The organism is Ectothiorhodospira sp. PHS-1 (assembly GCF_000225005.1).
Taxonomy (GTDB): domain Bacteria; phylum Pseudomonadota; class Gammaproteobacteria; order Ectothiorhodospirales; family Ectothiorhodospiraceae; genus Ectothiorhodospira.
Genome location: NZ_AGBG01000003.1, coordinates 110,970 through 153,886, shown reverse-complemented (window position 1 = coordinate 153,886; position 42,917 = coordinate 110,970). Strand labels below are relative to the sequence as shown.

Below are 42,917 nucleotides of genomic sequence, written 5' to 3'. Positions count from 1 at the left end.
CACGCTACATCTTGGCGATGAAGAGCGATCCGAAACACAAGATAAAACTTGACGTTTCAGGTCACTTACATCAATACATTTGCGATTGACAAACACATCGACGCAAGCATCCGCACAAACTACTTGATTCGCAATCTTTTAAAAAACGCCGCTGATATGCATTCAGCGAAGAGGGTAATTCTGAAGATCTCGAAACCGTTTGTCAACTCCCCGATCTCTCAATCTCGCCAACCGCGTTTCGGTTCAGACCGTCTCGCCGTTGGAGAGCGCGCATTATAGGCCCCTCAGTTTTCCCGTCAACTCCCTTTTTGAAACTTTTTTGAAATTTCTTCAAAAAAACATCTTTTCAAGCACTTAAAAAACAACCCGACAGCACGCAAGTCCGGACACTCCCTTCCCCACTCTCCCCAGCCCCTCTACCACGAGGGGAGAGGGGCTTATTGCCCCCACCCGGATGAGGTCAGCGCAGTGACACTCGTGCAAAACGTCGCTTGCCCACTTGGTAGACCGCCTCACTGCCGGCCTGCACATGAATGCCGGCATCGTCCACACGCTCACCGTCGATCCGTACCGCCCCCTGGCGGATCATGCGCATCGCCTCGGAGGTGCTGGACACCAAACCCGCTTCCTTGAGCAGGTTCGCCAGCGGCAAGGCGCCCTCCGGTGCAGACACCGTGACGGTCTCGATGTCGTCGGGCATCGCGCCCTTCTGGAACCGCTCGATGAAAGCCTGTTTTGCCCGGGCCGCGGACGCAGCATCATGAAACCGGCCCACCAGTTCCTCGCCCAGCAGGAACTTGATATCGCGGGGATTGGCGCCCTCGGCCACCGCGCGGCGGAAACCTTCGATCTCAGCCATCGGCCGGAAGGACAGCAGCTCGAAGTACCGCCACATGAGTTCGTCGGACACGGACATGATCTTGCCGAACATCTCCTCGGGCGCCTCGGTGATCCCAATGTAGTTACCCAGAGACTTAGACATCTTCTGCACGCCATCCAGCCCTTCCAGAATGGGCATGGTCAGCACCACCTGCGGCGACTGGCCATACTGCTTCTGTAATTCTCGCCCCATGAGAAGATTGAACTTCTGATCGGTCCCGCCCAGTTCCACGTCGGACTGCAACTGCACCGAGTCATAGCCCTGGATCAGCGGGTAGAGGAATTCATGAATGGCAATGGGCTGACCCGCGGTGTAGCGTTTGTGGAAATCATCCCGTTCCAGCATTCGCGCCACGGTGTGACGAGCCGCCAGCTGGATCATGTCGGCAGCACTGAGCTTACCCATCCAGGCGGAATTGAACGTGACCCGAGTCCGCTCCGGGTCCAGGATCTTGAAGATCTGCTCCTGATAGGTGCGGGCATTCTCGGCCACCTGCTCCGGAGTCAACGGAGGACGGGTGCTGTTCTTGCCGCTGGGGTCACCAATCATGCCGGTGAAGTCACCGATCAGAAAGATGGCCTCATGCCCCAGGTCCTGGAACTGACGCAGCTTGTTGAGCAGCACCGTATGTCCCAGGTGCAGATCGGGTGCCGTGGGATCAAAACCGGCCTTGATCTTCAGGGGGCGCCCGGCCTTGAGCTTCTCCCGCAACTCCTCTTCCAGCAGGAGTTCATGACAGCCACGACGAATGCGCTCGATCTGATCTGAAACTTCGGTCATTTCCTTTCTCTGTGGATACGTGTATCAGGACGTTGATTTGACATCGGGATGGAGGGCGATGATAACCAAAGAAACGATCCGACACACGGCCCCGCCCCCTGAATCTGGAAGAGAACCTGCATGACCGAACGCTATATCGGACTGATCTCGGGCACCAGCATGGATGCCGTGGATGCCGCCCTGGTGGAATTCAATGCCGACGGACCGCAATGCCTGATGGCCATCGCGCACCCATTTCCCGAGTCATTGAGACAGGACTTGAGGACACTGGCGGCGCCGGACTGGCGCGGCAATCTGGATGATTTCGGACGCCTGGACGCCCAGACCGGCGATCTGATGGCCGACGCCGCCCTGTCCCTGCTGGCGCGGGCACAGGTACCCGCCGACACCATCACGGCCATCGGCAGTCACGGACAGACGGTACGGCATCGACCGGACGCGCATCCGCCCTTCACTCTGCAGATCGGCAGTCCGGCCCGGATCGCCCAGGCCACCGGTCTGACCGTGGTGGCGGATTTTCGTACCGCCGACGTGGCCGTCGGCGGCCAGGGCGCACCGCTGGTACCGGCCTTTCATCGGGCCGTGCTGCAACATCCGAGGGAGGATCGCGTGGTACTCAATCTGGGCGGGATCGCCAACATCACCCACCTGCCGACCTCGGCCCAGGCCCCGGTACTCGGCTTTGATACCGGGCCGGCCAACACCTTGATGGATCACTGGATCCGTCACCATCGACAGGCACGGCACGATGAAAACGGTGATTGGGCCATGACCGGACAGGTGTCGGAAGCCTTGCTGGCACGCTGGATGGCGGACCCCTACCTGGATCTGGCACCGCCCAAGAGCACGGGAACGGAATACTTCAGCCCGACCTGGCTCCAGGCCCACCTGGCGACCTGCCCGGGGGTGTCGGCAGCGGATGTTCAGCGTAGCCTGCTGGAATTCACGGCCACGAGCATTGCCCGGGCCATCCAGTCCCACGCCTCCAACGCCGCGAGGGTGATCGTCTGCGGCGGCGGTGTGCACAATGGAGCCCTGATGGCGCGTCTACGGGCACACTTGGCACCCCGCATCGTGGAATCCTCCAGCCGCCACGGGCTGGATCCGGATTGGGTGGAGGCCATGGCCTTTGCCTGGCTGGCCAGGGAACGCATGCAAGGCAGAACGGGAAACCTGCCCGCGGTGACCGGGGCATCCAGGGCCGTGATGCTGGGGGGGATTCATGCCCCGTGACGGGGCATGGCTCGCCGGGGCGTCAGGTCTCCCGGGCCGGCGCCGTCATCGGTTCCGCGGCCATCGACCGCGCCCGGGCCGAGGAGGCCTCGGCATCCCAGTCCCGGGCCAGCCCGCGAGCCGTCTCGATCTGTTCCGGCGTCATGTCGGCGGCGTATTGCCCGAGGTTCTCCTCCGCCTGTGCATATCCCTGAAAGGCAGCCAGCTGCGTCCACATGTAGGCCTGAACCAGATCCCGGGGAACACCACGGCCATTGGCATACAACACCCCCAGGTCGGACTGGGCCGCGGGATTTTCCAGATCCGCCGCCATCCGATACCAATGGGCGGCTCGCGCTTCGTCCGCGTCCGTGCCGATACCGTGCAGGTACAGATAGGCCATATTGCACTGGGCACGGGTGCTGCCCTGCTCCGCTGCCTGCCGGTACCAGCGTAGGGCCTGGACCTCATCCTTGTCCACGCCCCGCCCCTGGACGTACATCAGCGCCAGGTTGGTCTGGGCATTGAGGTCCCCGTTCTCGGCCGCCATCCGGTACCAGCGGACCGCCTCGGCATCATCCTGCCGGACGCCCTGACCTCTGGCATACATGTAACCGACATTGAAACGGCCGGTGTCATGACCCAGCTGGGCCATCATGCGATACCAGCCGAAACGGACCAGGGCGAGCAACCGGGGGAGATTCATGCCGACACTCCCGTCAGACGGAGAATGAAGACCCGCAACCACAGGTGGTGGTGGCATTGGGGTTGCGAATCACGAACTGAGCTCCTTCCAGGCTCTCCGTGTAGTCGATCTCGGCCCCCATCAGGTACTGGAAACTCATGGGATCGATGAGCAGGGTCACCCCTGCCTTCTCTACGGTGGTATCCCCTTCATTGACTTCCTCATCGAAGGTGAAACCGTACTGGAACCCGGAGCAGCCACCGCCGCTGACGAAGACGCGCAGCTTGAGCTCGGGATTGTTTTCCTCGTCGATCAGGGCCTTCACCTTGGCCGCCGCGGAATCGGTGAACACCAGCGGGCTGGGCATGGCATCGGTACTGGTTTCGGTTGCGCTCATCTTCTCTGCTTCTCCGTGGTCGCTGTCTTGGGCCCGGGGGTGGGCGATCCCGCTACGCTATCATTGGCTTACGGAAACGGTCAAGAATCCTTGACCGCCGGGTCCGGCATGGCGGGCGCGGCTTCAGTCGCCCCCGCAGGCTTCTTGCCGACCTCGCGACGGGCATTCTCCGCCGGGACATCCAGATGCTCAAGCCGCATGGGCTCGTCGGACTGCCTGACCAGACTGCCGTTGACCTCGGCTCCGGCGGCCATTTCCATCAGGGTGTAGTGCAGATTGCCGCGAATGCGCGCGTGGGGCGCCAGTTCCACATGCACGAAGGCATGCACATCGCCTTCCACGGACCCATTGATGATCACCCGGGGAACCCTGACATCCCCTTCCACCAGGGCGCCTTGGTTGAGGATCAGAACGGACTCCTGGGACGCATCATCGGCCAGCAGATTGCCGCGCACCGTGCCCTCCAGATGCAGACCGCCGGAAAATTTCACGTCACCGGTAATGACCGTGTTTCGACCCACGATGGTATCCACTCGGGCGGGCTTGATTTTCTTGCGACGGGACCACATCAGGGATTGCCTCCACTGAGATTGAAAAGGGATTGCCACGGCAGGGACTGTTCCGCGACACGCAGCCCGCTCCCGGCAGGCTCGGCCTCGATCATCAGACGTTCCGGCAGCAGCTGTTCGGGCAACACCAGACGCCCTTCGAGCACCTGAAAATAGCGGAACGAAAAGCCCCTGCCCCGAGCCTGATCCGGGCAGATGGTTGCGTGGTCGTAACGCACCCGTTCACCGCCATCACGCCCCTCCAGCCCCAGTCGCAAGGTCCCCTCCACCACCTGACTGCCCTGCACCTGGGTCAGCACCACCTGGTAGAAATAATGCCCGGGATTATCCGGGTCCGGTTCCAGCCTGACCCGCTGGATGTGAAGCCCTCGCTCCAGGTCTTCCGGCGAGATGATGTTACGGAAGAAATCCAGTTCCTCCGTCAGGTGGTAGATGCGTTGCTCCATGTCGTGAATCGACTCACGGACCCGTGCCGACGCCTCACGTTCGATCATCAGGTCCCGTTCCAGCACCGCATGGCGTTGCCTGAGCTGACGGTGGGCCACTTCAAGATCCTTGTATCGGGGCCGCAGTTCCGCGATCTGCAGATCCGAATCCTGCCCGTACAGCAGACCGCGCTCATAACCCAGCTGATAGACCTGCCATCCGGCAATCAGCAGAATCCCCGCCACCAATACGGCGGACAACCACACCCACCAGGGGCGAGAGCGTCCGCCATGGTAGTACCCGCCAGGGACCCGTCGCCTGACCATGATGTCAGGGCAGCACGGCGATGGATTCCAGCCCAAGTGTCTCCGGCAGTCCGAACATGAGATTCATGTTCTGCACCGCCTGACCAGAGGCCCCCTTGACCAGATTGTCGATGGCGGAAAGCACCACCACCGTATCCCCACCACCGGGTCGATGCACCGCCAGGCGGCACAGATTGGTACCGCGGACACTGCGGGTTTCCGGATGGCCGCCCGCGGGCAGCACGTCCACAAAGGGTTCCCCGGCATAGCGCGCTTCGTAAAGCGCCTGCAGATCCGTATCGGCGTGGGTCAGCGTGGCGTAGAGACTGGCCAGAATGCCGCGGATCATGGGCACCAGATGAGGCACGAAGGTCAAACCCGGCGATTGTCCGGCAACCGCGGACAGGGTCTGCAGGATCTCCGGCAGATGCCGGTGCCCCGGCACCGCATAGGCCTTGAAGTTTTCGGAAGCCTCGCACAGCAGCGATCCCACCTGGGCCTTGCGCCCGGCGCCGCTGACACCGGACTTGGCGTCGGCCACCAGGCGGGCAGGATCCACCACGCCCTGCTCCAGCAAGGGCAGGAACCCGAGGGTGACGGCGGTAGGGTAGCAGCCGGGTACGGCAATCAGGCGGGCCTGCGTAATCCGGGCGCGGTGGATCTCCGGCAACCCGTAGACCGCCTCGTCCAGCAGTTCGGGGGCGCCATGGGGCTGGCCGTACCACCGGCTCCACAGGTGCGGATCCTTAATGCGGAAATCGGCGGACAGATCGATGACCCGGGTACCTCGTGCCAGCAGGTCACCGGCCATGGCGTGCGCCACTCCATGGGGCGTGGCAAAGAAGACCACGTCACAGTCACCCAGGGCGTCCGCATCAGGTGTCTGAAACACCAGCGCCCCCTGTCCGCGCAAGTTCGGAAACAGGGATTCCAGCGGCTCACCGGCATTGCCCCGCGAAGTGATCACCGCCGGCTCCACCCGCGGGTGGGCCAGCAACAGCCGCAACAGTTCAACCCCCGTGTACCCGGTGGCCCCGACAATGCCTGCCCTTATCACCCATTCATCTCCGGTCAGCTGTGAAACGTTCTACCCGGGGCATGATACCCCTGCCCAAGGGACCCATCATACATGCCCATGACCACCGGTTTAAGATCGAACATGGCCGTGTAAGATACAGCCCTGCCCTTTGCAACACGGAAACGGCCGATGATGAAGATGAAAACGAGAGATCTGCTGGTAGGCGCCTTTTTGGTGGTGCTGGTCGGAGGGTTGCTGGCCCTGTGGCTGGCACCGGAAGGCCTGCGTCCCATGCCCAGAGTGGTGGTGCCGACCCTGGATCAATCCCAGGTGGACTTGGCCTCGCTGGAAGGCAGGCCGGTACTGATCACGTTCTGGGCCACCACCTGCATCAGCTGCGTGCAGGAAATCCCTCACCTGCGGGAACTCCATGACCGTTACCATGAGCGGGGCCTGAAGGTGATCGGCGTGGCCATGGCCTACGACCCGCCGGAACAGGTGGCGGAGATGGCCCGAAGACGGGACATCAACTACACCGTGGGACTGGACGCCACTGGGGAGGTGGCCACGGCCTTCGGCGACGTGCGCCTGACCCCCACCTCATTCCTGATCGCACCCAACGGGCGCATCGTCTACCAGAAGGTGGGGGAGATGGACTGGCAACAAGTGGAACGCCATCTCTCCCGGTGGCTGTAGGCGCCACCGGCGACGGAGGCCAACGGTCAGGTCTTGCCGGCCCGCACCAGCCCTCCAAGCCCGGCCTGCACCAGGGCGTTGTTGAGCAGCGCCCGGATCGCCGCCGGCTCCTCCATGGTCATGCACTGATTGAGCAGCTCCCGGGCCCGCTCCCGGGAAAAGCTCCGGATCACCCACTTCACCCGTGACAGGGAAGCTACGTTGACGCTAAGGGCGTCTATCTCCATCCCCAGCAGCAGGATCACGGCAGCCGGATCGGCGGCCATCTCGCCGCAGACACTGATGGGCTTGCCGGCCTGATGGGCACCCCGGGCCGCATGCACCAAGGCATGCAGCACCGCCGGGTGCAGGGCATTGTAAAGGTCCGCCACCCTGGCATTGTTGCGATCCACCGCCAGCAGGTACTGCACCAGATCGTTCGTTCCCACGGACAGAAAATCCACCCGGCGCGCCAGGGCTTCCGCCAGATAGACTGCGGAAGGCACCTCGACCATCACGCCCACCCGGGGCACGGGAATCACATAATGCTCATCCAGCAGCTCGTCCCGGGCACGCTGCAGCAGCTGCAGGGCGCCCTTGAGTTCTCCCAGGGAACTGATCATGGGAAACAGGATGTGAAGATTGCTCAGCCCCTGGCTGGCGCGCAGCATGGCGCGCAACTGAGTCAGGAAGATCTCTGGGTGATCCAGGGTGATGCGGATGCCCCGCCAACCCAGAAACGGGTTGTCTTCCACCACCGGAAAATACGGAAGGGCCTTGTCACCACCCACGTCCAGGGTCCGCAGCGTCACTGGCCGGGGATTGAAGGACATGAGGGCCTCTCGATAGATCTCCGACTGTTCCTCCTCTCCGGGAAAGCGGTCCCGGATCATGAAGGGGACTTCGGTTCGGTAGAGACCGATGCCGTCGGCGCCGGACTGGATGGAGGGGGCAATGTCCGCCAGCAGGCCACTGTTGGCATACACCGGCACCTCGCAACCATCCTGAGTGATCGCCGGCTCCTGGGCCAGGGCCCGCAGGCCTTCCGCCAGCTCCTGCTCCTCTTCCTGCAGATGCTTGAACTGTTCCAGCAACTCCCGGCTGGGCTGGATGTAGAGACTACCCCGGTAACCGTCCACCACGATCTCGCGGCCTTCCAGCCGCCCCACCGGCAGGTCGGAGACCCCCATCACCGCTGGAATGCCCATGGCCCGGGCCAGGATGGCCACATGGGATGAGCCGGTACCCTTGGATGATACCACCCCGGCCAGACGATCCGTCGGCACCTCGGCCAGCTGGGTGGCGGTGACGTCCTCTCCCAGCAGGATGGTGCGCTCGGGAAAATCCTCTGGGCCGCGCACATGGGACTGCAGGCGCATGAGAATGCGACGGGCGATATCCCTGACGTCGGTGGCCCGCTCGCTCAGATAGGGGTCATCCATCTCTTCGAAGGCCCGGGTGCTTTCCCGCACGGTATCTCTCAGGGCCGAGGGCGCCCAGCTACCGGCCCGGATGCGATCCACCGTGCCATTCACCAGGCTGTCGCTGCCCAGCATCATGACGTAGGCATCGAACAGCAGCAGTTCTTCCGTCGGCAATACATCCTGCATCCGCTGCTTGATCTCATTGAGTTCATCCTGAACCGCCCGCACCGCCTCGCGAAAAACCTGCTCCTCCTCCTGAACATTCTCCGCATCCCGATCAGGCACGGAATCCAGGTCGGCCAGGGCATAGGCCACCACGCCCTGGCCCACGGCCACCCCGGCGGCCCCGGGAATACCGGTGATCTGCAGGTTTTCCTGAGGCGGGCGTTCCCGTCGACGGCCCACCTCGCCGATGAGTTCCGCGTGGCTGATGGCCCCGGCCAGCTGCGCCGCCAGGGTGATGAGAAAGGCCACATGCTCGTCATCAAAACGCCGACGCTCCCGCTGCTGCACCACCAGCACCCCCAGCATGCGTCGGTTATGCACGATGGGTACACCCAGGAAAGCGTGATAACGTTCCTCACCGGTCTCGGGGAAGTACTTGAAGCGCGGGTGATCGGGGGCGTTTTCCAGGTTGACCGGCTCCGCCCGCTCCGCCACCAGGCCCACCAGCCCCTCGCCCGCGGACATTTCCACATGACCGACGGAGTCGGGATTGAGACCTTCGGAAGCCATCAGCAACAACCGCTGACCGCCGGGCTCGCTCAGATAGACGGAGCAGACATCGATATCCAGCTCCTGCTTGACGCGCCGAACAATGATGCCCAGGGCCGATATCAGATTATCGGCGGCGCTTACCTCCAGAACGATGCGTCTGAGAACATGGAGCATGGGTAAAGGGTGCCGGGACAAGGGGGCCGCCGCCGCGGCCCAGGGTGGCTCAGAGCCGGCGGGGGCGGTAGCGCCGCTCGGCAGGACAGGAGGGCACGTCCTCCTGAAACAGTAACGGTGCCAGCTCCCGCAGGGCCTGGCGATAGACATGGCGCTTGAAGAACACCACCTCGCGCATGGGATGCCAGTAATCCACCCAGCGCCAGGCATCGAACTCGGGATGGGGCGCGGCATCCAGCCGAACGCGGCCGTCGTCCCCCACCAGCCGCACCAGGAACCAGACCTGTTTCTGGCCGATGCACACCGGCCCCGACCGGCGCCGGATCAGGTGCTTGGGTAGGCGGTAGCGCAGCCAGTCCCGGGTGCTGCCGATGACTTCCACATCAACGGGCTCAAGGCCGGTTTCCTCCGCCAGTTCACGGTACATGGCCTCCGTTGGCGTCTCATCCCGACGAATCCCCCCCTGGGGAAATTGCCAGGCCTGCTGCCCGATGCGCTTGGCCCAGAACAGGCGGCGATCCCGATTGCACAGGATGATACCGACGTTGGGCCTATAGCCATCACAATCAATCACTTAAGGAGGTCACTTGGAAGCTGGTCTGTGAATTGCATTTTTTCACAAGCGAAGCCGATCGGCAAATGCTCCAGGGCAAGCTTCGGCACGATGGCCTTGCCCGTGCCGGGCTGATGTAGAATGCAGGATTCAGATCAAGATGACGATGATGAGGAGACACGCGGTGAGCCTTGCCCTGTTCGACCTGGACAACACCCTCCTGGCGGGAGACAGCGATTACGAGTGGGGGCGTTTCCTCGTGGATCGAGGCGTCGTGGACGCCGATGCCTACAAGGCCCGCAACCTGGAGTTCTTCGAGGCCTACAAGGCCGGCACCCTGGACATCCTGGAATTCTGCCGTTTTTCCTTCTCGCCGCTGGCGGCCAATACCCTGGAAGATCTGCTGGCCTGGCGCGAGGAGTTCATGGAAACCCGCATCCGCGACCTGATCGCGCCCCGTGCCCGGGAGATCCTGGACCGGCACCGGGAATCCGGTGACACCCTGCTGATCATCACCGCCACCAACCGTTTCGTCACCCAGCCCATTGCCGAAGCCCTGGAGGTGGACCATCTGCTGGCCACGGAACCGGAATTCCGCGACGGCGCCTATACCGGGGAACTGGAAGGAATACCCTGCTTTCAGGGCGGCAAGGTGAAGCGCCTGGAGCAGTGGCTGGCACGGCAACCGGCGCTGGATCTGGAGGGGAGCTGGTTCTACAGCGACTCCCACAATGACCTGCCGCTGCTGGAGCGGGTGGACAATCCGGTGGTGGTGGACGCTGACGATAAGCTCACCGCCACCGCCAGAGAACGGGGCTGGCAGCAGATTTCCCTGCGGTGAGGCCCTGATGACGGCCCTGGACCGGCCATTCCCGCGGAACCCGGTGGACCCTCATCCCGGTGGATCCCGTCATTCCCGCGAAAGCGGGAATCCAATCACGAAATCAAAACCCTGGGCTCCCGCTTTCGCGGGAGTGACGACAGCCCCAGCCCGTGACGACGGCTCCAATAGCGACGGCAGCGCCGGCCTGACAGCGGCCGACCCGCGGTCCGGACTCCCGCTTCAGCCCGCCATCTCCTCGAAATCCGACTTGTCCGCCCCGCATTCGGGACGCACCCAGTCTTCGGGGACTTCCTCCCAGGGGGTCCCCGGCGCAATACCGTCATCCGGCAGCCCCTTGGCCTCGTCATAGACAAATCCGCAAATCACGCATTGATAAGTCTTCACGGCAAACCGACCTCCGCTGGTGTGATATCCCGAGCATGGCCCGGGCGAGTGATACACTCTGATGGATTACCCACTGGGAGCTTACCATGACCACCACTCCATCGGTTCCCGTCGTCATGACCCTGGCAGGGCACGACCCCACCGGGGGCGCCGGCATCCAGGCCGACATCGAATCCATCCTGAGCATGGGTTGCCATCCCGTGTCCGTGATCACCACGATCACGGTGCAGGACACCTCCGACGTCATCGGCATCGCGCCCCTGGATGCGGAACTCATTGTCCAGCAGGCGCGGGCCGTGTTGGAAGACATGCCCGTGGCCGCGGTCAAGATCGGCATGATCGGCTCCGTCGAGGGCGTACAGGCCATCCATACCCTGCTCACCGACTACCCGGACCTGCCGGTGGTACTGGACCCGGTGCTGGCCTCGGGTGCCGGCACCGCCCTGGCCACGGAGGAGATGGTGGACGCCATCAACAGCCTGCTGCTGCCCTTCACCACCCTGCTCACCCCCAACAGCCCGGAGGCCCGGGTACTGGCCCAAGGTTGCGATACCCTGGACGCCTGCGCCATGTTCCTGCTGGAACAGGGCTGCGAATATGTCCTCATCACCGGCACCCACGAAAACACCGCGCGGGTGCAGAACGTACTCTACGGCAACCATCGCCGTCTGGAAGCCTACCCGGTGGACCGCCTGTCCGGTGAGTATCACGGTTCCGGCTGCACCCTCTCGGCGGCGATCGCCGCCCTACTCGCCCAGGGCATCGAACCGGCTTCCGCCGTCCACGAGGCCCTCACCTATACCTGGCACAGCCTGGACCGGGCCCACCGGCTGGGCATGGGCCAGCTCATTCCCAATCGCCTGTTCTGGGCCGGCGATGAATCCGAGGACGAAGATCCAGCCGATGACGACACCGCTCACTTCTAGGCATGCCCGGCTGCACGGGCTCTATGTGATCACCCCCCAGGATGCCGGCGACACCCTGCTTGAGCAGGCCGCCGCGGCGCTGACCGGCGGCGCCCGCATCCTCCAGTACCGGGACAAGAGCCGGGACCATGACCGGCGCCTGGCTGAATCCCGAGCACTGTGCCGGCTGTGCCGGCACCATCAGGCCCTGTTCATCGTCAACGACGATGTGGCGCTGGCGGCCCGAGTGGAGGCGGATGGCGTTCATATCGGCAGCGATGACGGTGACATTGCCACGGCCCGGGCACTGATCGGCCCCGAACGGATCATCGGCGTCTCCTGTTATAACCGCCTGGAACTGGCCCGCCGGGCCGAAGCGGCGGGAGCGGACTACGTGGCCTTCGGCGCCCTGTTCCCCTCTGGCACCAAACCCGCCGCCGTCCATGCCCCCTTGAGCCTGATCCGTGAAGCCCGCCAATCGCTCGCCGTCCCCATCACCGCCATCGGCGGCATCACCCAGGACAATGCCGACACGGTGATCCAGGCCGGCGCCCACATGCTGGCAGTGATACAGGGCGTGTTCTCCGCTCCCGACATCCGTGCCGCCGCCGCCGACCTGAGCGCCCGTTTTTGACCCACGCAAGATTTGCAGCGCTTTGATTTTCCAAGGCGGGCGGTATCGAGTATCTTGTAGGGCTTTATTGGCGACAGCCCCCATTCACCAGCCAACACAGCGAAAGATCACACCCCATGACAAAATCCCATGATCTCTTCCAGGCAGCCCAGAAGCACATCCCCGGTGGCGTGAACTCTCCGGTCCGCGCCTTCAAGGGCGTGGGCGGCGACCCGATCTTCATCGAACGCGCCCAGGGCGCCTACATGTACGACGCGGACGGCAAGCGCTACATCGACTACGTGGGCTCCTGGGGGCCGATGATCGCCGGCCACGCCCACCCGGAGGTGATTGCCGCCGTGCGCGAGGCCGCCCTCAACGGCCTGTCTTTCGGCGCCCCCACCGAGCTGGAAATCCAGCTGGCCGATCGGGTCTGCGAGCTGGTGCCCTCCATGGAAATGGTGCGCATGACCAGCTCCGGCACCGAGGCCACCATGAGCGCCATCCGCCTGGCCCGCGGCTTCACCGGCCGCGACAAGATCCTCAAGTTTGAAGGCTGCTATCACGGCCATGGCGATTCCCTGCTGGTGAAGGCTGGCTCCGGCGCCCTCACCCTGGGCGAGCCCAACTCCCCCGGTGTTCCCGTCTCCCTGGCGGAGCACACCCTCACCGTCAGCTACAACGATCTGGAACAGGTCAAGGACGTGTTCTCTCAGGTGGGCAACGAGATCGCCTGTATCATCGTCGAGCCCGTGGCCGGCAACATGAACTGCGTGCCCCCGGCCCCCGGCTTCCTGGAAGGCCTGCGCAGTGTCTGCGACGAATACGGCGCCCTGCTGATCTTCGACGAGGTGATGACCGGCTTCCGCGTCGCCCTGGGCTGCGCCCAGGCCTATTACGGCATCAAGCCCGACCTCACCACCCTGGGCAAGGTCATCGGTGGCGGCATGCCGGTGGGTGCCTTCGGCGGCCGCCGTCAGGTGATGGAATTCCTCTCCCCGCTGGGCCCGGTCTATCAGGCAGGCACCCTGTCCGGCAACCCCATCGCCATGACCGCGGGCCTGAAGACCCTGGAAATTCTCTCCGCCCCGGGCTTCCATGAAGACCTGACCGCCAAGACCGAAACCCTGGTCTCCGGCATCCTGGGCGAAGCGAAGAAGGCCGGCATTCCCATGGCCGCCAACCAGGTGGGCGGCATGTTCGGTCTGTTCTTCACCGACCAGCCGGCGGTGACCAACTTCCACCAGGTCGGTCAGTGCGACGTGGCCCGGTTCGGCAAGTTCTTCCATCTGATGCTGGATCGCGGCGTCTACCTGGCACCCTCCGCCTTCGAAGCCGGATTCCTGTCCAGCAGCCACAGCGCGCAGGATCTGGAGGCCACCATCAAGGCCGCCGCCGACGCCTTCAAGGCCCTGGCCTGATCCGAAGAAACCCGGCCCCACACGGACTGGCAGCGGCTTGAAGGCCCCATGCCGTCCCCATGGCACCGGATCTGAACGGGCCGCCCAACGGGCGGCCCTTTTTGTTGACCACATCACCAAGGGAGAGCCTGCCCCATGGGAGAGATCGCCACCTATCTGGCGCTGGGGGCCTTTACCGGGGTCATTGCCGGCCTGCTGGGCGTGGGCGGGGGCCTGATCATCGTTCCGGTCCTGGTCTGGCTGTTCACCCGCCAGCAGATGGATCACGGCGTGATCACCCACCTGGCCATCGGCACGTCCCTGGCCACCATCATTCCCACCGCAATCGCCTCGACCCGCGCCCATCACCGTCACGGGGCCGTGCGCTGGGACGTGCTCAGGCGACTGATACCGGGCATCATCCTGGGGGCGCTGGCAGGCGCTACCCTGGCCGAGTTCATGAGCGCGATGCTGTTGCGCCGGGTCTTCGGCGTATTCGAGATCCTGGTGGCCCTGTATCTGTTGTTGAACCTGCCGCCCAAGGTGGGTCGACCCTTGCCGGGCACGGCGGTGCTGAGCACCGGCGGCGGGTTGATCGGTGGGGTTTCGGCCCTGCTGGGCATCGGCGGCGGCACCCTGACGGTGCCGTTCCTGGTGTGGTTCAACGTCCATCTGCGCCAGGCCATTGCCACGGCGGCGGCGGCGGGTCTGCCCATTGCCCTGGCGGGCACGGCCGGTTTCATCATTCACGGCTGGGGCAACCCGGCCCTGCCGGATGTCAGTAGCGGCTACGTGTACTGGCCGGCCTTTGCAGGCATTGCCCTGGCCAGCTATTTCACCGCCCGCTGGGGGGCATGGCTGACCCATCGTCTGCCGGTGACGCTGGTGCGGCGTTTCTTTGCGGTGCTGCTGATACTGCTGGGTCTGCGCATGCTGCTGGGCTGAACCGGCCTGCCGACGAAAACAATCTGCCGGAAGGACTACGCCTTGCCTGTACGGGACTGGGCTTCCACCTGGCTGCGGACCTCATTCATATCCAGCTCCGCCACCTTGCCCAGCACCTCATCCAGCTGGGAGGCCGTCAGCATGCCCGGCTGGGCAAACACGATGATCTGCTCGCGGAAGATCATCAGTGTCGGGATGGATCGGATCTGGAACATGGCCGCCAGCTGCTGCGCCTGCTCGGTGTTGATCTTGCCGAACGCCACCCCGTCGTGACGCTCCGAAGCCGCCTCGAAGATGGGGGCAAAGGCCCGGCAGGGACCACACCAGGGGGCCCAGAAATCCAGGATCAGGGTGTCATTGTTCTGTATCGCGGCATCCAGGTTGTCCTGGGTGATTTCGATCACGGCCATGGCCGCTCCTTTGGTCTTCAGGGTGTGTGGATCAGCCCGGATGCAGGCCGATGAGGGCATCACGCAGGTGGAACAGGCGGGCCAGGTGGTCATCCATTTCCAGCAACGCCTGTTTTTGGGCCGATTCGAACGGCATGAGTTCCGTCAGGCGGGCACCCACCCAGCCGCATCGGTCGAACTCACCCGTCATGCCGCGATAGGGCGGCGGCAGTTCCTGCAACAGGCGCTGCAGCAGTTCGGACAGGGACAGGAATTCGGCGGGCAGCAACACGTCCGGTGACGTGGGTAGTTCGGCGACCTCGCCCATCATCAATCCATCCTTGCGCACCCAGGTACGCTCCACCCGGAAACGGACCTCTCCCTGAACCGTGATCCCCAGCAGGCCGTCGGGACGCTGGTCCCAGTCGATGATCCGTCCCCAGGTTCCCACGGCGTGGATTCGGGCCGGCCCGGCCACCTCGGCACCCTCACGGATCAGGATCACACCGAAGGGCGCGTCGGTGCGCAGACAATGACGCACCATGTCGATGTAACGGGTCTCGAAAATCCGCAGCGGCAGGACGCCGCCGGGAAACAATACGGTGTTGAGGGGAAACAGCGGCAGTTCCATTCATTCCTCCCCGGCAGGCTCCACACCCCAGCGACGGATCAGATCGTTGGGGACATGCAGATGATCCAGAATCCGTGACACCACGAAATCCACCAACTGATCCACCCCTTCCGGCCGATGATAGAAGGCCGGATTGGCCGGCAGGATCACCGCGCCCATGCGGGTCAGACGCAACATGTGCTCCAGGTGGATCTCGGAAAAGGGCGTCTCCCGCACCACCAGGATCAGACGACGACGTTCCTTGAGGGCCACATCCGCGGCCCGCTCGATCAGGGAACGGCTGGCACCGCCGGAGACGGCGGCCAGGGTGGCCGTGGTGCAGGGGCAGATGACCATGGCGTCGGGCGGGGAAGAGCCGCTGGCCACCGGCGCGGTCCACTGCTCCCGGTCGAACACCCGCAACTGACCCGGGGCCGCATTGAACCGTTCGGAAAAGAACTGCTCGATCTCCCGGGATCGACCGGGCATGGACAGATCCGTTTCCATGCTGATGACCACCTGGGCGGGACGGGACACCATGAGATAGACACGCACGCCGGCCCGGATCAGGCATTCAAGCAGACGCAGGCCGTACTGGGCCCCGGAGGCTCCGGTGAAGGCCAGGGCCACGGTGCCGGGGGTTTCTGCCACGATGGACTCCTGTGCAGCGGATGTATGGGGACACGGCATGTCAGCTCGTCTTAAGCTGACCATCATAGCGGATTTCAGGGCGGATGCCCGCCTTGACCATGATCAAGTGCAAACCCCGATCCTGCCTGATAGTTTGGGTCCAACTTCCCATTTTCAAGGCACCCCTCCATGGAAACCATTCAAGACTTCTTCACCACCGACCACCGGGAATGCGACTACCGTCTGGCGGACCTGGAATCCGCCATCGCCGACGGCGACTGGGAGGCGGCCGACACCGGCTTCCGGGAATTCCATCACGACATGGAGCGACATCTGCAACGGGAAGAAACCCTGCTGTTCCCGGCCATTGAGACCGTCAGCGGCAGCGCCATGGGTCCCACCGAGGTCATGCGGCGGGAACACGATCAGATGCGCGCCCTCATGGACGAGATCCGTATCGCCAAGGATCAGCGGGACGAGAACACCACCCTTGGGGTCATCGAAACCCTCATGACCATGATCCAGCTCCATAACGTCAAGGAAGAGCAGATCCTTTACCCCATGGCCGACCGTTTCCTGCAGACCCAGCGCGGTGGACTGATGGCGCGGGTGAAGGCCCTGGAGCCGTGAACACTTCGCGACCCGTCCGTGTCCTGGATGTGCGTGATCTGCCGCCACCGGAGCCCATGGAGCAGGTATTGGACCTGCTCCCCCGGCTGGCGCCGGGTGAAATCCTGTGCATGCGGCACCGGCGTGAACCCTTTCCCCTCTATCCCATCCTGCGGGACATGGGATTCCAGTGGCGGGTACGGACACCGGCCCATGCCCCCTTCGAGATCCTGATCTGGCATGCCGGCGAGCCTGCCCCGGAGGATCCGGCATGATCAACCTGTCCCGCCTGTCCCTGGACCGCACGCCCCCTCTGTGGGTACCCCTGCAGTTCATGGCGGTCGCCCCCCTGTTTGGTGTCCTGTTTGCCGGGGTGATGATCCTGCTCGGCCCACAGGTGCTGGTATCGCGCTGGATGCCCGGCATGATCGGCGCCGCCCATCTGCTGGTCCTGGGCTATGTGGCCATGGTCATGTTCGGTGCCATGCAGCAGATGCTGCCGGTGGTGGCCGGCTCTCCCGTCCCCCGCGGCGCCATCACCAGCCACTTGAGCTTCATGCTGCTGACGCTGGGCACACCCCTGCTCGGTATCGGCCTGGTCCTGCATCGGCCCTTCTGGATTGCCGTCGGTGGTGTTCTGGTGTTGGGCAGTCTGGGGCTGTTCACCCTCACCGCCCTGATCGCCCTGGCCCGCAGCCAGGCACGGGGACCCACCACCCAGGCCATGACCCTGGCGGTCATCGCCCTGCTGGTCACGGCGGCCCTGGGCGGGTGGCTGGCCGGGGGCCATCTGGGACTGGGCTGGCCCCTGCCCCGACACATGACCGACCTGCACCTGGCCTGGGGCCTGCTGGGATGGGTGGCGCTGCTGGTGGCCGGCGCCGCCTATCAGGTGGTGCCCATGTTCCAGATGACGCCGGAATACCCCGCCCTGCCGGCCCGCCTGCATGCCCCGCTGGTATTTGCCATTCTGGCCGTGCTGACCCTGACGGCCCTGCTGCCGGTACCGGCAGCCGCAGCCAAGGTCATCAACATGACCGGCAGTGGCATGCTGGCGGCCCTGATGGCGGGTTTTGCCGGCATCACCCTGTGGCTGCAGTCCAGGCGTCGCCGCCGCAATGCGGATGTCACGGTCCGCTTCTGGCACATCGGCATGGTCTCGCTGCTGGCCGCGGTACTGGTCTGGGTGGTGATCCAGTTACTCCCGGGCCGGGGCCTGTGGGGTATCTGGGCACTGGTGCTGGCCTGGCTGTTCGTGGCCGGATTTGCCGTGTCGGTGATCAACGGCATGCTGTACAAGATCGTGCCCTTCCTGGTCTGGCTGCATCTGAATCAGACCCGCATGCGCTCGGGCAACTTCGCGATGCGGGTCCCCAACATGCACGAGGTCATCCCCCTGGGACTGACCCGACTCCAGCTTCGCCTGCACCTGGCGGCCCTCGTCGCCGGCCTGACGGCCCTGGCCTGGCCTGGCCTGCTGATCCCGGCGATGCTGCTCTTTGCCGCCTCCAACGGCCTGTTGAGCTGGAACCTGTTCACCGGCATCCGCTGCTATCGCGCCAGTCTGAACGCATCCCGGACGACGACCGGGTGAAAGCCGTCAGCGCCGGTTTTTGGTACCCTGTACGGACCACAGGCTTTTCCCTTTCCGTTTTCGCAAGTGATCCCATGCCCATGCCTCTCCTGAAGGCCCTCACCGTCCTCCCCCTGCTGTGGCTGCTGTCGGCCTGCAACGAGGCCCCGACACCGCCCCAGACCGTGCCGCTGATGATGCTGGTGAATCAGCCGGCCAACCATGACGGTCGCCTGATCACCACCGAGGGCACCGTCCGCCGGGTGGAGGAGCCCCTCCACTACTGGATTGAGGATGCCCAGCTGCGCCGGGTGGCCATCCAGCCCGACGCCCTGATTGCCCCCCATCTGGGCCGCAAAGTCCGGGTCACGGGCCGTTTCAGCCACGCGCCGGATCAGGGCCGCCGCCTGCAAGCGGAGCACGTCATTCCCCTGGATGACTGATCCCGATACCGGGGCGGCATTCCATGCCCCGGCCATGCCCTTTGAAGGCACTCCGTTCGCGACCGAGCGCCGTTTCCCCGCGACATGTCCCTGATCCGTTCGGCAAAGACTCCGTTGCACCCATGGCTTCGACACAGCGGCCGGGAAACCCGTCGGCTGGTCCTGCTCGCCCTGCCCATCTGCGGAGCCCAGCTCACCCAGGCCGGCATGGGTGTGGCCGATGTCATGATGACCGGTCGTCTGAGTGCGACCGACCTGGCGGCCGTCTCCGTCGGAGCCAGCCTGTGGATGCCCATGATGCTGTTCATGCTGGGGACCCTGATGGGACTCACCCCCATCGTCAGCGAACGCCTGGGGGCGGGCGATTCCCGGCGAATCCGGGCCCGGGTCCATCAGGCCCTGTGGGTGAGCCTGGCCATGGGCATCCTGGTGGGCCTGATGCTCCTGCAACTGGCCCCTCCCATCTTCCGGTGGATGGACGTGCCGCCGGAAGTGGCCGCCCGTTCCGGCGATTATCTCGCGGGCGTTGCCCTGGGCATGCCGGGTATCGCCCTGTTCCTGGCCCTGAGGGCCTTTTCCGACGGCATGAGCCATACCCGGCCGGCCCTATGGATCGGTCTCATCGGCCTGGGGGTCAACATCCCCGCCAACTTCCTGCTGATCCATGGCGGCGGCGGTGTGGCGGCGCTGCTCGGCCCCCTGGCGCCCGCGGGCCTGGAAGCCTTGCCCGCCCTGGGCGCCCTGGGCTGCGGCATCGCCACGGCCCTGTCCTTCTGGACCATGGGACTGGCGATGCTACTCCATACCCGACGCAGCCCGGTCTACAGGCCGGTGGCCCTGTGGTCACGACTGACACCGCCGCGCCCGGCCCTGATCGGTGAACTGCTGTTCGTGGGCCTGCCCATCGGCATCGCCATCTTCGTGGAAGTCACCCTGTTCACCCTCATCGCCCTGTTGGTGGCCAGTCTGGGGGAAATCACCGTGGCCGCACACCAGGTGGCGCTGAACATCACCTCCTTCATTTTCGTCCTGCCCCTGGCCCTGGGAATGGCCCTGACCGTCCGGGTGAGCCGGGCACTGGGGGCGGGCCGCCCCCGACAGGCGCGATTCGTGGCGTGGAACGGCGTGGTGGTATCCCTGGTGACGGCCCTGATCAACGGTGTCTTTCTACTACTGCTGGGAGAGGCCGTCATCGGCCTGTACACCCACGATGCCCAGGTACAGTCACTGGCCCTGTCACTGATTTTTCTGGCGGTGCTGTTCCAGCTCTCCGATGCCCTGCAACTGAACATGGCCGGCGCCCTGCGGGGATACAAGGACACCCGTGTCCTGATGATGATCACGCTGCTGTCCTACTGGGCCGTGGGCCTGGCCGCCGGACACTGGCTGGCCACCCGGGGCCTGGGCGGCGGTATCCCCGCGCTGGGTGTCCATGGCTACTGGATCGGGCTCATCATGGGCCTCACCGTCGCCGCCCTGCTGCTGGGACTGCGCCTGCGGGCCATCAGCCGTCCCGATCCCGCCCTATCCACAGATTCTGTGGATAACTTTGTGGAAAGCATGTCTGAAACCCTTCCGGTCGCAGGTCCCATCACAGGCCCGAACAATTTGAACAAAAAATGACCAGACCAAAAAAGTCATTTTATTTCAAAGAGTTAAAAAACACCGCCAGGAACGCCCTACCGCTTGACAAACAGGCGCCGGATCGATAGGAGCCACGGCGAAATGTGCATAACCACTGGCCGGTAGTCCGATGAGGACGACTCTTGAACCAGACGGCGTATACTCTCTGCATGCCTGCCGATACCCCCCAGCCCCAAAGTCAACGCATCTGGGTCGACGCGGATGCCTGTCCCGCCGTGATCAAGGACATCCTGTTCCGCGCCGCCCAGCGCACCCGCATCCCGGTCACCCTGGTGGCCAACCAGTACATCAGGGTGCCGCGATCACCGTTCATCCGTGCCATCCAGGTCGGCCATGGCTACGACGTGGCGGACCAGGAAATCGTCCGCCAGGCCCGGGCCGGAGATCTGGTGGTCACCGCGGACATCCCCCTGGCGGCGGAGGTGATCGACAAGGGCGTCCATGTCCTCAACCCGCGCGGGGAACGCTACACCCCCGAGAGCATCAGGGAGCGCCTGCAGATGCGCGATTTCATGGAGACCCTGAGGGCCAGCGGCATTGAGACGGGCGGCCCCGATGCCCTGCATCAGCGTGACCGCCAGGCCTTCGCCAACCAGCTGGATCGCTGGCTCAACGGCCGGTAAGACCTCTGCCTCAGCGGGAGAACAGGGCCTTCAGGCGTTCCAGATCCTCGGCCGACCAGCCCTCGGGTTCCGTCAGCGCGTGCCAGGCATCGATATAGTGCTCGGCCGCGAAGGTGTGGCCGTACCCGGGGGGCGTGGAACCCACCGCCATGTCCGCCGCCAGCTGCAGCATGGTGACAATGGGATACCAGCGCAGATCCGGCGATACATCCGGTCCCCGGGGCGGCAGCATCCACTCCGGTTCCCGGAAGAAGGCATGGGTGTCGAAGAAGGTGACCGGATCACTGGCATACTGGAGATAGGCAATGCGGAACGTTCCCCAGGGACCCGCCCCGTCGTTCAGTCCCCCAGTCTGGTTCATGAAACGCACCACCGCGCCATCCCGGAACCGGGGCAACCAGGCCGGGGAATCCGGGTCCCGCTCCTGAGTGGCCTTGCGCCAGGTCTCGCTACGAAACGGGGGACCGCTCCAGAGGGCGCCATGGAAGGGGTCCTGAATGATGTCGTAGACATCGAAGGAGCGGTCGGAATTGAGCGCCCCCAGGCTCAGGCCGTGGAGATACAGGGCGGGCCGGGCATCCCGGGGCAACCCTGTCCAGTAGCCATACACCTTTTCGAACAGGGCCCGCGCCATTTCGGCCCCGTACTCCCCCTCCACGATCAGGGACAGGGCGCTGGGCAGGTAGGAATACTGGGCCGTCACCGTGGCGATATCTCCCCGATGCAGATATTCCACCGTATCCTGGGCCGCCGGGTCCACCCACCCCGTACCCGTGGGTGTCACCAGCAGCAAGACGGAACGCTCAAACCCGCCCACCCGCTTGAGTTCCTCCAGGGCCAGCCTGGCCCGCTCATGGGCCGTGTCCGCCGCATTCAGCCCCACGTAGACCCGAATCGGCTCCAGGGCCGGGGCACCGGTAAAGTCCGCGATCTCGGCGGCGGAAGGCCCCGAGGAGATGAAGTTGCGCCCCTGGCGACCCAGTTCCGCCCAGGGGATCAGGGAAGCACTGCTGCCGGTCTTGAGGGGGTCCTCGGGACGGGCCAGATCGTCCTGGATCAGGGCATCCACCTGCTGATAGGAGTTGTCCGCCGCCCGCAGGGCCAGGGAGAAGATCACCCCGTCGATCAGGGACCAGAACAGCATGGCCGCGACCAGCACCCCCACCACATGGGAGACATGGGCGGGGACGAAGCGCTGCAACCGGCTGGAGAGGAAGAAAAAGGTGTACTTGAACAAGCGCGCCACCACCAGCAGCGCGGTGAATATCAGCAGGGTCATCAGACCGATGGCCACGGTGGGCATGCCGCCGATGGGTTCCATGCCCATGATCCCGCGCAAGGTGTTCTGCCACTCGGTGGCCTGCCACAGGAAAGTGACCACGACCACCGCGCAGGCCAAAGCCGCCAGTGACTTCAGGATCAACTCGTTACGGCGCCGGGGTACCGGCAGTTCCACATAGATCCACAGCCAGCGAAAGAAGAAGCCCACGGCATAACCAGCGGTAAAGGACAGCCCGGAGATCAGTCCCTGGATGCCGAAGGGTCGGGGCACCAGACTGGGGGTCAGGGAAAAGGCAAAGAACAGGGTACCCACCAGCAGCCCGACGACGGAAAACCCCCGGGCCAGATCCAGGATGAAATCACGGATTTTATGCTTAGCCATAAATATCCTTTACTCTGGAATATCCTTGTTAGAATCCCCCGCACAAGGCCCCGGAGCCCCGATGAATCACGACGACCTGCGCCAATGGTCCAAGCGCGCCGCCGACTGGACCCATGAATACCACAACAGCCTGCGCGACCGACCGGTGCGGGCACAGACACGGCCCGGCGACATTGCCGCCCGTCTGCCCGAGACCGCGCCGGAACAGCCCGACCCCCTGGAGACGATCTTCGAGGATTTCACCCGGATCGTACCCGAGGGCATGACCCACTGGCAGCATCCCCGCTTCTTCGCCTACTTCCCCGGCAACGCCGCGCCGGCCTCCATGCTGGCCGAACAGTTGGCCAACGGCATGGCCGCCCAGGCCATGCTCTGGCAGACCTCCCCCGCCGCCACGGAAATGGAAACCGTGATGATCGGCTGGCTGCGCGATGCCCTGGGGCTGGCCCCTCACTTCACCGGCACCATCCATGATACCGCCACCATCGCCACCCTCTCGGCCATACTCACCATGCGGGAAAAGGCCCTGGCCTGGAAGGGCAACTCGGCGGGACTCGCGGCGCAGCCCCGCCTGCGCCTCTATGCCTCCACCCAGGTCCACTCGTCCATCGACAAGGCGGTCCGCATCGCCGGCATCGGTCAGGACAATCTGGTCAAGATCCCCACCGATGCGCACCACGCCATGGACACCGCGGCCCTGGATAGCGCCATTCGGGCCGATCTGGCCGCCGGCCGTCGACCGGCCGGCGTCATCCTCTGCGTGGGGGCTACCGGCATCGGTGCCAGCGACCGGCTCCAGGACGCCATCACGGTGGCCAAGACCCACGGCCTGACCACCCATGTGGATGCCGCCTGGGCGGGATCAGCCATGATCTGCCCGGAGTTTCGTCACCTCTGGGCAGGCATCGACGGCGCCGACAGCATCGTCTTCAATCCTCATAAATGGCTCGGCATGCAGATGGACTGCTCCATCCAGTTCCTGGCCGATCCCGTCCCCCAGGTCCGCACCCTGGGCCTGCGACCCGATTACCTGGAAACCCTGGGGCAGTCGGAGATCACCAACTATAACGAGTGGACGGTCCCCCTGGGGCGGCGCTTCCGGGCCCTGAAGATCTGGTTCACCCTGCGCGCCTATGGTCTGGAAGGCCTGCGCCGACGCATCCGCAACCACATTGCCTGGTCGGAAGCACTGGCCACCGCCATAGCCTCGCTGCCGGACGTGGAGATCATCACCCCTCCGGCCCTGTCCCTGTTCAGCTTCGCCCTCAAGGACGGTAACGCCGCCACCGAGGCCCTGCTCACCCGCATCAATGACCATGGCCAAGTCTACCTCACCCAGACCCGACATCAGGACCGCTTCGTCATCCGGGTACAGGTCGGGCAGTTCGACTGCACCCGGGAAGATGTCATGACGGTGTACCAGGTGGTCAGGGATCTGCTGTCCGGGTAAGGCCATGGCAATCGGGTCATTGAATGGCCTGCATCATTGTTTTCATTGGGGTCCGTGACATAGATTGCCCCTTTGCCCACCGTGTCCGACCGGCCGCGACGCTGCCTCTTCCGCGTCCGCACCGCTTGGGGAGCCATGTCAAAAGTGAACCCATCCATGCAGCACGCACCCACCCTATTTCACACCTTCCTCGACAGCTGTGAACACTTCAATGATCGCCTGGCCTTCATCTACCGGGTGGGCGAGGAAGAATTCCGGGTCACCTACGAGAAATTCTTCGAGGATGTGCTGCTGCTGGCACGGGCCTTCAAGGCCGGCAAGATCCGCCGGGGCGACAAGGTCTTTCTGCTGTCCGACAACCGCTACGCCTGGATCGTCACCGACATGGCACTGCAGGCCCTGGGCGCGGTGAGCGTGCCCCGCGGCTGCGATACACCGGCCAGCGAGATCGAGTACATCATCAACCACTCCGGCGCCGAATTCGTGATCGTGGAAACGGACGCGGTCTACGAAGCCCACCAGGACCTGCTGCACAGCCTCAAGCCCCGGGGCGTGTTCGTGATGGTGGGGGCGGAAAAGCATACCTGGTTCCACAAGGTGGTGTCCTATACCGAAATCCTGGCGGACCGCACCATCGAACCCCGGGACATCGAATGGTTCAAGGGGCTGGCGGAGCCTATCCAGACGGAAGACCTGCTGACCATCATCTATACCTCGGGCACCACCGGCACGCCCAAGGGGGTCATGCTTGATCACGGCAACATCATGCACAACATCCGCACCCTGCCCCCGCTCATCGCGCTCAACGAGACGGACGTCTGGGTGTCGATCCTGCCCTCCTGGCACATCTTCGAACGGACTGCCGAATACATCGGCATCGCCCGCGGCAGCTGCCTGGTCTATTCCTCGATCCGGACCTTTGCCCAGGACCTGGAGACCTACCGGCCCACCCTGGTGGCCACCGTACCCCGGGTGTGGGAAGCGCTGTACACCCGCATCACCACCGAACTGAAGAAAAAGGACCCGAAAAAAGCCCGGGTCTTCAGCTTGCTGGTCCGGGTATCCGCCACCTACCGGCGCAATCAGCGCATCCTGAGGGACCAATTGCCGGTCTTTGCCAAGCCCCCGGTCCTGCGACGGGCCGGGGACAAGACCCGGGCAGCACTGACCAATGTCCTGCTGTTCCTGCCCAACCTTCTGGCACGCAAGAAATTCCGCCTGGTCCAGGAGAAGTTCGGCGGCCGCCTCAAGGCCGCCATCAGCGGCGGCGGCAGCCTGCCGCCCTATCTGGACGAATGGATCGACGCCATCGGCATCCGCATCATCAATGCCTACGGCATGACCGAGTGTTCACCGGGCATTGCCGGTCGCGGCCTGGGGTGTCATGTATTCGGTACCCTGGGTCCGGCAGTGGGCGAAACGGAACTACGCATCGTGGATGCCACCGATCAACCGCTCCCCCCCGGCACCGAAGGGGAAATCCAGGTGCGGGGCGCCCAGGTCTTCAAGGGCTATTACGACAACGACATCGCCAATGCGCAGGCCTTCACCAACGACGGCTTCCTGCGCACCGGTGACCTGGGGCGCATGACCCTGACCGGAGAACTGGTCATCACCGGCCGCGCCAAGGACATCATCGTCCTCGCCAGCGGCGAGAACGTGGACCCGACCAACATCGAGGCCACCCTGTCCATGTTCCCCTTCGTCAAGGACGCCGTGCTGGTGGGGCAGGACAAGAAGGGGCTGGGCGCCCTCATCGTGCCCGACATGGAGAAGCTGCGAGAGTTTGTCCAGGAGAAGTACAACCAGATCGTGGGAGAAGCCGACGAGGCCCTCAAGGACAAGCATCTGCTGGATCGCCTCCGTGGCGAGATGAACAAGCTGCTCCACCCCCGCAAGGGCTTCAGGCCCCACGAGAAGCTGCACAGCATCTACTTCCTGGACAAGGAGTTCACTCCGGGAGAGGAAATCACCAGCACCTTCAAGAAAAAGCGCCACGTGATCGAAAGAAAGTACAGCGAGATCATCAATCGCCAGCTCAAGTGAGACGGGTCGCCTACTGACACAGAGGAACAAACCGGGCCTGGGTCAGCCGGGCCAGGTCCTGGGGAGACAGCTCGATCTGCAGGCCCCGGCGACCGGCGCTCACGAACATCGTGGGAAAGCCCTGGGCCGAGTCGTCGATATAGGTTGTCAGGCGTTTTCTTTGCCCCAGGGGACTGACGCCTCCCAGGACATAGCCGGTGGTACGCTCCACCAGGATCTTGTCCGCCATGGCGGCCTTCCTGGCCCCGGCGGCGCGAGCGATGCCTTTCATGCTGAGCATGGAGGCGACGGGTACCACGGCCACGGCCAGTGCGTTACCGTCCAGGCTCACCACCAGGGTCTTGAAGACCCGATCCTCCGGCAGACCCAGCTTTTGAGCCGCCTCCTTGCCATAGGCGTCGCTGGACGGATCGTGGTCATAGGCATGGACCGTATGGACGACTCCCGCCTTTTTCACCTGCTGGACACCCGGTGTCATGGACCGTTCCCCTCGGGCTCAGGCCGCCCCACCCTGCCCCATCAGACGCCGGTTGAGGGCACGCACCGACAAAGGGGCAAAGATGGCGGTAATGATCGCGGCCCAGACCAGGGCGCCCAGGGCGGGGCCGAGTACCGGGCCGCCGGAGAGCAGGCCCCGGCAACTGTCCACCAGCATGGTCACCGGGTTGAGGGCCACCAGGGTCTGCAACCACGACGGCAGCGTCTCAAGGGGTACAAAGGCGTTGCTGACGAAGGTGACGGGAAACAGGGCCGTGAATCCGAACAGCTGGACATGTTCCGGATCCCGGGACATGACACCCACCAACACCATCACCCAGGAAAAGGACAGGGCGAAGGCCAGCAGCAATACGATCATCACCGGCAATCCCCACCAGGGCGCCTCCATGCGAAACCCCAGCAGGAAGCCCACACCCAGCAGCAGCAGGATACACAGCACCTGCTTGACCATGTCTGCCAGGATGCGTCCCGCCAAGGGTGCCCAGCGGGGGATGGGCAGGGCCCGCAGACGATCGAAGACGCCCTTGGTCAGGTCGGAATTGAGGCCGTGGCCCACATAGACGGTGACGAATACCAGGTTCATCACGATGACGCCGGGCAGGATGAAGGACAGGTAATCCTCGGTGGAACCGGCCACCGCGCCGCCGAACACGAACAGGAACAGCACCAGGAACAGGATGGGCTGAATGGAATAGTCACCCAGTTCCCAGGGGTTGTGGCGTACCTGAACCAGACTGCGCCAGGCCAGAGTCAGACATTGCTGCAAGGCACGCATCAGGCGGACTCCTCTGCGTCGTCCGGGCCCGGTCCGGCACGACGACCGGTGAGGGAAAGGAACACATCATCCAGGCTGGCACCCCGCAGGGCCAGTTCATCCACCGGGACGCCGGCCTCGTCCAGGGCACGCACCAGGGCGGGCAAGTGCTCCGGATCGGCGGCGGGCGCGCTGACCCGCTGGCCCTTGATATCCGCCGGACGACCGGTGATCCGGCTCACCCATGCCGCCACCCTGGCAATGTCGTCCCGCTCCCGCACCACCACTTCCAGGTTTCTGTGCCCCACCCGGGCCTTGAGGGATTGAGCGGTGCCCGAGGCGATCACCCGGCCCTGATCGATAATGGCGATTTCATTGGCAAGGGCATCCGCTTCATCCAGATACTGGGTGGTGAGCAGTACCGTGGTCCCCTCGCCCACCAGCCCGCGCACCAGTTGCCAAAGATCCAGACGGGCACGGGGGTCCAGGCCGGTGGTGGGCTCGTCCAGGAACAGGATACGGGGACGTCCCACCAGACTGGCGGCCAGGTCCAGGCACCGGCGCATGCCGCCGGAATAGGTCTTGGCGGCCCGATGGGCGGCGTCCAGCAGATGGAACTGTTCCAGCAGACTCCGGGTGCGGTCACGGGCATCGGCGCGGGAGAAGCCCAGCAGACGGGCAATAAGGATGATGTTTTCCCGGCCGGTGAGTTTCTCGTCCACCGAGGCATACTGCCCGGTGAGACCGATGAGTTCCCGAACCTGATGGGCCTGGGTGCGCACGTCAAAGCCCCCTACCCTGGCTTCGCCGGCATCGGCCTGCAAAAGGGTGGCAAGGATGCGCACCAAGGTGGTCTTGCCGGCGCCATTGGGACCAAGCAGCCCGAGGACCGTACCTTCCGGTACGCACAGATCCACACCGGCCAGGGCCTGGGTGGCACCGAAACGCTTGCTGAGATCGGCAATCTGGATGGCGGCGGGCATCCGGACCCACTCCCGGGATTGGAACTGGCATTATCTTAACAGTCCCTCAACCCGTCTGGGCTACACTGGCGCCTGCGTTCATCACGGGAGCCGGCAGGCCCAGGCCGACCGCTCCGGGAGATACCCGACCGACATGCCACTGACCATTGACCCCGAATCCATCATCCAGGCCGTACACGACCAGGTCGGCCTGACCCTGGCGGAACGAACCCGCGCCGCCACCCGCAAGCGTGACGGCTCCTGGGTGACCCAGGTGGACCTGGACATTCAGCATGGCCTGCAGTCCTGGCTGGAACGGCACTACCCCGAAACCGGATTCCTGGGGGAAGAGATGTCCCCGGAGCAACAGCAGGCGGCCCTGGCCGAGGATCGCCCGGTCTGGGTACTGGATCCGCTGGACGGCACCAGCAACTTCAGAATGGGCCTGCCGGCCTATGCCACCAGCCTGGCCCTGCTGGAGCACGGCCAACCGGTCTTCGGCGTGGTCCACGACCCCTGCCGCAACGAAACCTTTTCCGCCCAACGAGGCGCCGGCGCGCAACTCAACGGCGCCCCCCTGAGGCTGGACCCCGACGACACGCCGCCCTTGCGAGAAGCCCTGGCCGGCGTGGATTTCAAGCGCCTGCCCAAGGCACTGGCCACCCGGCTGGCCAATACCCCGCCCTACGCCTCCCAGCGCTCCATCGGCTCCATCGCCCTGGATTGGTGCTGGGTGGCCGCGGGACGCTTTGCGGTCTACGTCCACGGCCGACAGAACCTGTGGGACTACGCCGCCGGACAGCTCATCCTCAGCGAGGCCGGCGGCTGCCTTGCCACCCTGACGGGACCGGCATCCGACACATTGGACCTGCGCCCCCGCTCCGCGGTGTGCGCGGCAAGCCCCGATCTGATGCGGGAATGGCAAGCCTGGCTGAGCTTGGTCAGTCCCCCCTGACGGCCATGGCCAGACGGGCCACCGCGGCCCCCACCCCCTCCACCGCCTTGCGAACGCCCTCGTCCCTGAGCTCACCGGCGTCGGTGAATGCCTTGTCCGCCTGACTCACCCCCATCTGCTCGGGGACCACGAGAAACCCCAGGTTGGCCAGATACTGACGGGTATGCTGCAGGGAACGGATACCACCCAGACCGCCCGGAGATGCCGCAGTGATGCCGGCGGGCTTACCCCGCACATGGACCGTCCCCGGCCGACCGGAGCCATCCGGCAAGGGGCGGGACACCCAGTCCAGGGCATTCTTGAGCAGAGGGGTGAAGAAGCCGTTGTACTCGGGGGAGGCCAGCAGCAGGCCGTCATGATCGGCGAACAGCTGCTGCAGCCGGGCGGCATTGTCGGGCAACCCCTGGGAGTCTTCCAGGTCGCCGTCATAGAGGGGCAAGGGATAATCGCCCAGACTCACCACCCGGACCTCGGCCCCCGCCGCCTCGGCGCCGCGCGCCATCACGGCCAGCACCTTGCGGTTCAGGGAGTCCCGGCGGGCACTGCCGGACAGGGCAAGCAGACGTGGCTTGAGCATGGAAATCCTCCGTTATGGCGCATCCAGTTCGAGCGGATGGTTCAAAGACGATTTCTACACTATAGTGAGGCCAAGACACGAAGCAAATCCAAAAAATCATGCGATTGACCAGCGAACAAGCCGACACCATCGCGGAAAATATAAGGCGTCATCTGGGCCGGAATGCCCGCATCTGGTTATTCGGTTCTCGCCTGGATGATTCCAGGAAAGGGGGTGACCTGGATCTCTACGTTGAAACGGACCCGCATCCACTGTATAGCGAGCTGCGCTGCAAGATAGAACTGGAAGAAATACTGGATATCCCCGTCGATCTCATAGTACGGGAGTTTGAAGACAACACCCCGATTGGCAGCATTGCAAAAAATGAAGGGTTGAGCTTGTGACCCGGCACATTGAACTGATATGGAAAAAACTCGACCACCTGCGGCGCATGCAGGTCTATCTGACATACTCTCTTCAACAAAGCAGCGTCTTGATGCCCATTGTTTGCTGGGATGACCTGACCCAGGAAAACCACGAGACACTGGCTGCCTTCCGAGTCCGTTTCAGTGATTTTCAAGAGCACCTTGGCAAAACCATGCGTGCTGTCGCCATTGAAGAAGAGCAAAGAACCGAGCCCTTCACCGCCGTTTTGCTCTACATGGAAAAACTGGAAATCATTGAATCCGCCCAGACATGGAAAGAGTTGCGCGAACTCAGAAACGCCATCAATCACGAATACGAAGAAAATCCTGAACGCCTTGCCAGGTTTTTCCAGGAATTAGTCTACGCAACACCAAGGCTTTTTGACTGGCATCAGCGTCTGAGCGCGTTTTGCCATCGAAATTATGGTGGCCAGGGTAACTGACTTGCTTAGGAGCCCAGGGGGCACACGGGAGTAAAGGGCGAGAACCCGTGAAAACGGAGAATTAGGGCAAGGCGCTGATTTGAATGGTGGGTCGTGTAGGATTCGAACCTACGACCAAGAGATTAAAAGTCTCCTGCTCTACCAACTGAGCTAACGACCCACTGAGGGGAGAGATATCCAGGGATATGTTGGTTACCCCTGGAAAGGGCAGGTATGTTACTGGATTTTTCAGGGAGTGCAAGTTTTTTTTCAGGATCGGGCGCCCTCCCCTCATCCCCGTCCCTTCTCCCTCAGTAGGGAGAAGGGCGGAAAAAATAACGGTTACAGAGCCTCCAGCTTTCTGAGCCGGGCGGGCAGCAGGCGCAGATCCACCAGGCCGGTGACGAAAGCCTTGAAGAAGGTGGCTTCGTCCTCGTAGAGCATCTTGTAGTACTGGATCTTCATGGTCATGGCCGCGCCAAGGACGATGGCGCCAAAGGTGAGAAAACCACCCAGGGCCAGGGTGGAGATGCCGGTGACACCCTGACCGATGGTGCAACCCATGGCCAGGACGCCGCCAAAGGCCATCAGGACGGCGCCGATGAGGTGGTTGAAGAAATCCCTCACCGAGGCAAACCATTCCACCCGGAAGGCGCCGGAGACCATGGCCCAGAAGAAGGAACCCACGATCACGCCCACGAGGGCGATGACACCGATGTATAAAAGACTGGTGTCGAAACCGCTCCCCACATAGCGCAGGGTCTGCCCCATGGGGTTGATGAAGGTGAAGGACTGGCTGGCCCAGGGGGCCGCCTCGCCGGGACGGCCGTCCGGGTCATCGGCCAGGAAGTCCCAGTCCTGGACATAGGCCTGGAGACTGTGCCGACCGTCCATGCCGTCGTCGATCTGGACCGTGCTGGTGACATACCAGGCCCCCACCACCACCAGGCCCACCACGAGACCACCCAGGATGTGATCGAAGCTGCCCCGGAAATCCGCCTTGCGGAAGATCAGGAACAGGGCGGCGGCGCCGATCACCAGCCCGATGACGAGCCGTGCCACGGCGCCATGCTCATTGCCGGCCACCAGGGAGCCCAGGTCCTGCTGGGACCACAGACCGATGCTCATGGGATTGGTCCAGGGATAGAACAGCAGTGAATATAAGGTGTGGGCGGTCCCCGGGAAGGGGTTGATCATGAAGTAGGCGATCAGGGCGATGATCATCAACACCATGATGGACTTGATGTTGCCGCCACCGATACGCACCAGGGTCTTGTTGCCGCAACCGCTGGCCAGGGTCATGCCGATGCCGAACATCAGGCCGCCCAGCAGGTGCTCCACCCAGGCCAGCTGGGATGAGCGGTAGGGGGGGAAGGCCCCGTCCGCGCTGATGAGCCCGAAGGCCTCGAACAGGATCACCCCCAGCATGGCGACGGTCATGGCCAGAAACCAGGATTTCATGCGCCCGGTGTCCCCCATGTTCACCCAGTCGGAGACGGCGCCCATGGTGCAGAAATTCGTCTTGTTGGCCACCGCGCCGAGGATGAAGGCGAGGACGAAGATGGAGGCCAGTACGGCGGCGGCGGCGGTGGGAAAGCTCTCGAACAGCATGGATCTCCTCCTGGGGCCGGGTGTGCTGCCCCGGTCCGGCTGTCAGCCCGGTGACCGGGCTTGCCTTTGGCGACGGGTCGGTCTTGTTCCGAATCGGACGGCCGACTGGATTCTTGTCATATCGGCGTCATTGTGCAACAGGCCGCTGACCGGGACATTCAGTGTTTTGTATGTCCGGATCAGTTTTCCTGGTGTGGAGGCCGTCGATTTCAGGAGCGGTAGCGGGTCATGTCGGGGATGCCGGCGTCGGCGAAGCCCTTGGCCCGCAGGCGGCAGGCATCGCAGGTGCCGCAGGCGCGTCCCTCGGCGTCGGCGCTGTAACAGGAAACGGTACGGGAGAAGTCCACGCCCGTGGCCACGCCCCGGCGGATGATCTCGGCCTTGCTCAGGTCGATGAGAGGCGTGCGGATGCGGATGCGATCCCCTTCCACGCCGGCCTTGGTGGCCAGGTTGGCCATGGTCTCGAAGGCCTGAATGAACTCAGGGCGGCAGTCCGGGTAGCCGGAATAATCCACCGCGTTGACGCCGATGAACAGATCCCGGGCCTTGAGTACCTCCGCCCAGGCCAGGGCCACGGCGAGAAACACGGTGTTGCGGGCCGGGACATAGGTGACGGGGATGCCGTCGGAGAGCTGGTCCGGGACCTGGATGGTTTCATCCGTAAGGGCGGAGCCACCGAACAGGCCCAGGTTCAGATCCACCACCCGGTGATCCGTTGCGCCCAGGGCGTGGGCCAGTTCCACTGCCGCCGCCAGTTCGGCGCTGTGGCGCTGGCCGTAGCGGAAGCTGAGGCAGTGGCAGGTAAAGCCCTCGGCCCTGGCCAGGGCCAGGACGGTGGCGGAGTCCATGCCGCCGGAGAGCAGGACGACTGCGTTATTCATGGGTGGTTTTCTCCGAAATTCTGGATTCCCGCTTTCGCGGGAATGACGAAGTTACTTATCGGAAATGACGAGGCTACTTATCGGGAATGACGAAGCGACTTACCGGGAATGACGGTGTTCATTATCGGGGATGTCGGATTCCGGGGGGCTTCAGCGCCCCCTGGCATCATCCCACAACCATTTATGGAGCTGGATCTGGAAACGGACCGGCAGGCGGTCCGCCAGGATCCATTCCGCCAGGTCGCGGGGCGACAGGCGACCGTGCACAGGGGAAAACAGGATCTCCGCCCGGGCTGCCAGGTCGTGGGCCTGGAGACTGTCCCGTGCCCACTCATAGTCGGCACGGTCGCAGAGGACAAACTTGATCTGGTCCGCCGGGCCAAGGCACTGCAAATTCTCCCAGCGGTTGCGCCCGGACTCACCGGAGGCCAGGGTCTTGAGGTCCATGACCTTGATGACCCGGGGGTCCACCAGGGCAAGATCCAGCGCACCGCTGGTCTCCAGGGAGACCTCGTACCCGGCATCACACAGGGCAGTGAGCAGGGGCAGGCAATCCGGCTGGGCCAGGGGTTCGCCTCCGGTCACGCAGACATGGCGCACGCCGTAACACGCCACCTGCTCCAGGATCTGCGTCAGGGTCATCCAGGCGCCACCGGTGAAGGCATAGGCGGTATCGCAATAGCCGCAGCGCAGGGGGCAGCCGGTCAGGCGCACGAAGACCGTGGGCCAACCCACGCTGCGGGACTCCCCCTGCAGGGAGAGAAAGATTTCGGTGATGCGCAATCGACCCGACGCGGTCACGGACGCCCTTCCTCGTTCATGCGCCGCAACCGCTGTTCCGCCAGCCGGGCCACCGAACTGTTGGGGTTCTGATCCCGGACCTGGGTAAGTGCCCGCCGGGCCTCAGCCCATTGCTCCAGCTCATAGTGGGTGAAACCCTGCTTGAGCAGGGCGTCTGCCTGCTTGTTGCTGCCCGGATAACGCTCGTTCACCCGTTTGAACTCCGTCAGGGCGCGGGGAAAGTCACGGGTCACATAATAGGCCTCGGCGATCCAGTACTGGGCATTGGATGCCAGGCTGCCATTGGGGAAACGCTCCAGAAAACCGCGAAAGGCGGTGATCGACGGCTCATACCGACCTTGTCTGAGCAGTTCGAAGGCGGCTTGATAAACCGCCTGCTCCGACGCGGGATCGCTGTCGACGCCGACGATCGCTTCGCCGAAGGCCGCGCTATCGCCAGCCTCCGGAGTCACGGCAGCGGCAGGCCCATCCGGTAATGTGGCGGGCGTCGCCCCGGAGGTGGGTGTCGGTGCGGAAGCCCCACCCCGCTCCAGGTTTTCCAGGCGTCCATCCACGTCCAGATACAGATCCCGTTGACGGGTCCGCAGCCCTTCCAACTCATGACGCAGGGTTTCGGATTCGCCCCGAAGCTCCCTGACATCCCGGTCCATCCCGTCCACCTTGCGCATCAGTTCCACCAGGGCCTCGCTTTCCAGCAGCCGTTCCAGACGCTCCAGACGGGCGTCAAGCTGCTGCATGCGCTCCTCCAGAGCCGCGGCCTGGGCACGGCTCTGGGCGTGAACGGAGGAAAACGGCGCTGCAAGCAGCGCCGTTGCGACCAGAACAGCGGTCATCGTTATCTTCATCTACGGTGGCCCTCATAGATCAATTCCACCCGGCGGTTCTGCTGCCAGGCCTGTTCGTTGCTGCCCATGGCGGCGGGCATCTCTTCACCATAGCTGATCACCTGGATCTGGTCACTGGAAGCCCCCTGCAACAGCATCATGCGGCGCACGGACTGGGCGCGACGCTCACCCAGACCCAGGTTGTATTCACGGGTACCACGCTCGTCGGTATGACCTTCCAGACGGATGCGGGCCTGGGGGTGACGGGCCAGGTAGGCGCCGTGAGCCGCCACCACGTCCACAAAATCGGCGCGGACGTCGTCACGGTCGAATTCAAAATAGATCACCCGCTGGGACAGGGGGCTGGAGGGGTCGGACAGGGCATCGGCCGTCAGGCGACCATCACGACCCAGGGGGCTGGTTTCGACCCCCGAGTGACGGTCGCCCTGGATGCGACCATCGTCGTAAACGTCACCCACCAACACCGGGTCGGTGGTCGCGGTCTTGTCCACCGAGGCACAGGCGCCCAGGGTCAGGAGAACGATGGCCATCAGGACGAACAGCAGGGAACGGCTAATGACATGGGAACTGCGCATTGAGGTGATCCTCGGGGTATCGTTTGGGTTATGGGCCTTGATCCCTGGGGATCAAGGAGTACTGCAACATCAGGTCTGACTCGACTCACTCCCGGAACGGCGACCAGGCGGGTTCACGCACCTCACCTTCCTGCAACACCAGGCGCTGATGGACCCGGCCATCCGCACTGACCGCGGCAAGGACACCCCGGCCACGCTCGGAAGTGGCGTAGATGATCATGCTGCCGTTGGGGGCAAAACTCGGGGCTTCGTCGGCACGGCCATCGGTCAGCACCCGAAACTGACGGGTCTGGCGGTCCAGGATGGCGATGCGAAAACCGCCACCGACGCCATGCACCATGGCCACCCGGCGTCCGTCCGGGGAAATGCTGGCGCCGCCGTTGTAGCGGCCTTCAAAGCTCAGGCGCCGGGGCTGACCGCCGGTGACCGGCACTTCATAGAGCTGGGGCTGGCCGGCCCGGTCCGAGGTGAAGACCAGGGAGCGGCCATCGGGCATCCAGGCCGGTTCGGTGTCGATGGATCGACTCTGGGTGACCCGGCTGACCGAGCGGTCGGCGAGGTTCATCACATAGACGTCCGGCGCCCCGTCCCTGGACAGGGTCAGCGCCAGACGTCGGCCGTCCGGCGACCAGGACGGGGCACTGTTGATGCCCTCGAAGGCGGCCAGGCGGGTGCGGTCACCGCCGTCCACGTTCTGCACGAAGACCTCGGAACGACCGTTCTCAAAGGATACATAGGCAATCCGGCGACCGTCCGGCGACCAGGCCGGCGACAGGATGGGCTGGGCGGACCGGAAGATGGTACGAGGATGATGGCCGTCCGCGTCGGCCACCTGGAGGGCAAAGCGACGCTCACTGCCCTGCCCCGTGACGCTCACATAGGCCACCCGGGTATCGAACGCGCCACGCTCACCGGTCAGGCGCTCGAAGATGATGTCGCTGATCATGTGGGCGGCCCGACGCAGGTCGGCCCGTTCCACCGGGATGCTGTAGCCGGTCAGCTGACGCCCGCCGGCCACGTCGAAGAGTTGGAACTGAACGGCAAAACGGTCTGCACCGGTGGGCTGCAGGCGACCGATGACCACGTAATTACTGCCCTGACCGCGCCAGGCCGGGAAGTCCAGTTCATCGGCACGGGTGGGCCGTTGGGGCATGGTCTGCCGCTCCACCGGGGCAAAGCGGCCGCTACGGTGGAGATTGGCGCCGATGATGGCGGCCAGGTCCTCGGGGGCCTGGGCCTCGCCCTGCCAGCCGAAGGGCACCACGGCGATGGGCATGGCCCCCTCCACGCCCTGGGTGATGCGGATCTCGAGGGCCGCCTGCCCCATCAGAGGGAGGCCGAGCAACAGCAGAAGGATGACGTGTCGGATCTGAATCATGACCGGTATCTCATGGCCCCCGTTCAGGCGGGCTCGAAGGTGAATCGGATCTCGCGGGCAAAGACATCGGGACTGGGCGGACTGGGCAGAGGCTCGGCCAGGCGCACCGCCCGTTCCACGGAGTCGCAGAAGGCCCGGTCACCCGTGCATTGTTCCACCCGGACCTCGTGCAGGTACCCCCCCGGCGCCTGGCGAATGAAAACCACGGCCCGGTAACCGGACTGATGACCGGCCGAGCGATGCCAGCGGCTTTCCACGGCACTGCGAATGGCGGCCACATAGGCATTCTGCTGGTCCTGCCGGATGGCGGCCTGGCGCCGGGCGGTCTCTTCCGCCTGCAGGCGGCGCTGTTCGGCGGCCGCGGCCTCCTGACGACGACGCTCCTCGGCGGCGCGCTCTTCCGCCAGCCGTTGCTGACGTGCCTCTTCGGCCCTGCGCTGTTCCTCGGCGCGACGCTGCTCTTCCGCCTTGCGTTGTTCCTCGGCACGGCGCTGTTCTTCCGCCTTGCGTTGCTCCTCGGCACGGCGCTGCTCTTCCGCCTTGCGCTGTTCCTCGGCACGACGCTGACGTTCCGCTTCCTGCCGTCGGGCTTCTTCCTGGCGACGCGCCTCTTCAGCCCGCCGCTGCTCCTCGGCGCGGCGTTGCTCCTCCGCCTGCCGGACCTGCTCCTGGCGCCGACGCTCGGCTTCCGCCTGGCGTTGCCGTTCTTCCTGTTCCCGCCGCAGGGCCTCCTGGCGCTGGCGTTCCGCCTCGGCTCGGGCGCGCTGCTCGGTATCCCTCTGCTGCTGTTCGATGCGGTCGAAGGTGCGACCATCCACCGCCACGGCCTCAATGACTTCCATCGCGGCCTCCGGATTGGCCTGCATGGCCCCGGCCTCGTCACGGGACTTGAAATGAATGTTCAGCCCCAGCAATACGAACAACAGAAGATGGATGCCGAGGATGCCCCCGAACAAACCATAATGACGGCGCAGCAACCACCACATGACATCAGCGGTCCCTGGCCGAGAGATCGGGCGGATCGGTGATCAGTCCCACCCGCTGGGCACCGGCGGACTGGACACTGACCATGGCGTCCACCACCCGGCCGTAGTCCACGAAACGGTCTCCCCGCACATAAACCTGGGTGCCCGGATGTTGTGCCAGCAGATCGGCCACGATCCCCCGCAATTCATCCCGGTCCAGGGAGACCCCCACCTGGGGGCCCTGGTTGAGGCTCAGCTGTCCGTCGCGGGTGACGGTGACCACGATGGCCTCCCGCTGACTCTTCTCGTCCTGCAGCGGCTGGGCGTCAGCCTCCGGCAGGTCCACCTCCACGCCCTGCTGCTGCAGGGGCGCGGTGACCATGAAGATGATCAGCAGCACCAACATCACGTCGATGAAGGGCACCACGTTGATCTGCGACATGGAGCGACGCCGTCCCGCGCGACGGGAAGTTACCGCCATGGCGGCCCCCAGCTGATCACGTACACCGAACTCGGGGATGGCACGCTCATGCTTCCACCTCGTCCCGGTCGCGGCCACCCACCTGACGCTGCAGCAGGGTGGCCAATTCCTCGGCGAAGTTGTCGTAACGGGCCACCAGACGATCGATGTCCGAGGAGAAACTGTTGTAGGCAATCACCGCCGGGATGGCGGCAAACAGGCCCAGGGCGGTGGCGATCAGGGCCTCGGCAATGCCGGGGGCGACCATGGCCAGGGTTGCCTGCTGGGCACCGGAAAGCCCCATGAAGGCGTGCATGATGCCCCATACCGTGCCGAACAGGCCGATATAGGGGCTGGTGGAACCCACCGTGGCCAGGGCGTTCAGGTAGGACTCCAGTTCATCGCCTTCCCGGGAGATGGCCACCCGCATGGATCGCTCGGTGCCGCCGGTCACCAGCACGCCGGCGGCGGGATCGCGCAGCTGCTTGCGCCCCCGCAGGAATTCCTTGAATCCGGCGGCAAACACGTGCTCCAACCCGGAGACCTCCGTCTTGCGCCGGATGCCGTCATACAGGTGGGTCAAATCCACGCCGGACCAGAAACGCTCCTCGAACTCGTCCGCCACCCGGCGGGCCTCCCGCAGCACCCGCCACTTGAGGACGATGATCATCCACGAGAACACCGAGGCCAGCACCAGGATCAGCATCACCAACTGGACGATGAGGCTGGCGTCCAGAATCAGGCGGTACAGGGAAAGGTCGACACTCACTGCTCAGAGTCTCCGGCGGTCATGGCGTCCACGATCAGGGCGGGGATGGGGCGAGGCATAAATTTCCCGGCATCAAGACAGGCTATCTTGACCTCGCCGCGGTTCAACAGTTCCGGTGTGCCGGCCCCGTCATGGCGCCGGATTTCGTGCTCGATTACCAGGCTGGCCCGACGCCGATCCGTCACCCGGGCGGTGACATGCAGCAAGTCGTCGAGTACCGCCGGGCGCAGATACTCCAGGGAGGCGGCACGCACGGCGAAGATCACCCCCTGCTCCCGGCGCAGCCGTTCCTGGCCGATCCCCAGATGACGCAGCCATTCGGTACGGGCACGCTCCATGTACTTGAGGTAGTTGGCATAGAACACCACGCCACCGGCATCGGTGTCTTCGTAATAGACACGGACGGGCCAGATAAAAACGGGGCTCATGGTGGGGGATGGGGCGGTGTCAGACACGGAGATCGGTCACAGTTTGGGGGTTTCAGGGTTTGGGTCCGCCCCGGTGGAGGCGGGCGCAAACAGATCCGGCTGGGCGACCCGGGCCTCCAGGGCCGTGGGCACTCGCAAACCAAAGTGCCGATAGGCGTGACTGGTGGCCATGCGGCCGCGGGTGGTGCGCATGAGGAAGCCCTGCTGGATCAGATAGGGCTCGATCACGTCCTCGATCGTCCCCCGCTCCTCTCCCAGGGCTGCCGCCAGGCTGTCCAGCCCCACCGGGCCACCGTCGAATTTCTCGATCACCGACAGCAACAGCCGCCGGTCCTGGGCATCAAAGCCATGGGCGTCCACGTCCAACAGGTTCAGGGCACGATCCGCCACTTGGGCGCTGATAATGCCATTAGCCTTGATCTGCGCATAGTCCCTGACGCGCCGCAGCAGACGATTGGCAATTCGGGGGGTACCACGGGCACGCCGGGCGATCTCCACGGCCCCCTCCCCATCCAGCTCAGCCCTCAGGATGCGGGCGGAACGACGCACGATGTGGGCCAGGTCTTCGGTGGAATAGAACTCCAGGCGCTGGACGATACCGAACCGGTCCCGCAGGGGCGAAGTGAGCAGGCCGGCGCGGGTGGTGGCGCCCACCAAGGTGAACGGGGGCAGGTCCAGCTTGATGGAGCGCGCCGCCGGGCCTTCACCGATGACGATGTCCAGCTGGAAATCTTCCAGGGCCGGGTACAGCACTTCCTCCACCACGGGGGAGAGCCGGTGGATCTCGTCCACGAACAGCACGTCATGGGGTTCCAGATTGGTGAGCAGGGCCGCCAGGTCCCCCGGACGCTCCAGCACCGGGCCGGAGGTCTGGCGCATGTTCACCCCCAGTTCCTGGGCGATGATATGGGACAGCGTGGTCTTGCCCAGCCCCGGCGGACCGAAGATCAGCACATGGTCCAGGGCCTCGCCGCGGGCACGGGCGGCGGAGATGAAGATCTCCATCTGTTCCCGGGCCACCGGCTGACCCACGTAGTCCGCCAGACGCTGGGGACGGATGGAGCGTTCCAGGGTTTCATCGTCGGGGGTGGTGTCGGCACTGATGATGCGCTCGGACATGTCACATCACTACTTGTTGAGGGTGGACTTGAGGGCCAGCCGGATCAGCTCTTCGCTGGTACGGGCCTCCTCTTCCACCAGACTGACCAGACGGCTGGCCTCCTGGGGCTTGTAGCCCAGGGAGATAAGGGCCGCCACCGCGTCGGAGACCGGGTCCGCCGGACGCGCCGGCGCGCCGCCGCCGGTCACACCGGGCAGGAATGCCCCCTCCCCCAGCGCCGCCACCCGGTCACGCATCTCGATCACCAGCCGTTCCGCCGTCTTGCGGCCAATACCCGGCAGGCGGGTGAGCTGGGTGATGTCATTGTCCATCACGCAGCGGCTGAAGGCCTCGGTGGTCATGCCCGAGAGGATGGCCAGGGCCATCTTGGCGCCGACGCCGTTGACCCGGATCAGGCTGCGAAACAGGGCCCGCTCCTGGGCACCGGCAAAACCGTAGAGGACATGGGCATCCTCGCGCACATGCAGATGGGTATGCAAGGTCACCTCGGTTCCTTCCGCCGGCAGGTCGTAGAAGGTGGACAAGGGGGCCTCCAGCTCGTAGCCCACGCCCTGCACGTCCAGCATCAGATGGGGCGGCTGTTTGTGGATCAGCACGCCGCGCAGTCGTCCGATCATCGGGATCTCCTCACATACCCCGCCGGCAAGCGGGACAGGGTGGCCTGGGTGTGGGCGTGGCACAGGGCCACCGCCAGGGCATCGGCGGCATCGGCGGCGGGCTTGGCGGTCAGCCCCAGGATCATGGTGACCATGTGCTGCATCTGGGTCTTGTCGGCGGCGCCGGTCCCGACCACCGCCTGCTTGATGGAGCGGGGGGCATACTCGGCCACGGACAACCCGCCCTGCACCGCCGCGCAGATGGCCGCACCCCGTGCCTGCCCCAGCTTGAGGGCGGAGGCGGCGTTGCGGGAGACGAAGACCTGTTCAATGGCCATCACCTGGGGCTGGTGGCGGCCCACCAGTTCGGTGACCGCGGTCAGGATATGGCCCAATCGGGTGGGCAGATCCTCGCCCCTGACCCGGATGCAGCCGCTGTCCACGTGGGTGCTGCGACGGCCATCGGTATCGACGATGCCGTAGCCGGTCACCACCGAGCCCGGGTCGATCCCCAGGATGCGAATAGGTGCCGTCACAGGGCCTGCATGACCTCGTCGGGGAAGTCGGCGTTGGTGTAGACGTTCTGCACGTCGTCCAGATCATCCAGCATGTCCAGCAGCTTGAGCAGGGCCTTGGCCGTGTCCGTGTCATCCACGCTGCTGCCGGTGGCGGCGCGCATGGTGACTTCGCTGCGCTCGGGCTTGAGGCCGACTTCGGTCATGGCGTCGCGCACGGCGTCGTAGTCCTCGGGGCTGGTCAGCACGTCGATGGCACCGTCATCGCTCACCAGCACGTCATGGGCACCGGCCTCCAGGGCGGCTTCCATGACCCGCTCCTCGTCGCTGCCGGCGGGATAGCTGAGGATGCCGGTCTTCTCGAACAGGTAGGCCACCGAACCGTCGGTACCCAGGTTGCCGCCGCACTTGCTGAAGGCGTGGCGCACTTCGGAGACGGTGCGATTGCGGTTGTCGGTCATGCAATCCACCATGATGGCGACACCGCCCGGGCCGTAGCCCTCGTAGCGCAACTCCTCGTAGTTGACGCCCTCCAGCTCACCGGCACCCCGCTTGGTGGCCCGCTCGATGGTGTCCTTGGTCATGTTGGCGTCCAGGGCCTTGTCCACCGCCAGGCGCAACCGGGGGTTGGTGGCCGGATCGGACCCGCCCATGCGGGCGGCCACGGTGATCTCCTTGATGAGCTTGGTGAAGAGCTTGCCGCGCTTGGCGTCCTGGGCATTCTTGCGATGCTGGATATTCGCCCACTTACTATGTCCGGCCATGTGAAGTCTCGTTGTCTGGTTCGTTCGAAAAAGACGGGGCGAAAAGGATAC

49 protein-coding genes and 1 tRNA gene are annotated in these 42,917 nt (G+C 64.4%); 18 read left to right on the top strand and 32 right to left on the bottom strand.

What is annotated here, in order from left to right; all coding sequences use genetic code 11:
• Nucleotides 1-460: 460 nt before the first annotated feature.
• Nucleotides 461-1,660, bottom strand: coding sequence for a tyrosine--tRNA ligase (gene tyrS / locus ECTPHS_RS02370; RefSeq protein WP_008931079.1), 1,200 nt, complete (start codon nt 1,658-1,660; stop codon nt 461-463).
• Between the two features lie 120 nt (nt 1,661-1,780).
• On the opposite strand from tyrS, the gene ECTPHS_RS02365 reads away from it, so the two are divergent.
• Nucleotides 1,781-2,893 (top strand): anhydro-N-acetylmuramic acid kinase, encoded by a 1,113-nt coding sequence (locus tag ECTPHS_RS02365; RefSeq protein ID WP_008931078.1) that lies wholly within the window; start codon nt 1,781-1,783, stop codon nt 2,891-2,893.
• Nucleotides 2,894-2,915: 22 nt separating this feature from the next.
• Here ECTPHS_RS02365 and ECTPHS_RS02360 read toward each other — a convergent pair whose 3' ends face one another.
• The 5 genes from ECTPHS_RS02360 to argC form a co-directional block, all read right to left on the bottom strand.
• Nucleotides 2,916-3,578, bottom strand: coding sequence for a tetratricopeptide repeat protein (locus ECTPHS_RS02360; protein ID WP_008931077.1), 663 nt, complete (start codon nt 3,576-3,578; stop codon nt 2,916-2,918).
• A 13-nt stretch (nt 3,579-3,591) separates the two neighbouring features.
• The gene (gene erpA, locus ECTPHS_RS02355; RefSeq protein WP_008931076.1) at nt 3,592-3,954 is read right to left on the bottom strand and encodes an iron-sulfur cluster insertion protein ErpA; all 363 of its coding nucleotides are present in this window, start codon (nt 3,952-3,954) and stop codon (nt 3,592-3,594) included.
• An 80-nt stretch (nt 3,955-4,034) separates the two neighbouring features.
• A complete protein-coding gene (locus tag ECTPHS_RS02350; RefSeq protein WP_008931075.1) occupies nt 4,035-4,523 on the bottom strand; it encodes a polymer-forming cytoskeletal protein in 489 nt (162 codons plus the stop codon).
• The gene (locus tag ECTPHS_RS02345) at nt 4,523-5,209 is read right to left on the bottom strand and encodes a DUF6776 family protein (protein ID WP_008931074.1); all 687 of its coding nucleotides are present in this window, start codon (nt 5,207-5,209) and stop codon (nt 4,523-4,525) included. Before ECTPHS_RS02345 ends, ECTPHS_RS02350 begins: the two co-directional genes overlap by 1 nt.
• A 70-nt stretch (nt 5,210-5,279) precedes the next feature.
• Nucleotides 5,280-6,311: an N-acetyl-gamma-glutamyl-phosphate reductase gene (argC, locus tag ECTPHS_RS02340; protein ID WP_008931073.1), complete on the bottom strand. Its 1,032-nt coding sequence runs from the start codon at nt 6,309-6,311 to the stop codon at nt 5,280-5,282.
• A gap of 159 nt (nt 6,312-6,470) precedes the next feature.
• On the opposite strand from argC, the gene ECTPHS_RS02335 reads away from it, so the two are divergent.
• Nucleotides 6,471-6,968, top strand: a complete 498-nt coding sequence (locus ECTPHS_RS02335) for a peroxiredoxin (RefSeq protein ID WP_040404858.1) — start codon at nt 6,471-6,473, stop codon at nt 6,966-6,968.
• A 26-nt stretch (nt 6,969-6,994) separates the two neighbouring features.
• On the opposite strand, the gene ptsP is transcribed toward ECTPHS_RS02335, so the two are convergent.
• Complete coding sequence (ptsP, locus tag ECTPHS_RS02330) at nt 6,995-9,262, bottom strand: phosphoenolpyruvate--protein phosphotransferase (protein ID WP_008931071.1); 2,268 nt, start codon at nt 9,260-9,262, stop codon at nt 6,995-6,997.
• Nucleotides 9,263-9,311: 49 nt separating this feature from the next.
• On the bottom strand, nt 9,312-9,836 hold the full coding sequence (locus tag ECTPHS_RS02325; protein WP_008931070.1) for an RNA pyrophosphohydrolase: 525 nt from the start codon (nt 9,834-9,836) through the stop codon (nt 9,312-9,314).
• A 163-nt stretch (nt 9,837-9,999) separates the two neighbouring features.
• Between ECTPHS_RS02325 and ECTPHS_RS02320 the strand changes: the two genes are divergently transcribed.
• Nucleotides 10,000-10,656, top strand: a complete 657-nt coding sequence (locus ECTPHS_RS02320; protein WP_008931069.1) for an HAD family phosphatase — start codon at nt 10,000-10,002, stop codon at nt 10,654-10,656.
• Between the two features lie 222 nt (nt 10,657-10,878).
• On the opposite strand, the gene ECTPHS_RS02315 is transcribed toward ECTPHS_RS02320, so the two are convergent.
• Nucleotides 10,879-11,043, bottom strand: a complete 165-nt coding sequence (locus tag ECTPHS_RS02315) for a rubredoxin (protein ID WP_008931068.1) — start codon at nt 11,041-11,043, stop codon at nt 10,879-10,881.
• Nucleotides 11,044-11,129: 86 nt separating this feature from the next.
• Here ECTPHS_RS02315 and ECTPHS_RS02310 point away from each other — a divergent pair, with 86 nt between their 5' ends.
• The 4 genes from ECTPHS_RS02310 (at nt 11,130) to ECTPHS_RS02295 (ending at nt 14,906) form a co-directional block, all read left to right on the top strand.
• Nucleotides 11,130-11,969 carry a hydroxymethylpyrimidine/phosphomethylpyrimidine kinase gene (locus ECTPHS_RS02310; protein WP_008931067.1) on the top strand — a complete coding sequence of 280 codons (840 nt, stop codon included), beginning with the start codon at nt 11,130-11,132 and terminating at the stop codon, nt 11,967-11,969.
• Nucleotides 11,947-12,582 carry a thiamine phosphate synthase gene (thiE, locus tag ECTPHS_RS02305; protein ID WP_040404815.1) on the top strand — a complete coding sequence of 212 codons (636 nt, stop codon included), beginning with the start codon at nt 11,947-11,949 and terminating at the stop codon, nt 12,580-12,582. The genes ECTPHS_RS02310 and thiE overlap by 23 nt, the downstream gene beginning before the upstream one ends.
• Nucleotides 12,583-12,698: 116 nt before the next feature.
• Nucleotides 12,699-13,982: a glutamate-1-semialdehyde 2,1-aminomutase gene (gene hemL / locus ECTPHS_RS02300; RefSeq protein ID WP_008931065.1), complete on the top strand. Its 1,284-nt coding sequence runs from the start codon at nt 12,699-12,701 to the stop codon at nt 13,980-13,982.
• Nucleotides 13,983-14,117: 135 nt separating this feature from the next.
• Nucleotides 14,118-14,906, top strand: coding sequence for a sulfite exporter TauE/SafE family protein (locus ECTPHS_RS02295; RefSeq protein ID WP_008931064.1), 789 nt, complete (start codon nt 14,118-14,120; stop codon nt 14,904-14,906).
• A 35-nt stretch (nt 14,907-14,941) separates the two neighbouring features.
• Here the strand turns inward: ECTPHS_RS02295 and trxA are convergent, their stop codons facing one another.
• From trxA to ECTPHS_RS02280, 3 genes are read right to left on the bottom strand one after another with little or no spacing between them, the layout of a single operon-like run.
• Nucleotides 14,942-15,316 (bottom strand): thioredoxin, encoded by a 375-nt coding sequence (gene trxA, locus ECTPHS_RS02290; protein WP_008931063.1) that lies wholly within the window; start codon nt 15,314-15,316, stop codon nt 14,942-14,944.
• A 31-nt stretch (nt 15,317-15,347) separates the two neighbouring features.
• Nucleotides 15,348-15,926 (bottom strand): LON peptidase substrate-binding domain-containing protein, encoded by a 579-nt coding sequence (locus tag ECTPHS_RS02285; RefSeq protein ID WP_008931062.1) that lies wholly within the window; start codon nt 15,924-15,926, stop codon nt 15,348-15,350.
• Nucleotides 15,927-16,556, bottom strand: coding sequence for a flavin prenyltransferase UbiX (locus ECTPHS_RS02280; protein WP_008931061.1), 630 nt, complete (start codon nt 16,554-16,556; stop codon nt 15,927-15,929).
• A 168-nt stretch (nt 16,557-16,724) separates the two neighbouring features.
• On the opposite strand from ECTPHS_RS02280, the gene ECTPHS_RS02275 reads away from it, so the two are divergent.
• From ECTPHS_RS02275 to ECTPHS_RS02250, 6 genes are all read left to right on the top strand, one after another.
• On the top strand, nt 16,725-17,165 hold the full coding sequence (locus tag ECTPHS_RS02275; protein WP_008931059.1) for a hemerythrin domain-containing protein: 441 nt from the start codon (nt 16,725-16,727) through the stop codon (nt 17,163-17,165).
• Nucleotides 17,162-17,419 (top strand): DUF2249 domain-containing protein, encoded by a 258-nt coding sequence (locus ECTPHS_RS02270; protein WP_008931058.1) that lies wholly within the window; start codon nt 17,162-17,164, stop codon nt 17,417-17,419. The genes ECTPHS_RS02275 and ECTPHS_RS02270 overlap by 4 nt, the downstream gene beginning before the upstream one ends.
• A complete protein-coding gene (locus ECTPHS_RS02265) occupies nt 17,416-18,738 on the top strand; it encodes a hypothetical protein (protein ID WP_008931057.1) in 1,323 nt (440 codons plus the stop codon). The genes ECTPHS_RS02270 and ECTPHS_RS02265 overlap by 4 nt, the downstream gene beginning before the upstream one ends.
• A gap of 74 nt (nt 18,739-18,812) precedes the next feature.
• Nucleotides 18,813-19,160 (top strand): hypothetical protein, encoded by a 348-nt coding sequence (locus tag ECTPHS_RS02260; RefSeq protein WP_050814183.1) that lies wholly within the window; start codon nt 18,813-18,815, stop codon nt 19,158-19,160.
• 84 nt (nt 19,161-19,244) lie between these two features.
• Nucleotides 19,245-20,783, top strand: a complete 1,539-nt coding sequence (locus ECTPHS_RS02255) for an MATE family efflux transporter (RefSeq protein ID WP_008931055.1) — start codon at nt 19,245-19,247, stop codon at nt 20,781-20,783.
• A 170-nt stretch (nt 20,784-20,953) separates the two neighbouring features.
• A complete protein-coding gene (locus tag ECTPHS_RS02250) occupies nt 20,954-21,427 on the top strand; it encodes a YaiI/YqxD family protein (RefSeq protein WP_008931054.1) in 474 nt (157 codons plus the stop codon).
• A 10-nt stretch (nt 21,428-21,437) separates the two neighbouring features.
• On the opposite strand, the gene ECTPHS_RS02245 is transcribed toward ECTPHS_RS02250, so the two are convergent.
• On the bottom strand, nt 21,438-23,090 hold the full coding sequence (locus ECTPHS_RS02245; protein ID WP_008931053.1) for an alpha/beta-hydrolase family protein: 1,653 nt from the start codon (nt 23,088-23,090) through the stop codon (nt 21,438-21,440).
• 61 nt (nt 23,091-23,151) lie between these two features.
• Here ECTPHS_RS02245 and ECTPHS_RS02240 point away from each other — a divergent pair, with 61 nt between their 5' ends.
• Both ECTPHS_RS02240 and ECTPHS_RS02235 read left to right on the top strand, forming a co-directional pair.
• Nucleotides 23,152-24,540, top strand: coding sequence for a pyridoxal-dependent decarboxylase (locus tag ECTPHS_RS02240; RefSeq protein ID WP_008931052.1), 1,389 nt, complete (start codon nt 23,152-23,154; stop codon nt 24,538-24,540).
• A gap of 156 nt (nt 24,541-24,696) precedes the next feature.
• Nucleotides 24,697-26,586, top strand: coding sequence for a long-chain fatty acid--CoA ligase (locus ECTPHS_RS02235; RefSeq protein ID WP_008931051.1), 1,890 nt, complete (start codon nt 24,697-24,699; stop codon nt 26,584-26,586).
• Nucleotides 26,587-26,596: 10 nt separating this feature from the next.
• Here ECTPHS_RS02235 and ybaK read toward each other — a convergent pair whose 3' ends face one another.
• The 3 genes from ybaK to ECTPHS_RS02220 are packed head-to-tail and all read right to left on the bottom strand — an operon-like array spanning nt 26,597 to nt 28,821.
• Entirely contained in the window at nt 26,597-27,064 is a 468-nt protein-coding gene (ybaK, locus tag ECTPHS_RS02230; RefSeq protein WP_008931050.1) for a Cys-tRNA(Pro) deacylase, read from the bottom strand.
• Between the two features lie 18 nt (nt 27,065-27,082).
• Nucleotides 27,083-27,859: an ABC transporter permease gene (locus ECTPHS_RS02225; RefSeq protein WP_008931049.1), complete on the bottom strand. Its 777-nt coding sequence runs from the start codon at nt 27,857-27,859 to the stop codon at nt 27,083-27,085.
• On the bottom strand, nt 27,859-28,821 hold the full coding sequence (locus ECTPHS_RS02220) for a daunorubicin resistance protein DrrA family ABC transporter ATP-binding protein (RefSeq protein WP_008931048.1): 963 nt from the start codon (nt 28,819-28,821) through the stop codon (nt 27,859-27,861). The genes ECTPHS_RS02225 and ECTPHS_RS02220 overlap by 1 nt, the downstream gene beginning before the upstream one ends.
• 133 nt (nt 28,822-28,954) lie before the next feature.
• Between ECTPHS_RS02220 and ECTPHS_RS02215 the strand changes: the two genes are divergently transcribed.
• Nucleotides 28,955-29,755 (top strand): inositol monophosphatase family protein, encoded by an 801-nt coding sequence (locus tag ECTPHS_RS02215; protein ID WP_008931047.1) that lies wholly within the window; start codon nt 28,955-28,957, stop codon nt 29,753-29,755.
• Here ECTPHS_RS02215 and ECTPHS_RS02210 read toward each other — a convergent pair.
• Entirely contained in the window at nt 29,742-30,332 is a 591-nt protein-coding gene (locus ECTPHS_RS02210; RefSeq protein WP_008931046.1) for an NADPH-dependent FMN reductase, read from the bottom strand. The genes ECTPHS_RS02215 and ECTPHS_RS02210 overlap by 14 nt on opposite strands.
• Nucleotides 30,333-30,430: 98 nt before the next feature.
• On the opposite strand from ECTPHS_RS02210, the gene ECTPHS_RS02205 reads away from it, so the two are divergent.
• Both ECTPHS_RS02205 and ECTPHS_RS02200 read left to right on the top strand, forming a co-directional pair.
• Nucleotides 30,431-30,715, top strand: coding sequence for a nucleotidyltransferase family protein (locus ECTPHS_RS02205; protein ID WP_008931045.1), 285 nt, complete (start codon nt 30,431-30,433; stop codon nt 30,713-30,715).
• Nucleotides 30,712-31,179 carry a hypothetical protein gene (locus ECTPHS_RS02200; RefSeq protein ID WP_008931044.1) on the top strand — a complete coding sequence of 156 codons (468 nt, stop codon included), beginning with the start codon at nt 30,712-30,714 and terminating at the stop codon, nt 31,177-31,179. The genes ECTPHS_RS02205 and ECTPHS_RS02200 overlap by 4 nt, the downstream gene beginning before the upstream one ends.
• An 84-nt stretch (nt 31,180-31,263) precedes the next feature.
• On the opposite strand, the gene ECTPHS_RS02195 is transcribed toward ECTPHS_RS02200, so the two are convergent.
• The 15 genes from ECTPHS_RS02195 to ECTPHS_RS02125 form a co-directional block, all read right to left on the bottom strand.
• A tRNA-Lys gene (locus ECTPHS_RS02195) sits at nt 31,264-31,339 on the bottom strand.
• A gap of 161 nt (nt 31,340-31,500) precedes the next feature.
• The gene (locus tag ECTPHS_RS02190; protein ID WP_008931043.1) at nt 31,501-32,769 is read right to left on the bottom strand and encodes a YeeE/YedE family protein; all 1,269 of its coding nucleotides are present in this window, start codon (nt 32,767-32,769) and stop codon (nt 31,501-31,503) included.
• Nucleotides 32,770-32,978: 209 nt separating this feature from the next.
• A complete protein-coding gene (queC, locus tag ECTPHS_RS02185; protein ID WP_008931042.1) occupies nt 32,979-33,650 on the bottom strand; it encodes a 7-cyano-7-deazaguanine synthase QueC in 672 nt (223 codons plus the stop codon).
• Nucleotides 33,651-33,800: 150 nt separating this feature from the next.
• A complete protein-coding gene (gene queE, locus ECTPHS_RS02180; protein WP_008931041.1) occupies nt 33,801-34,451 on the bottom strand; it encodes a 7-carboxy-7-deazaguanine synthase QueE in 651 nt (216 codons plus the stop codon).
• On the bottom strand, nt 34,448-35,284 hold the full coding sequence (gene ybgF, locus ECTPHS_RS02175; protein WP_246828296.1) for a tol-pal system protein YbgF: 837 nt from the start codon (nt 35,282-35,284) through the stop codon (nt 34,448-34,450). Before ybgF ends, queE begins: the two co-directional genes overlap by 4 nt.
• Nucleotides 35,285-35,292: 8 nt before the next feature.
• On the bottom strand, nt 35,293-35,871 hold the full coding sequence (gene pal, locus ECTPHS_RS02170; RefSeq protein WP_008931039.1) for a peptidoglycan-associated lipoprotein Pal: 579 nt from the start codon (nt 35,869-35,871) through the stop codon (nt 35,293-35,295).
• Nucleotides 35,872-35,956: 85 nt separating this feature from the next.
• Nucleotides 35,957-37,249, bottom strand: a complete 1,293-nt coding sequence (gene tolB, locus ECTPHS_RS02165; protein WP_008931038.1) for a Tol-Pal system beta propeller repeat protein TolB — start codon at nt 37,247-37,249, stop codon at nt 35,957-35,959.
• A 23-nt stretch (nt 37,250-37,272) separates the two neighbouring features.
• Nucleotides 37,273-38,235, bottom strand: coding sequence for a cell envelope integrity protein TolA (gene tolA / locus ECTPHS_RS02160; RefSeq protein WP_008931037.1), 963 nt, complete (start codon nt 38,233-38,235; stop codon nt 37,273-37,275).
• A gap of 4 nt (nt 38,236-38,239) precedes the next feature.
• Nucleotides 38,240-38,695, bottom strand: a complete 456-nt coding sequence (gene tolR, locus ECTPHS_RS02155; RefSeq protein WP_083838740.1) for a protein TolR — start codon at nt 38,693-38,695, stop codon at nt 38,240-38,242.
• A gap of 46 nt (nt 38,696-38,741) precedes the next feature.
• A complete protein-coding gene (tolQ, locus tag ECTPHS_RS02150) occupies nt 38,742-39,443 on the bottom strand; it encodes a protein TolQ (RefSeq protein ID WP_008931035.1) in 702 nt (233 codons plus the stop codon).
• Nucleotides 39,440-39,871, bottom strand: coding sequence for a tol-pal system-associated acyl-CoA thioesterase (ybgC, locus tag ECTPHS_RS02145; protein WP_008931034.1), 432 nt, complete (start codon nt 39,869-39,871; stop codon nt 39,440-39,442). The genes tolQ and ybgC overlap by 4 nt, the downstream gene beginning before the upstream one ends.
• A gap of 36 nt (nt 39,872-39,907) precedes the next feature.
• The gene (gene ruvB / locus ECTPHS_RS02140) at nt 39,908-40,990 is read right to left on the bottom strand and encodes a Holliday junction branch migration DNA helicase RuvB (RefSeq protein WP_008931033.1); all 1,083 of its coding nucleotides are present in this window, start codon (nt 40,988-40,990) and stop codon (nt 39,908-39,910) included.
• 9 nt (nt 40,991-40,999) lie between these two features.
• Nucleotides 41,000-41,608, bottom strand: coding sequence for a Holliday junction branch migration protein RuvA (gene ruvA / locus ECTPHS_RS02135; RefSeq protein ID WP_008931032.1), 609 nt, complete (start codon nt 41,606-41,608; stop codon nt 41,000-41,002).
• Nucleotides 41,605-42,123, bottom strand: coding sequence for a crossover junction endodeoxyribonuclease RuvC (gene ruvC, locus ECTPHS_RS02130; RefSeq protein ID WP_008931031.1), 519 nt, complete (start codon nt 42,121-42,123; stop codon nt 41,605-41,607). Before ruvC ends, ruvA begins: the two co-directional genes overlap by 4 nt.
• Nucleotides 42,120-42,866 (bottom strand): YebC/PmpR family DNA-binding transcriptional regulator, encoded by a 747-nt coding sequence (locus tag ECTPHS_RS02125; RefSeq protein ID WP_008931030.1) that lies wholly within the window; start codon nt 42,864-42,866, stop codon nt 42,120-42,122. Before ECTPHS_RS02125 ends, ruvC begins: the two co-directional genes overlap by 4 nt.
• Between the last annotated feature and the right edge of the window lie 51 nt (nt 42,867-42,917).

Excerpts from the sequence above, each read along its gene's own strand:
- ECTPHS_RS02245 (WP_008931053.1), bottom strand. The coding sequence starts at position 23,090 with ATGGCTAAGCATAAAATCCGTGATTTCATCCTGGATCTGGCCCGGGGG.
- ECTPHS_RS02275 (WP_008931059.1), top strand. The coding sequence starts at position 16,725 with ATGGAAACCATTCAAGACTTCTTCACCACCGACCACCGGGAATGCGAC.
- ECTPHS_RS02260 (WP_050814183.1), top strand. The coding sequence starts at position 18,813 with ATGCCCATGCCTCTCCTGAAGGCCCTCACCGTCCTCCCCCTGCTGTGG.
- ruvB (WP_008931033.1), bottom strand. The coding sequence starts at position 40,990 with ATGTCCGAGCGCATCATCAGTGCCGACACCACCCCCGACGATGAAACC.
- ybaK (WP_008931050.1), bottom strand. The coding sequence starts at position 27,064 with ATGACACCGGGTGTCCAGCAGGTGAAAAAGGCGGGAGTCGTCCATACG.
- ybgF (WP_246828296.1), bottom strand. The coding sequence starts at position 35,284 with ATGACCGCTGTTCTGGTCGCAACGGCGCTGCTTGCAGCGCCGTTTTCC.
- ECTPHS_RS02360 (WP_008931077.1), bottom strand. The coding sequence starts at position 3,578 with ATGAATCTCCCCCGGTTGCTCGCCCTGGTCCGTTTCGGCTGGTATCGC.
- ECTPHS_RS02335 (WP_040404858.1), top strand. The coding sequence starts at position 6,471 with ATGAAAACGAGAGATCTGCTGGTAGGCGCCTTTTTGGTGGTGCTGGTC.
- ptsP (WP_008931071.1), bottom strand. The coding sequence starts at position 9,262 with ATGCTCCATGTTCTCAGACGCATCGTTCTGGAGGTAAGCGCCGCCGAT.
- ECTPHS_RS02255 (WP_008931055.1), top strand. The coding sequence starts at position 19,245 with ATGTCCCTGATCCGTTCGGCAAAGACTCCGTTGCACCCATGGCTTCGA.
- ECTPHS_RS02215 (WP_008931047.1), top strand. The coding sequence starts at position 28,955 with ATGCCACTGACCATTGACCCCGAATCCATCATCCAGGCCGTACACGAC.
- thiE (WP_040404815.1), top strand. The coding sequence starts at position 11,947 with ATGACGACACCGCTCACTTCTAGGCATGCCCGGCTGCACGGGCTCTAT.
- ECTPHS_RS02210 (WP_008931046.1), bottom strand. The coding sequence starts at position 30,332 with ATGCTCAAGCCACGTCTGCTTGCCCTGTCCGGCAGTGCCCGCCGGGAC.
- trxA (WP_008931063.1), bottom strand. The coding sequence starts at position 15,316 with ATGGCCGTGATCGAAATCACCCAGGACAACCTGGATGCCGCGATACAG.
- ECTPHS_RS02235 (WP_008931051.1), top strand. The coding sequence starts at position 24,697 with ATGCAGCACGCACCCACCCTATTTCACACCTTCCTCGACAGCTGTGAA.
- tyrS (WP_008931079.1), bottom strand. The coding sequence starts at position 1,660 with ATGACCGAAGTTTCAGATCAGATCGAGCGCATTCGTCGTGGCTGTCAT.
- erpA (WP_008931076.1), bottom strand. The coding sequence starts at position 3,954 with ATGAGCGCAACCGAAACCAGTACCGATGCCATGCCCAGCCCGCTGGTG.
- tolR (WP_083838740.1), bottom strand. The coding sequence starts at position 38,695 with ATGGCGGTAACTTCCCGTCGCGCGGGACGGCGTCGCTCCATGTCGCAG.
- pal (WP_008931039.1), bottom strand. The coding sequence starts at position 35,871 with ATGCGCAGTTCCCATGTCATTAGCCGTTCCCTGCTGTTCGTCCTGATG.
- ECTPHS_RS02265 (WP_008931057.1), top strand. The coding sequence starts at position 17,416 with ATGATCAACCTGTCCCGCCTGTCCCTGGACCGCACGCCCCCTCTGTGG.
- queC (WP_008931042.1), bottom strand. The coding sequence starts at position 33,650 with ATGAATAACGCAGTCGTCCTGCTCTCCGGCGGCATGGACTCCGCCACC.
- ybgC (WP_008931034.1), bottom strand. The coding sequence starts at position 39,871 with ATGAGCCCCGTTTTTATCTGGCCCGTCCGTGTCTATTACGAAGACACC.
- ECTPHS_RS02295 (WP_008931064.1), top strand. The coding sequence starts at position 14,118 with ATGGGAGAGATCGCCACCTATCTGGCGCTGGGGGCCTTTACCGGGGTC.
- ECTPHS_RS02125 (WP_008931030.1), bottom strand. The coding sequence starts at position 42,866 with ATGGCCGGACATAGTAAGTGGGCGAATATCCAGCATCGCAAGAATGCC.
- ruvA (WP_008931032.1), bottom strand. The coding sequence starts at position 41,608 with ATGATCGGACGACTGCGCGGCGTGCTGATCCACAAACAGCCGCCCCAT.
- ECTPHS_RS02365 (WP_008931078.1), top strand. The coding sequence starts at position 1,781 with ATGACCGAACGCTATATCGGACTGATCTCGGGCACCAGCATGGATGCC.
- tolB (WP_008931038.1), bottom strand. The coding sequence starts at position 37,249 with ATGATTCAGATCCGACACGTCATCCTTCTGCTGTTGCTCGGCCTCCCT.
- ECTPHS_RS02205 (WP_008931045.1), top strand. The coding sequence starts at position 30,431 with ATGCGATTGACCAGCGAACAAGCCGACACCATCGCGGAAAATATAAGG.
- ECTPHS_RS02285 (WP_008931062.1), bottom strand. The coding sequence starts at position 15,926 with ATGGAACTGCCGCTGTTTCCCCTCAACACCGTATTGTTTCCCGGCGGC.
- ECTPHS_RS02350 (WP_008931075.1), bottom strand. The coding sequence starts at position 4,523 with ATGTGGTCCCGTCGCAAGAAAATCAAGCCCGCCCGAGTGGATACCATC.
- ECTPHS_RS02250 (WP_008931054.1), top strand. The coding sequence starts at position 20,954 with ATGCCTGCCGATACCCCCCAGCCCCAAAGTCAACGCATCTGGGTCGAC.
- hemL (WP_008931065.1), top strand. The coding sequence starts at position 12,699 with ATGACAAAATCCCATGATCTCTTCCAGGCAGCCCAGAAGCACATCCCC.
- ECTPHS_RS02220 (WP_008931048.1), bottom strand. The coding sequence starts at position 28,821 with ATGCCCGCCGCCATCCAGATTGCCGATCTCAGCAAGCGTTTCGGTGCC.
- ECTPHS_RS02225 (WP_008931049.1), bottom strand. The coding sequence starts at position 27,859 with ATGCGTGCCTTGCAGCAATGTCTGACTCTGGCCTGGCGCAGTCTGGTT.
- ECTPHS_RS02190 (WP_008931043.1), bottom strand. The coding sequence starts at position 32,769 with ATGCTGTTCGAGAGCTTTCCCACCGCCGCCGCCGCCGTACTGGCCTCC.
- tolA (WP_008931037.1), bottom strand. The coding sequence starts at position 38,235 with ATGTGGTGGTTGCTGCGCCGTCATTATGGTTTGTTCGGGGGCATCCTC.
- ECTPHS_RS02240 (WP_008931052.1), top strand. The coding sequence starts at position 23,152 with ATGAATCACGACGACCTGCGCCAATGGTCCAAGCGCGCCGCCGACTGG.
- ECTPHS_RS02310 (WP_008931067.1), top strand. The coding sequence starts at position 11,130 with ATGACCACCACTCCATCGGTTCCCGTCGTCATGACCCTGGCAGGGCAC.